The 55231-nt window shown below is 70.0% G+C and carries 58 protein-coding genes and 5 tRNA genes (1 of these 63 cut by a window edge); 42 read left to right on the top strand and 21 right to left on the bottom strand.

Translation table 11 applies throughout. The annotated features are described in order from the left end of the window. Window positions 1-153 precede the first annotated feature (153 nt). Both ACFVU3_RS23400 and ACFVU3_RS23405 read left to right on the top strand, forming a co-directional pair. Window positions 154-444 (top strand): hypothetical protein, encoded by a 291-nt coding sequence (locus tag ACFVU3_RS23400; protein WP_390068937.1) that lies wholly within the window; start codon window positions 154-156, stop codon window positions 442-444. A 113-nt stretch (window positions 445-557) separates the two neighbouring features. Then, window positions 558-887, top strand: a complete 330-nt coding sequence (locus tag ACFVU3_RS23405; RefSeq protein ID WP_390069059.1) for a hypothetical protein — start codon at window positions 558-560, stop codon at window positions 885-887. Between the two features lie 46 nt (window positions 888-933). On the opposite strand, the gene ACFVU3_RS23410 is transcribed toward ACFVU3_RS23405, so the two are convergent. Beyond that, window positions 934-1746, bottom strand: coding sequence for a hypothetical protein (locus tag ACFVU3_RS23410; protein WP_390068939.1), 813 nt, complete (start codon window positions 1744-1746; stop codon window positions 934-936). Between the two features lie 307 nt (window positions 1747-2053). Here ACFVU3_RS23410 and ACFVU3_RS23415 point away from each other — a divergent pair, with 307 nt between their 5' ends. From ACFVU3_RS23415 to ACFVU3_RS23480, 14 genes are all read left to right on the top strand, one after another. Further along, a complete protein-coding gene (locus ACFVU3_RS23415) occupies window positions 2054-2266 on the top strand; it encodes a hypothetical protein (RefSeq protein WP_390068941.1) in 213 nt (70 codons plus the stop codon). A 91-nt stretch (window positions 2267-2357) separates the two neighbouring features. Beyond that, a complete protein-coding gene (locus ACFVU3_RS23420) occupies window positions 2358-3323 on the top strand; it encodes a hypothetical protein (protein WP_390068942.1) in 966 nt (321 codons plus the stop codon). Between the two features lie 31 nt (window positions 3324-3354). Then, on the top strand, window positions 3355-4560 hold the full coding sequence (locus ACFVU3_RS23425) for a phage tail protein (protein ID WP_390068944.1): 1206 nt from the start codon (window positions 3355-3357) through the stop codon (window positions 4558-4560). Continuing rightward, window positions 4557-5852 carry a tape-measure protein gene (locus tag ACFVU3_RS23430; protein WP_390068946.1) on the top strand — a complete coding sequence of 432 codons (1296 nt, stop codon included), beginning with the start codon at window positions 4557-4559 and terminating at the stop codon, window positions 5850-5852. Before ACFVU3_RS23425 ends, ACFVU3_RS23430 begins: the two co-directional genes overlap by 4 nt. Window positions 5853-5888: 36 nt before the next feature. Next, window positions 5889-6812: a phage distal tail protein gene (locus ACFVU3_RS23435; RefSeq protein WP_390068948.1), complete on the top strand. Its 924-nt coding sequence runs from the start codon at window positions 5889-5891 to the stop codon at window positions 6810-6812. Between the two features lie 78 nt (window positions 6813-6890). Continuing rightward, window positions 6891-8090, top strand: a complete 1200-nt coding sequence (locus ACFVU3_RS23440; protein ID WP_390068950.1) for a hypothetical protein — start codon at window positions 6891-6893, stop codon at window positions 8088-8090. A 40-nt stretch (window positions 8091-8130) separates the two neighbouring features. Continuing rightward, the gene (locus ACFVU3_RS23445; protein WP_390068953.1) at window positions 8131-9321 is read left to right on the top strand and encodes a hypothetical protein; all 1191 of its coding nucleotides are present in this window, start codon (window positions 8131-8133) and stop codon (window positions 9319-9321) included. Between the two features lie 27 nt (window positions 9322-9348). After that, the gene (locus ACFVU3_RS23450; protein WP_390068955.1) at window positions 9349-10488 is read left to right on the top strand and encodes a hypothetical protein; all 1140 of its coding nucleotides are present in this window, start codon (window positions 9349-9351) and stop codon (window positions 10486-10488) included. 7 nt (window positions 10489-10495) lie between these two features. Beyond that, entirely contained in the window at window positions 10496-11599 is a 1104-nt protein-coding gene (locus ACFVU3_RS23455) for a hypothetical protein (RefSeq protein ID WP_390068957.1), read from the top strand. Next, window positions 11599-12234, top strand: a complete 636-nt coding sequence (locus ACFVU3_RS23460; RefSeq protein ID WP_390068958.1) for a hypothetical protein — start codon at window positions 11599-11601, stop codon at window positions 12232-12234. The genes ACFVU3_RS23455 and ACFVU3_RS23460 overlap by 1 nt, the downstream gene beginning before the upstream one ends. Before the next feature lie 34 nt (window positions 12235-12268). Beyond that, window positions 12269-12673 (top strand): ATP-binding protein, encoded by a 405-nt coding sequence (locus ACFVU3_RS23465; protein WP_390068960.1) that lies wholly within the window; start codon window positions 12269-12271, stop codon window positions 12671-12673. A gap of 84 nt (window positions 12674-12757) precedes the next feature. Then, entirely contained in the window at window positions 12758-13669 is a 912-nt protein-coding gene (locus ACFVU3_RS23470) for a peptidoglycan-binding protein (RefSeq protein WP_390068962.1), read from the top strand. Between the two features lie 13 nt (window positions 13670-13682). Beyond that, entirely contained in the window at window positions 13683-13916 is a 234-nt protein-coding gene (locus tag ACFVU3_RS23475; protein ID WP_390068964.1) for a hypothetical protein, read from the top strand. Beyond that, window positions 13903-14166, top strand: a complete 264-nt coding sequence (locus ACFVU3_RS23480; RefSeq protein WP_360601179.1) for a hypothetical protein — start codon at window positions 13903-13905, stop codon at window positions 14164-14166. Before ACFVU3_RS23475 ends, ACFVU3_RS23480 begins: the two co-directional genes overlap by 14 nt. A gap of 68 nt (window positions 14167-14234) precedes the next feature. Here ACFVU3_RS23480 and ACFVU3_RS23485 read toward each other — a convergent pair whose 3' ends face one another. The 10 genes from ACFVU3_RS23485 to ACFVU3_RS23530 form a co-directional block, all read right to left on the bottom strand. After that, window positions 14235-18134 (bottom strand): DNA-directed RNA polymerase subunit beta', encoded by a 3900-nt coding sequence (locus ACFVU3_RS23485; RefSeq protein ID WP_390068966.1) that lies wholly within the window; start codon window positions 18132-18134, stop codon window positions 14235-14237. A gap of 100 nt (window positions 18135-18234) precedes the next feature. Next, window positions 18235-21717 carry a DNA-directed RNA polymerase subunit beta gene (gene rpoB, locus ACFVU3_RS23490; RefSeq protein WP_390068968.1) on the bottom strand — a complete coding sequence of 1161 codons (3483 nt, stop codon included), beginning with the start codon at window positions 21715-21717 and terminating at the stop codon, window positions 18235-18237. A gap of 546 nt (window positions 21718-22263) precedes the next feature. Further along, window positions 22264-22647, bottom strand: a complete 384-nt coding sequence (gene rplL / locus ACFVU3_RS23495) for a 50S ribosomal protein L7/L12 (protein ID WP_364627775.1) — start codon at window positions 22645-22647, stop codon at window positions 22264-22266. Between the two features lie 111 nt (window positions 22648-22758). Beyond that, entirely contained in the window at window positions 22759-23289 is a 531-nt protein-coding gene (rplJ, locus tag ACFVU3_RS23500) for a 50S ribosomal protein L10 (RefSeq protein WP_030757401.1), read from the bottom strand. A gap of 247 nt (window positions 23290-23536) precedes the next feature. Beyond that, a complete protein-coding gene (locus ACFVU3_RS23505; protein ID WP_390068971.1) occupies window positions 23537-24472 on the bottom strand; it encodes a hypothetical protein in 936 nt (311 codons plus the stop codon). A gap of 156 nt (window positions 24473-24628) precedes the next feature. After that, entirely contained in the window at window positions 24629-25357 is a 729-nt protein-coding gene (gene rplA, locus ACFVU3_RS23510) for a 50S ribosomal protein L1 (protein WP_390068973.1), read from the bottom strand. Window positions 25358-25439: 82 nt separating this feature from the next. Next, entirely contained in the window at window positions 25440-25874 is a 435-nt protein-coding gene (gene rplK / locus ACFVU3_RS23515) for a 50S ribosomal protein L11 (RefSeq protein WP_030494213.1), read from the bottom strand. Window positions 25875-26060: 186 nt separating this feature from the next. Beyond that, entirely contained in the window at window positions 26061-26951 is an 891-nt protein-coding gene (nusG, locus tag ACFVU3_RS23520) for a transcription termination/antitermination protein NusG (protein WP_390068975.1), read from the bottom strand. A gap of 44 nt (window positions 26952-26995) precedes the next feature. Beyond that, on the bottom strand, window positions 26996-27283 hold the full coding sequence (gene secE, locus ACFVU3_RS23525; RefSeq protein ID WP_390068977.1) for a preprotein translocase subunit SecE: 288 nt from the start codon (window positions 27281-27283) through the stop codon (window positions 26996-26998). Between the two features lie 103 nt (window positions 27284-27386). Further along, window positions 27387-27459, bottom strand: a tRNA-Trp gene (locus tag ACFVU3_RS23530). Between the two features lie 203 nt (window positions 27460-27662). Between ACFVU3_RS23530 and ACFVU3_RS23535 the strand changes: the two genes are divergently transcribed. Together ACFVU3_RS23535 and ACFVU3_RS23540 are read left to right on the top strand one after the other, a co-directional pair. Further along, a complete protein-coding gene (locus ACFVU3_RS23535) occupies window positions 27663-28889 on the top strand; it encodes a pyridoxal phosphate-dependent aminotransferase (protein WP_390068978.1) in 1227 nt (408 codons plus the stop codon). A gap of 118 nt (window positions 28890-29007) precedes the next feature. Then, window positions 29008-30036, top strand: coding sequence for an adenosine deaminase (locus ACFVU3_RS23540; protein ID WP_390068980.1), 1029 nt, complete (start codon window positions 29008-29010; stop codon window positions 30034-30036). A gap of 69 nt (window positions 30037-30105) precedes the next feature. Here the strand turns inward: ACFVU3_RS23540 and ACFVU3_RS23545 are convergent, their stop codons facing one another. From ACFVU3_RS23545 to ACFVU3_RS23570, 6 genes are all read right to left on the bottom strand, one after another. Then, window positions 30106-31188 (bottom strand): UDP-N-acetylmuramate dehydrogenase, encoded by a 1083-nt coding sequence (locus ACFVU3_RS23545; protein WP_390068982.1) that lies wholly within the window; start codon window positions 31186-31188, stop codon window positions 30106-30108. 28 nt (window positions 31189-31216) lie between these two features. Further along, window positions 31217-31645 carry a MaoC family dehydratase gene (locus ACFVU3_RS23550; protein ID WP_390069061.1) on the bottom strand — a complete coding sequence of 143 codons (429 nt, stop codon included), beginning with the start codon at window positions 31643-31645 and terminating at the stop codon, window positions 31217-31219. A gap of 2 nt (window positions 31646-31647) precedes the next feature. Continuing rightward, window positions 31648-32100, bottom strand: a complete 453-nt coding sequence (locus ACFVU3_RS23555) for a MaoC family dehydratase N-terminal domain-containing protein (RefSeq protein ID WP_390068983.1) — start codon at window positions 32098-32100, stop codon at window positions 31648-31650. 125 nt (window positions 32101-32225) lie between these two features. Next, complete coding sequence (rpmG, locus tag ACFVU3_RS23560) at window positions 32226-32390, bottom strand: 50S ribosomal protein L33 (RefSeq protein ID WP_003956487.1); 165 nt, start codon at window positions 32388-32390, stop codon at window positions 32226-32228. A gap of 88 nt (window positions 32391-32478) precedes the next feature. After that, a tRNA-Met gene (locus ACFVU3_RS23565) sits at window positions 32479-32551 on the bottom strand. A gap of 44 nt (window positions 32552-32595) precedes the next feature. Continuing rightward, window positions 32596-32668: transfer RNA gene (locus ACFVU3_RS23570), tRNA-Thr, on the bottom strand. A 206-nt stretch (window positions 32669-32874) separates the two neighbouring features. Between ACFVU3_RS23570 and ACFVU3_RS23575 the strand changes: the two genes are divergently transcribed. Further along, a complete protein-coding gene (locus tag ACFVU3_RS23575) occupies window positions 32875-34134 on the top strand; it encodes an amidohydrolase family protein (RefSeq protein ID WP_390068985.1) in 1260 nt (419 codons plus the stop codon). Between the two features lie 16 nt (window positions 34135-34150). Next, window positions 34151-34807, top strand: a complete 657-nt coding sequence (locus ACFVU3_RS23580) for an SDR family oxidoreductase (protein ID WP_390068987.1) — start codon at window positions 34151-34153, stop codon at window positions 34805-34807. Between the two features lie 97 nt (window positions 34808-34904). On the opposite strand, the gene ACFVU3_RS23585 is transcribed toward ACFVU3_RS23580, so the two are convergent. Beyond that, a tRNA-Tyr gene (locus tag ACFVU3_RS23585) sits at window positions 34905-35004 on the bottom strand. Between the two features lie 225 nt (window positions 35005-35229). Between ACFVU3_RS23585 and ACFVU3_RS23590 the strand changes: the two genes are divergently transcribed. The 3 genes from ACFVU3_RS23590 to ACFVU3_RS23600 are packed head-to-tail and all read left to right on the top strand — an operon-like array spanning window position 35230 to window position 39477. Further along, entirely contained in the window at window positions 35230-38418 is a 3189-nt protein-coding gene (locus tag ACFVU3_RS23590; RefSeq protein ID WP_390068989.1) for an NACHT domain-containing protein, read from the top strand. A 34-nt stretch (window positions 38419-38452) separates the two neighbouring features. After that, window positions 38453-38899, top strand: a complete 447-nt coding sequence (locus tag ACFVU3_RS23595; RefSeq protein ID WP_390068990.1) for a winged helix-turn-helix domain-containing protein — start codon at window positions 38453-38455, stop codon at window positions 38897-38899. Between the two features lie 11 nt (window positions 38900-38910). Continuing rightward, entirely contained in the window at window positions 38911-39477 is a 567-nt protein-coding gene (locus ACFVU3_RS23600; protein WP_390068992.1) for an HD domain-containing protein, read from the top strand. Here the strand turns inward: ACFVU3_RS23600 and ACFVU3_RS23605 are convergent. Then, window positions 39465-39938, bottom strand: coding sequence for an NUDIX domain-containing protein (locus tag ACFVU3_RS23605; protein WP_390068993.1), 474 nt, complete (start codon window positions 39936-39938; stop codon window positions 39465-39467). The genes ACFVU3_RS23600 and ACFVU3_RS23605 overlap by 13 nt on opposite strands. Continuing rightward, window positions 39935-40705 carry a helix-turn-helix domain-containing protein gene (locus tag ACFVU3_RS23610; protein ID WP_390068995.1) on the bottom strand — a complete coding sequence of 257 codons (771 nt, stop codon included), beginning with the start codon at window positions 40703-40705 and terminating at the stop codon, window positions 39935-39937. The genes ACFVU3_RS23605 and ACFVU3_RS23610 overlap by 4 nt, the downstream gene beginning before the upstream one ends. A 672-nt stretch (window positions 40706-41377) precedes the next feature. Here ACFVU3_RS23610 and ACFVU3_RS23615 point away from each other — a divergent pair. From ACFVU3_RS23615 to ACFVU3_RS23685, 15 genes are all read left to right on the top strand, one after another. Then, on the top strand, window positions 41378-41641 hold the full coding sequence (locus tag ACFVU3_RS23615) for a DUF6284 family protein (RefSeq protein WP_390068996.1): 264 nt from the start codon (window positions 41378-41380) through the stop codon (window positions 41639-41641). Next, complete coding sequence (locus ACFVU3_RS23620; protein ID WP_390068998.1) at window positions 41638-41976, top strand: hypothetical protein; 339 nt, start codon at window positions 41638-41640, stop codon at window positions 41974-41976. Before ACFVU3_RS23615 ends, ACFVU3_RS23620 begins: the two co-directional genes overlap by 4 nt. Continuing rightward, entirely contained in the window at window positions 41973-42971 is a 999-nt protein-coding gene (locus ACFVU3_RS23625; RefSeq protein ID WP_390069000.1) for a DUF2637 domain-containing protein, read from the top strand. Before ACFVU3_RS23620 ends, ACFVU3_RS23625 begins: the two co-directional genes overlap by 4 nt. After that, a complete protein-coding gene (locus ACFVU3_RS23630; RefSeq protein ID WP_355731010.1) occupies window positions 42968-43201 on the top strand; it encodes a hypothetical protein in 234 nt (77 codons plus the stop codon). Before ACFVU3_RS23625 ends, ACFVU3_RS23630 begins: the two co-directional genes overlap by 4 nt. Further along, window positions 43201-43539 carry an RRQRL motif-containing zinc-binding protein gene (locus tag ACFVU3_RS23635; RefSeq protein WP_390069002.1) on the top strand — a complete coding sequence of 113 codons (339 nt, stop codon included), beginning with the start codon at window positions 43201-43203 and terminating at the stop codon, window positions 43537-43539. The genes ACFVU3_RS23630 and ACFVU3_RS23635 overlap by 1 nt, the downstream gene beginning before the upstream one ends. 13 nt (window positions 43540-43552) lie before the next feature. Next, entirely contained in the window at window positions 43553-43765 is a 213-nt protein-coding gene (locus ACFVU3_RS23640; RefSeq protein WP_390069004.1) for a hypothetical protein, read from the top strand. 74 nt (window positions 43766-43839) lie between these two features. Beyond that, window positions 43840-44346: a hypothetical protein gene (locus tag ACFVU3_RS23645; protein WP_390069006.1), complete on the top strand. Its 507-nt coding sequence runs from the start codon at window positions 43840-43842 to the stop codon at window positions 44344-44346. A gap of 17 nt (window positions 44347-44363) precedes the next feature. Next, window positions 44364-44945: a plasmid transfer protein TraA gene (gene traA / locus ACFVU3_RS23650; RefSeq protein ID WP_390069008.1), complete on the top strand. Its 582-nt coding sequence runs from the start codon at window positions 44364-44366 to the stop codon at window positions 44943-44945. Window positions 44946-44970: 25 nt separating this feature from the next. Then, the gene (gene traB, locus ACFVU3_RS23655; protein ID WP_390069010.1) at window positions 44971-47022 is read left to right on the top strand and encodes a plasmid transfer protein TraB; all 2052 of its coding nucleotides are present in this window, start codon (window positions 44971-44973) and stop codon (window positions 47020-47022) included. A gap of 171 nt (window positions 47023-47193) precedes the next feature. Then, window positions 47194-47697, top strand: coding sequence for a hypothetical protein (locus ACFVU3_RS23660; RefSeq protein WP_390069012.1), 504 nt, complete (start codon window positions 47194-47196; stop codon window positions 47695-47697). A 10-nt stretch (window positions 47698-47707) separates the two neighbouring features. After that, a complete protein-coding gene (locus ACFVU3_RS23665) occupies window positions 47708-48016 on the top strand; it encodes a hypothetical protein (RefSeq protein WP_390069014.1) in 309 nt (102 codons plus the stop codon). Between the two features lie 252 nt (window positions 48017-48268). After that, window positions 48269-49081 carry a DNA primase gene (locus ACFVU3_RS23670; RefSeq protein WP_390069062.1) on the top strand — a complete coding sequence of 271 codons (813 nt, stop codon included), beginning with the start codon at window positions 48269-48271 and terminating at the stop codon, window positions 49079-49081. A gap of 2 nt (window positions 49082-49083) precedes the next feature. After that, window positions 49084-50559 (top strand): ATP-binding protein, encoded by a 1476-nt coding sequence (locus ACFVU3_RS23675; protein WP_390069016.1) that lies wholly within the window; start codon window positions 49084-49086, stop codon window positions 50557-50559. A gap of 448 nt (window positions 50560-51007) precedes the next feature. After that, window positions 51008-51214, top strand: a complete 207-nt coding sequence (locus ACFVU3_RS23680) for a helix-turn-helix transcriptional regulator (RefSeq protein ID WP_390069017.1) — start codon at window positions 51008-51010, stop codon at window positions 51212-51214. Continuing rightward, entirely contained in the window at window positions 51211-52596 is a 1386-nt protein-coding gene (locus ACFVU3_RS23685; protein ID WP_390069019.1) for a tyrosine-type recombinase/integrase, read from the top strand. Before ACFVU3_RS23680 ends, ACFVU3_RS23685 begins: the two co-directional genes overlap by 4 nt. 152 nt (window positions 52597-52748) lie before the next feature. On the opposite strand, the gene ACFVU3_RS23690 is transcribed toward ACFVU3_RS23685, so the two are convergent. Next, a tRNA-Tyr gene (locus tag ACFVU3_RS23690) sits at window positions 52749-52830 on the bottom strand. A 184-nt stretch (window positions 52831-53014) separates the two neighbouring features. Here ACFVU3_RS23690 and ACFVU3_RS23695 point away from each other — a divergent pair. The 4 genes from ACFVU3_RS23695 to ACFVU3_RS23710 form a co-directional block, all read left to right on the top strand. Beyond that, window positions 53015-53506 (top strand): YajQ family cyclic di-GMP-binding protein, encoded by a 492-nt coding sequence (locus tag ACFVU3_RS23695; protein WP_030687924.1) that lies wholly within the window; start codon window positions 53015-53017, stop codon window positions 53504-53506. Window positions 53507-53580: 74 nt separating this feature from the next. Beyond that, window positions 53581-54087 (top strand): methylated-DNA--[protein]-cysteine S-methyltransferase, encoded by a 507-nt coding sequence (locus ACFVU3_RS23700; RefSeq protein WP_390069021.1) that lies wholly within the window; start codon window positions 53581-53583, stop codon window positions 54085-54087. Then, window positions 54084-54710, top strand: a complete 627-nt coding sequence (locus ACFVU3_RS23705; RefSeq protein ID WP_390069023.1) for an alpha-ketoglutarate-dependent dioxygenase AlkB family protein — start codon at window positions 54084-54086, stop codon at window positions 54708-54710. Before ACFVU3_RS23700 ends, ACFVU3_RS23705 begins: the two co-directional genes overlap by 4 nt. Beyond that, window positions 54707-55231 carry the start of an APC family permease gene (locus ACFVU3_RS23710; protein WP_390069025.1) on the top strand. 714 nt of this gene lie beyond the right edge of the window, so 525 of the gene's 1239 nt are visible here — the first part of the coding sequence; the start codon lies at window positions 54707-54709; its stop codon lies beyond the right edge, outside the window. Before ACFVU3_RS23705 ends, ACFVU3_RS23710 begins: the two co-directional genes overlap by 4 nt.

Here is a 55231-nt window from a genome sequence, read left to right on the forward strand (position 1 = left end):
CAGGGCGTGGGATCCCTCCTTCTTTTTCAACAATTAGTTGCGGTCGGGTTGTTTTCCGGTGTGGTGGTTGGGGCCGCCACCCCGCGGGACCCCCCCCGCCCCCTCCTCCGTACGCATCCGACGTACGCATCCGATCAAGGAGTACGCATCACCATGGCCCGTTTCGACGTCAACGCCGCCCGCGCCCAGCGCCAGGAGGGCCGCAGCCGCTCCTGGACCTTCGAGCTGGACGGCGACACCTTCACCCTCCCGACCGAGCTCTCCCGCGCGACCGCGAAGGGCCTGCGCAAGCTCGACGACAACGACGTGGACGGCCTGCTCGCGCTCCTCATGGGCCCGGAGCAGTTCGCCCGCTTCGAGGAGCACGAGGTCACCATGCAGGACATCGCCGCCGTCCTGGAGGCGTACGGCCAGGAGACCGGGCTCGGCCTGGGGGAAGACTGAGCCTCGTCGAGTTCGTCGACGAACACGCCGAGGCCCTTGAGGCGGACCTGATCCGCTACTACGGGACCGACATCCTCGACTGGCACCGGGGCGAGCTGTCCAGCCGGCGGCTGCTGGTGCTGATCAAGCACCTGCCGCGGGAGAGCGCGCTCCAGCGCCAGATCCACGGCGAGGCCGCCGAGTGGTCGGTCACCGACCACCTGCTGGCGGCGGCGGTGGACCACCTGGCCGTGGGTAACTGGATGTTCACCTGCGTCAACAGCGGCGAGGACAGCGATCCGCCGGAGTTCCCGCAGGCGGTACCGCGGCCGGGGTCCCAGGAGGACGAGGCCGCCGACGCCGACGCGGACGGGGAGGACACCGGGACCGGGGCGGCGGACGGGGCGACCGCTCCGCCGGCCGGCGCCGTCTCCCCCGGCGAGCTCGCCCGCTTCTTCGGCTGACCGCCCGCCCGCCCCGCCGGTTGCGCCCTCCCCGAGTCCGTTCCCGTCAGGGGGCGGACTCCGGAGGTGCTTCCTGGGCGCGTTCGGCGGCCAGTTCCTCCTCCAGCGCCTTGGCGCGTTCGGAGAGGCGGCGGGTCCTGCGGGGCTCGGGGTCCCGGCGTTCGCCGGTGGTACCGCCCTGCTGGACGGGGACGGGGGAGAGCGGCGGGACGATCGGCCGGCCGCCCTTGCCCCGGACGACCTTGCGGACGGGCTGCGCGTTGCGCCGGGCGCGGCCCTCCTGGGCCGTGACCAGGGCGTCGGGCGCCGTCGCGTCGGGCGCGGGCTCCTTGCCGTGCTCGGGCTCGGGCTCGGGCTCGTCGCCGTACCCGGTGCCGGGCTCGTCCCCGTACCCGGCGCGGGGCTCCGGCTCCGGCGCGGAGCCCTGGTCGAACAGCTCGCGCTCCCGGCGCACCCGCTTCTCCGCCTCGACGACGGCGGCGGGCGGTTCGAGGAGCCGGGCGAAGGGCAGGGCGATGACCCGGGCGCCGTCCTGCGGCCCGGTGTCCCTGCGGCGCTGCGGCCGTCCGACGCCCCGGCCGTCGCCCTGCCCCTGGGCGTAGGCGTCGGCGACGCGGCGCTCGTACTCCCGCCGGATGCGCGGGAGTTCGTCGGAGACGGCCTCGGCCCAGCCGGAGGTGAAGGCGGTGGTCTCCCTGCGGTCGATCTCGGACCGGGGGATCACGACGAGCTCCTCGGGGGCGTACCCGAGGGCGTGGACGAGTTCGGAGAGCCGTGCGAAGAGGTGCGGGAGATCGGGATGGGAGGCGAGCCAGTCGACCACGCGGTCCCGCCGGTCGGCATCCGGGTCCGTGTCCATGTGTCAGTGCTGCCTTCCAGCCCCCTGGGGTCCCCGCGCGCCCCTCGCGCCCCGTGCCGTCCCGGGGCGGTCGGGCCCGGGAGAGCGCCCTCCAGGTTACCCGGTCGAATTTTCGTTCCGATCACCGCCAACTCGTTCGGGAACCTGACGAGAAGACACACCGTCAGCCCCATCTCGCTCGACAAACCTCGAACAGATGTTCCACACTCTGTTCGCACAGTAGTTCGATAACGTGGTGCCCCCGCGCTCTCCGCACGCACGCGGCGCCGCCACGCACGCACGGGCAAGCAAAGGAAGGCAGGCGTCCATGACTCAGCCGGGCGAGGCATCGCGACCGCACATCCCCCTCCAGGATCGCCTCCGCCGGCTCCTCGACGGACCCGCCGCCCTCGACAAGAGAGCCCTGCTCGGCACCCTGTACGCCGAGGTCTCCCGCCGCGAGACCCTCGCGTACGCCGCCGGCTGGAACGACGCCCTCGCGACGACGCGGCGCGGCACCCGCCGGGACACCGACGCCTAGCCGCAGCGCACGCCCCTGCGCACGAGCCCCTGCCGGGATCCGGCAGGGGCTTTTCGGCGCTTGGCCCGCACGGGCCGGAAGCGGAGCAACCATGGACGCGAAGTACGAACAGCTCGACACGAAGATCTCCGGTCTCCGGGACTACCTCACGAAGAGCGACGAGCCCGGCAAGCTGCCCACCACGACCTGGATGGAGAAGCAGCTCGCTCCGGTCAACAAGCTGATCGCGGACCTCAAGGCGGAACAGGAGAAGGTCGCCGAGGAGGTCACCAAGGCTCCGTGGGAGGAGACCCTGGAGCAGCTCGGCCTCGGCTTCGTGGCCGAGATCATCAAGAAGTTCTCCGAGGCCGGCGTCCTGGCCGCCGTCGGCGCCGCCCTCGTCGCCGTCGGCGGCCTCATCATCCCCGTCCTCCTGACCGCGCTCGGCGCCCTCATCGTCTTCACGATCCAGCAGGCGATCGCCAAGAAGACCGGCGGCACCACGATCGGCCTGCGCCCGGACGGCACCTTCGGCCGGCGGAACATGCAGGACATCGAGAACGAACGGAACGGCATCGCCCCCGGCGGCATCGCCGACCTCCCGGCGGACGCCAACTTCGACGCCCTGCGCACCCAGCTCGAAAAGCTCAACCCGCACCTCGCGAAGTTCAACCTCCACGCCCCCTCCTTCGTCTCGAACTTCCGCAAGATGCCGTCCAAGGGCGCCGAGGCGAAGGCGGAGGTCGTCGAGAAGATCGCCGCGGCGGTCAAGGACGTCGACCACCTGAAGCTGGGGCTGGTCGCGAGCGGCATGGGCAAGATCACCGGCGCCGTGAAGCAGTCGAACCCCCGGAAGACCTCCAAGTTCGCCGAGGCCATCGGCAGGCTGAAGCTCGCCATGAAGGACCTCGACGTCGACAAGGTCCCCAAGATGGCCACCTTCCAGAACGCGGCCGACGCGGCCGGCGAGCTCGCCCGGCACACCGGGACCCTCTCCCGGCACATGGGCGCGTTCGCCTCGGCGGTCCGCGAACTCAACGGCGAGATGACCGGCGGCGGCGCCCCCGCCCCCAGCTGATCTCCACCCACCCCCCGGAAGGAGGAGACCCATGTCCCTCGTCAGAAACCTCAGGAACGCGTCGACCGCCCTCGGCGGCTTCAGGACCCAGGCGTCCGGCGCCGGCGGCTCCGTCAGGAAGGTCGGTGACGCCGGGCGGTCCGCGTCCGGCCAGCTCAGGACGCTGCGTACGAACGCCCAGGGCGCCGGCACCCAGCTGAAGAACCTCAAGACCGCGTCCGACCAGGCCGAACGCGCCATGAAGAAGGCCGGCGACACCGCCCAGTCCGCCGGCGGCAAGCTCGGCAGATACGAATCCGGCGCCGGCAAGGCCGCCAAGGGCCAGGACAGGCTCAACACGTCCATGAAGGGCAACTTCCTGGTCCGCCTGCTCGAACTCTTCATGCCGCTCATCGAGGCCATCGTCGACATGGCGCTGCGCTCGAAGACGATGCAGACGGTCCTGAAGAAGGCGTTCAGCGCCGTCAAGAGCGTCATCAGCTCCGTCATGAAGGCCGTCGGGCCGATCATGAAGAAGGCCGGCAGCCTCATCAAGACGGTCTGGAACGGCATCAAGAAGGCCGTCTCCAGCGTCGTCAAGGCCGTCGCCACCGTCATCAAGACCTACGTGAAGATCTGGAAGACGGTCATCACCACGGTCATGAAGGCGATCAAGAGCGTCATCAGCACCGTCTGGAACGGCATCAAGCGCGTCATCACCCCGGTGGTGAACTGGATCAAGAGCGCGATCCCCAAGGCGTTCAGCGCCGTCAAGGAGAAGATGTCGTCCATCTGGAACGGCCTCAAGGGCATCGCGTCCCGCGCCTTCGACGGCATCAAGAGCGGCGTCAAGGGCCCGGTCAACGCCGTCATCGGCCTGATCAACTCCATGATCCGCGCCATCAACCGCGTCAAGGTCTCCGTCCCCGGCTGGGTCCCCGTCGTCGGCGGCAAGACCTTCGGCGTCAACATCCCGACCATCCCGATGCTCGCCACCGGCGGTGTCGTGATGCCCCGCTCCGGCGGCGTCCCCGCCATCCTCGCCGAGGCCGGCGAGGCCGAGGCCGTCCTGCCGCTCTCCAAGCTCGACCGGCTCCTCGCCCTCACCGCCCGCCGCGCCCGCCAGGCCCAGGGCCCGAGCGCCGCGGCCGGCACCGGGCTGCACATCGAGCACTATCACGCGGCCCGCGGCAGCGACCCGCACGCCACCGCCGACGCCCTCATGTACCTGGTGAAGGCGCGTGGAGCCCGGGCATGAGTGCCGCGCTCGCCGTGCCCCGCGTCGTGATGCCCTCCTTCCGGGCGGTCATCGGCCCGATGGGCGGACTCCGGCAGGGTGCCGCCGGGGCGACCGGGGCGGTGCGGAACCTCCGCCAGGCCGTCCAGCGGGCCTCCTCCGGGGTCGGCGCCCTCGTCACCGCCGCCCGTGACGCCGGCACCGCCGCCCGCGTCCTCGGCCAGAACTCCGCCGGCACCGGCACCGCCCTCGCCACGCTCCGCCGCTCCCCCGCCGCCACCCGCCTCAAGCGGGTCGCCACCGCCGCCGGCAAGGCCCGCCGGGCCGCGGGGCGGATCGGCACCGGGGCCGGCGCGGTCCTCGGACTCCTCCTGCCGCTGCTGCCCGTCGCCGATGTCGTCACCGGCCTCATGGGCACCTTCGGCACCTTCATGACCGTCGCCTCGGTCGCCATGACAGGCGTCAACGTCGCCATGCGGGCCAACCCGCTCGGCTTCCTCGTCGGCCTGATCGTGCCCATCGCCGCGTACCTCGTCGAACTCGCCGTCAACTCCGAGACCGGGCAGCGGATCGTCCGCCAGGTCCTCCAGCAGGCGCTCAGGACCGTCCAGTCCGTCTGGAACTTCCTCAGCCCCTTCATGAAGGCGCTCGGGAAGGCCGTCGGGACCTACGCCAAGGCGTACCTGACCGTCTTCACGACCGCGCTGAAGATCGTCGGCTCGGCCATCGGCGGGATCTCCCGGATCGGCTCCGCCGTGCGCTCCGCGAGCAACGCCCTGAGCGGCATCGCCTCCCGCACCCTCGGCGGCCTCAAGAGCGCCGTCCAGCCCGTCGTCCGCTGGATCACCGACAAGATCCCCGGCTTCTTCCGCACCGCGAAGGACGCCGTCGCCAAGGCCCTGAACGGCATCGGCGACCTCGTCCAGGGCGGCCTCAGCGCCGTCCTCGGCGTGATCAAGGGGCCGATCAACGGCCTGATCGCCTTCGCCAACTGGATCATCGACGGGCTCAACGAGCTGAGCTTCGAGATCCCGCTCACCGGCAAGAAGTTCGGCGTCACGCTCGACAGGATCCCGATGCTCGCCGAGGGCGGCATCGTCGCGCCCCCCGAGGCCGGCGAGTACCGCATCGACGCGCTGGACGAGCTGGAGCGCCGGCGCGTCCCGGCGCTCACCGAGCCGTCCCCGCGCCCGCTCCGCGTCCGGGAGTTCCGCGAGGAGCCGGGCGCCGGCCCCCGGGCCGCGGCGGAGGACCTGCTCTTCCTCCTCACCGCCCACGCCCGCGCCGGCGCCGAGCAGCCGGTCCTGACCTGACGACCCCGCCCACCCCCGAAGTGAGGTGACGGCCCCATGGCCGAGACCACGACCCCGTACGCCGCAAGCAACCCCCTCGCCGACCTCGCGCCCGGCTCCCTCATCACCCAGGACGGGCAGATGCAGTGGGCCGGGCTGCTCATCGGCCCCGGCACCCCCTTCGCCGTCGACAAGTCCGGCCTGACCGGCTGGGAGGACCTGCCCGAGTACGACTCCTCCGACGCCGACCGTCCGACCTCCCACGGCGCCTGGCCCGGCTCCCGCTACGCCAAGCCCCGCAGGACCGGCGGCACCATCGTCCTGATGCCCGGGCACGGCGGCGCCCCCACCGCCGTCCGGGCCCTGCGGCAGGCGCTGGCCCTGCTCGACGAGGAGCGCTGGCTCGCCGTCCGGCTGCACGGCGAGACCCTCGCCGTGCGCGCCCGGATCGCCCAGCGCGTCGTCCCCGCCGACCAGGGCTTCGCCACCCAGGGCAGCTCCCGCATGTCCGTCCAGTGGCTGGCCGCCGACCCGCGCCGGTACGTGGTCAACGAGCAGATCGCCACGACCGTCCCGCCGCAGCCGGAGGCGGGCATCACCTGGCCGCTGACCTGGCCGCTCAACTGGGGCGAGGCCAAGAGCACCGGCGACGCCGTCGTCGAGAACACCGGCTCCGCCCCCTCCCACCCGGTGATCGTCTTCCGCGGCCCCTGCTCGATGCCGAGCGTCACCGAGCGGATCAGCCGCCGCCGGCTGCGGTACGCGATCGACCTGGCCGCCGGCGACGAGCTCACCGTCGACACCCGCGCGGGCACCGTGATGCTCAACAACTCCGCCTCCCGGCTGCACACGGCGATGGCCGACTCCACCCCGGAGGAGCTCTTCGTCCTGGAGCCCGGCCGCACCGACCTGTCCTTCCGGCCCGAAGAGGGCACGGAGCAGGCCCTGATGACCGTCCGCTGGCGCAGCGCCGAGTGGTGACGGCCGTGTGACCCCCGGCCGCCGCGCGCCGCCGCCCGGCGGCCGTACCCCTTCCCTCCCCTACCCCGAGGTGACCCCATGACCGTACGAGCCGCCTGGCTCCACTCCGACGGGCAGACCCGCGAGGACACCCGCATCACCCTCGCCGCCCTCCTCACCCCCAGCGGCCAGAGCGCCGAAGAGACCCCGCTCCGCTCCCGGGCCGGCATCGTGCCGGGCGGGTTCGTGCTCACCGGCAGCGCGCCCATGCAGGCCACGATCGGCACCGGCCGCGCGATCGTCCAGGGCAAGGACACCGCCCAGGGGGCGTACCTCGTCGCCGTCACCGCGCCGGAGAGCCTGACGCTGGAGGACGGCCACGCCCAGTACGACCGGATCGACCTGATCGAGCTGGCCGTCGTCGACGACGCCTACGACCGGACCGGCGAGACCACCGCCGTCGTCCGCCTGGTCAAGGGCGAGCCGGACGCCTCCCCGACCGCCCCCGCGAGCGGCCACGGCAGCGTGCTCCCGCTGTACACGGTCAAGGTGCCGAAGGGCACCTCGGCCGGCACCGGCGGCATCACCTGGAACGGCGCCGGCTCGGCCGTCACCACCCAGCACTGGCCGGCCGTCGCCCTCGGCGGGATCATGCCCACCAGCGGATACAAGGGCGCGTACGCCGGCCAGTACCGGGACACCTCCGGGCTGCTCCAGCGCTGGGACGGCACCACCTGGGTCTCGTACCCGAAGGCGATCGGCGGGATCGCGCCGGTCGGCACCGCCGACGGCGCCTACACGGGACAGTTCCGGGACACCGGCGGCGGCCTCCAGCGCTGGGACGGCACCGCCTGGCAGTACGTCGAGGGCGCCTCCACCGTCCTGTTCGGGGCGACCCAGTGGTCGACCGCCCAGCAGCAGACGCTCGCGGCCAACACCTGGACCCCGATCAGCCTGCCCACCGTCGAGGTCGACGACGCCAAGGCATGGAACGGCCTCACCTACACCGTCCCGCGCACCGGCTGGTGGCGGCTCAACGGCCACGTCACCTACGCCAACGACAGCCAGACCGGCATGCGCGGCGGCCGGATCACCATCAACGGCGGCAACCACCCCCGGGTGACCTGGCTCGGCCCCGCGGGCAACGGCGCCGTCTGCGTCGGCGGCAGCGCGCTCATCCGGCTGGTCACGGGCGACACGCTCCAGCTCTCCGGCTACCACACCCACACCGCCTCCGTCCGCACGCTCGGCGGCTCCGGCTACGGCTGCACGCTCGCGGCCCAGTGGATCCGGTCCTGACCCCCACCGCCACCGCCCCGACTCCCGACAGGAGAACCCCGTGAACCTGCGCAGCAGCTGGACCGTCGAGACCGGCCAGACCCGCGAGGACACCCGCCTCACCCAGACCGGCGTCACCACCCTCGCCAACCCCGTCCAGGTCCGCTCCGGCGTCCTGCCCGGCTCCTACGACGGCCAGTACCGGCTCGCCGCCTTCTGGACCTTCGGCTCCGCCCCGATGACCGCGACCGTCTCCGAGGGCCGGGCCGTCATCCAGGGCGAGATCTCCCAGGGCGCCTACCCGGTGACCCTGCCCAACGCCGAGACGCTCACCTTCGCGCCCGGCAACGCCCAGTACGGCCGCATCGACCTGATCGTCCTGAAGATCTACGACGGCCTGTACGACGACAACCAGCGGTACGAGGCGAAGCTGGAGATCATCCAGGGCGCCCCCGAGGCCACCCCGCAGGTCCCGCCCGTCCCGGAGCGCTGCCTCCCGCTGTACGAGGTCCTCGTCCCGGCCGGCGCCAGCGCGGGCAACGGCGGCATCCCGTGGGACACCTCCCTCACGGACCTGCGCACCCCGGTCGTCGCCCTCGGCGGCATCCTCCCCGTCGAGGGCCAGGTCCACCCGGGCGCCTACCCGGGCCAGTACCAGGACGCCGGCGGCGCGCTCCAGCGCTGGGACGGCGGGGCGTGGGTGCCGTACTCCTCCGCGACCGGCGGCATCATCCCGGCCTCCGCCGCCGGCACGCCCGCCAGCTACACCGGCCAGTACCGGGACACCGCCGACGGGGTGCTCCAGCGGTGGAACGGCACGGCCTGGCGGCCCGCCCACCCGGGCCCGTACTTCAGCGGCTCCAACGACGACGGGTACACCACGTCGACGACGTTCACGCCGACGCTCGTGGACTCCGCCGCCGCGGTCGCCGTCAGCTTCACCGGGCCGGCCTCCGGCGCGATCCTGATCAACTACGGCGCGCGGATGTGGTCCTCGTCGGCCACCCACGCCGTCAGCATGGGCATGCGGCTCACCAACGTCGACGGCGGGGCCGGCATCACGGAGAGCGACATCTTCACCGTCGTCCACACGGGGACCTCGCCGGCCTCGGCCGCCTCCTTCACCCGCTTCTTCGGCCTGACGCCGGGCGCCAACTACAAGCTGACCGCCATGTACAAGGTCGCCGCCAACACCACCCAGGTGAAGGGCTACTTCAACACCAGCTTCCTCGCGGTCCACCCCCAGAACTGACCGGCCCGCACCCGAGAGGAGCTCCCCATGCCCATCCGTCCCGGCTGGCTGACGCCCACGGGCCAGACCCGCCAGACGACCCGCACGACCGCCCTCGGGGCCGGCACCCCGGCCGGCGCCCTCACCTCGCGGTCCGGCATCCTGCCGGGCTCGGCCGACGGGACCTACCGGGTCAGCGGCCTGTCGATGACGAGCGGCGGCCCGATGACCGCCACCGTCCACGCGGGCCGGGCCGTCGTCCAGGGCCGGCCCGAGCAGGGCGCGTACCCGGTCGCCCTCGACGGGGACACCGTTCTCACCTTCGGCGACGGCGACCCGCTCCACCCGCGGATCGACCTCGTCGTCCTGCGCGTGTACGACGACGAGTTCGACAGCCTCACCCGCCACGAGGCCGTCCTGGAGGTGCTCGCCGGCCGGGCCGAGGCCGATCCGGTCGCCCCGCCCGTCCCCGCCGCCTCGCTGCCGCTCTTCACCGTCCGGGTCAAGGCCGGTTCCTCGGCCGGCACCGGCGGCATCGACTGGGCCGGGGCCCTGACCGACCTGCGCACCACGATCGCCTCGGTCGGCGGCATCCTGCCCGTCCACAACAACGCCGGGGCGCCCGGCGCCTACCCCGGCCAGTACCAGGACAACGACGTCGCCCACCACCTCCAGCGGTGGAGCGGCGCGGGCTGGGTCGCGTACCCCAAGGAGATCGGCGGCATCGCCCCCCAGGGGGCGCTCACCGTCGGCGGCTACCCCGGCCAGTACCGCGAGCACAACGGGGTCCTCCAGCGGTGGAACGGCACCGGCTGGGCCGCCTACCAGCCGCCGGTGGAGTCCGAGAGCCCCACCACCGGAGCGGCCGCGCTCGCCGGCTGGGCCGTCACCTCCTACGAGGCCCGCCGCACCCGCGGCGGCGTGTGCAGCATGGCGGTCGTCCTCAACCGCACCGGCCCCCAGATCGACGCCGGCAGCGCCGGCAACATCGTCGACGAACCCCTGTGCACGCTGCCCGCCGGCTGGCGCCCCGCCGTCGGCATGGACACGACGGCCTCCGACGGCTACGGCGGCGGCACCGCCTGGCTCTCCACCGGCGGTCAGGTCACCCTGCGCACCTGGGTCTCGAACGGCTCGCTCGTCAACGGCCACAACCTCCGCGTCAGCGCCACCTACATCCTCCCGTGAGGTCAGCATGAGTCTCGACACGCCCTACCGGGCCATCTTCTGCGACCTGGTGACCGACCAGACCCTCGACATCCTCCCCCTGCGGGACGTCTCCTTCGAGGACTACATCGGCCGCGCGGGGTCGCTCTCCGGCACCGTCCCCGTTCCCGACCGCGCGATGGCCGACCGGGCCCACCAGATCAAGCCGGGCCGGACCACCGTCTACCTGGAGCGCGGCGGCTTCCTCTGGTGGGGCGGCATCGTCTGGACGACCAACCTCCAGGGCAGCGACCGGGGTGTGGTGACCCTCGGCATCCAGGCCGCCACCTTCGACTCGTACGCCTCCCGGCGACGCATCCGCACCGACGCGCTCAAGTTCTCCCAGACCGAGCAGTTCGGGATCGTCCGCCGCATCTGGCAGGAGCTCGGCGCCGGCCTCGGCCTCAGCGCGATCGAACCCGGCGACGACGTGCCCTCGGAGCCGGTGCTGCGCACCGCGTCCTGGCGGCTCGGCGACGAGACCGTCTACCAGGAGGCGCTCGACCAGCTCGGGGCGTACGCGGACGGGGTCGAGTACCAGATCCTCGTCTACCGCGACCCCGGCGACGGGCGGCGCGTGCGCCGGCTCCGGCTCGGCTCGCCCCGGATCCGCACCGGCGCCACGGACATGGTCTTCGACCGCCCCGGCACCATCCTCAGCTACTCGCTCCCGGACGACGCCACCCGCGGCGGCACCACCTCGCTCGCCCGCGGCGCCTCCACCAACGCCAACGCCGCCGCCGAGTCCCGGCCGAGCCTGTCGGCCGAGATCCCCGCGACGGGCCTGCCCGACCGCTGGCCCCAGCTGGACCTGTCCACGGACTACAACGACATCAGCGACCGGGCCACGCTCGACGCGCTGGCCACGGCCGTCCTGAAGGAGGCCCAGGGCTCGGTGCTGATCCCCGAGATCAGCATCCGGCTCTCCGAGGTCGTCCCCTCGGCGCTCCTCGGCCGCACCGCCCGCGTCCGGATCACCGACGAATGGCATCCGGCGGGCGCCGACACCCGCTACCGGATCGTCGGCGTGAAGGTCAGGCCGGCCGAACGGGGCCGCCCCGACACCGCCGAACTCGCCCTGGAGGAAGCCTGATGGCACTGCTGCCCGAGGACATCATCGACCGGCTGATCCAGATGGAGCGCCGGATCAACGCCCTGTCCACGGCGGTGAACACCCGCCCGCCGCTGACCGAGATCACCAACGGCTCGCTCGCCCTGAAGCGGCAGACCGGGCCGGAGGACCCGCCCGTCCTCGTCGCCCAGCTCACCACCCCCGGCCCGGGCGGCAGCAAGCCCGTGCTGCGGGTGAACGACGCCTACGGCCACGAGGTCCTCTCCGACGACATCGTCACCGGCGGCCTCGCCCGGCCCTGGCTGCCGATGCTGCCGCCGCAGGACATGGCCTCGGCGAACTGGCCGGCGACCTCCGCCACCACCTGGACCACCATCGCGCAGTCGCAGAACCCCATCTGGCAGCCGAAGATGCGGCTGCGGATGTACACCCGGGTCTCCTCCGGGGCCGCCGGGCAGATCCGGGTCATGGTCGGCGGAGTCCCGTTCGGCCCGACCGTCACCGCCGGCGGCGTCTTCGACCACACCGACCTGGTCACCACCACCATGCAGGCCGACTTCGGCAAGGACCTGAACGTGGAGATCCACGCCATGGTCACCAGCACCACCGGCACCGTCTACGCCAAGCCGGTGCTGATGCACGGCCGCCAGACCTGACCGACCCGTCCGTGAGGACCCGAGAGGAGCACCCATGATCCCCGACCCCGCCCAGCCCTGGGGCGTCGAGATCGACTACGCGGGCCGCGGCACCGTCGCCGAGAACGGCCACACCGTCGGCCTGCGCCTGTACGACAACACCCTCGGCGGCCCCCTGGAGCTCGACCCGATCACGGGCGAGTACCCGGCCGTGTACGTCACCGCCCAGGTCGCCGAGAGCGGTACGGCCGGCGCCCAGCTGCGCGGCCACGGCCTCGCCATGGTCCAGCCGGTGAACGGCCGCCCCGCCGTGCCCGACCCGGCCGCGGTCGTCCGGGCCGTCACGGCCGCGCTGGCCGACTTCGAGACCCGCCGGGCCGCCTTCGCCGCCCTCTGCGCCGCCTGGGCCCCGGCCCCTCCGGCCCCCGAGCCGGAACCGGAGCCGGAGCCCGTCCCGTAGCCCCGCCGCCCCCGTCGGCGCTCCCCGTCCCACCCGCCCCGAGCCGCCGCCGGCCGGGGTTTTCGCACGTCAGGAGGACAACAGTTGGCCACTCCCCTGTCCGCGGACCGGCTCCTCGCCGCGCTCCGCGCCGAAGGCGTCACCGTCGTCGAGCACCCCGGCTGGCGCACCCACGACCGCAATCACGCCGGCGCCTGGGGCCCCGTCGCCGGCGTCATGATCCACCACACCGTGTCCAGCGGCACCACGTCCTCCGTCGCGCTGTGCTCCGACGGCTACCAGGGCCTCCCCGGCCCGCTCTGCCACGGCGTGATCGCCAAGGACGGCACGGTCCACCTGGTCTCCGCCGGACGCGCCAACCACGCCGGCGGCGGCGACCCGTCCGTCCTGCGCGCCGTCGTCACCGAGGCGTACGGCGACCGGCCGCCCGTCCCGCGCGCGCACCAGGGCAGCCCCGGCGCCGTGGACGGAAACTCCCGCTTCTACGGCTTCGAATGCGTCAACCTCGGCAACGGCACCGACCCCTGGCCGGCCGCCCAGCTCGACGCGATCGAACGCGTCTCCGCCGCCCTCTGCCGGGCCCACGGCTGGGGCGCGAAGTCCGTCATCGGCCACCTGGAGTGGTCCGACTGGAAGAGCGACCCCAAGGGCTTCGGCATGCCGGGCCTGCGCGACCGGGTGCAGAAGCGGCTCGGCTCCGCCCCCGCCGGCGGGCCCCCGGCCCCGGCGGAGCCCGCCACCCCGAAGCACCACCCCTTCCCCGGCACCTCGTTCTTCCGGAGCGGCCCCAGCTCCCCCGTGGTGACCGCGATGGGCCGCCGGCTGATGGCCGAGGGCTGCGGCCACTACCAGGTGGGTCCGGGCCCCCGCTGGTCCGAGGCGGACCGCCGGTCGTACGCCGCGTGGCAGCGGAAGCTCGGTTTCCGCGGCGCCGACGCCGACGGCTGGCCCGGCGCGGCCTCCTGGAACGCGCTGAAGGTCCCGTACACGACGTAAGGAGAGACCCCCCATGTCCGAAGCCGCGAAGCGCACGGCCCGCACCGTGCTGCAGACCGCCGTCGCCCTCGCCCTGGTCCTGCCGGCGCTCGTCGACGCCTCCGGCCTCCCCGCCACCCTGCCCTGGGTTGCCGGCGCGCTCGCCGTCGCGGGCGCCCTCACCCGGGCCATGGCGGTCCCCGCCGTCCAGCTCCTGCTGCCCCCGTGGCTGCGGACGGAACCGGGCGGTGCCGATGACCGAGGCTGATCCGAACGACCCGGTCGCGGTGGCGCTCGAACTGGAGCGTCTCCGCGGCACCCTCGAAGCCGGCTTCGCCCGCGTCGACGGCTCGCTCGCCCTGCTGGTGCAGCGCAGCGACCAGACCGACAAGCAGCTCGCCGACCACGAGGCCCGGCTCGACGACCTGGAGCGGGCCCGCTGGCCGCTCGCCTCCATCGCCGCGCTGACCGCGGGCGCGGGGGTGCTCGTCGCGCTCTGGGAGCTGGCCGGCCGCTGACGGCCGGGGAAAAGCCCGAAGGGCGGCCACCCCTCGCGGGGTGGCCGCCCTTCGGTCAAGCGACTCGCTTACTGGTTGTACGGACCGTAGTCGTAGTCCTCCAGCGGAACGGCCTGGCCGGAGCCGGTGCCGAACGGCGAGTAGTCGAGGTCGTCGTAGCCGACGGACGAGTACATCGCCGCCTTGGCCTCCTCGGTCGGCTCGACCCGGATGTTGCGGTAGCGGGAGAGACCCGTACCGGCCGGGATGAGCTTACCGATGATGACGTTCTCCTTGAGGCCGATGAGGCTGTCGGACTTGGCGTTGATCGCCGCATCCGTCAGGACTCGGGTCGTCTCCTGGAAGGAGGCGGCCGACAGCCAGGACTCGGTCGCCAGCGACGCCTTGGTGATACCCATCAGCTGCGGACGGCCGGAGGCGGGGTGACCGCCCTCGGTGACCACACGACGGTTCTCGGTCTCGAACTTCGACCGCTCGACCAGCTCGCCCGGCAGGAGCTCCGCGTCGCCGGACTCGATGATCGTCACGCGGCGGAGCATCTGCCGGATGATGATCTCGATGTGCTTGTCGTGGATCGACACGCCCTGCGAGTTGTAGACCTTCTGGACCTCGCCGACCAGGTGGACCTGGACCGCGCGCTGACCGAGGATCCGGAGCACGTCGTGCGGGTTGGTGGCACCCACGGTGAGCTTCTGGCCCACCTCGACGTGGTCGCCCTCGCCCACGAGCAGACGGGCACGCTTCGAGATCGGGAACGCCGTCTCGTCGGTGCCGTCGTCCGGGGTGACGACGATCTTCTTGGTCTTCTCGGTCTCCTCGATGCGGACGCGACCGGCCGCCTCGGAGATCGGGGCGACACCCTTGGGCTGACGCGCCTCGAAGAGCTCGACGACACGCGGCAGACCCTGGGTGATGTCGTCACCGGCCACACCACCGGTGTGGAAGGTACGCATCGTCAGCTGGGTACCGGGCTCACCGATGGACTGGGCGGCGATGATGCCGACCGCCTCACCGATGTCGACCAGCTTGCCGGTGGCCAGCGAGCGGCCGTAGCAGAAGGCACAGGTGCCGACGGCGGACTCACAGGTCAGGACCGAACGGGTCTTGACCTCCTCGACGCCCGCGTTGACGAGGGCGTCGATGAGCACGTCACCCAGGTCGACGTTGGCCGGCGCGATGACCTTGCCGTCGACGACGACGTCCTCGGCGAGCATCCGCGCGTACACGGAGGTCTCGACGTCGTCCGTCTTCCGCAGGACACCGGCCTCGTCCTTGGCCGCGATCCGCAGCTTCAGACCGCGCTCGGTGCCACAGTCCTCCTCGCGGATGATCACGTCCTGCGAGACGTCCACCAGACGACGGGTCAGGTAACCCGAGTCGGCGGTACGCAGGGCGGTGTCGGCGAGACCCTTACGGGCACCGTGCGTCGAGATGAAGTACTCGAGGACGGTGAGGCCCTCACGGAAGGACGCCTTAATGGGACGCGGGATCGTCTCGTTCTTGGCGTTCGACACCAGACCACGCATACCGGCGATCTGACGCATCTGCATCATGTTTCCTCGGGCACCCGAGTCCACCATCATGAAGATCGGGTTCGTCCGCGGGAAGTTCGCGTTCATCGCCTCGGCGACCTCGTTGGTCGCCTTGGTCCAGATCGCGATGAGCTCCTGAGTGCGCTCTTCCTTCGTGATGAGACCGCGCTCGTACTGCTTCTGGACCTTCTCGTCCTGCTCCTCGTAGCCCTTGACGATGGCCTTCTTGGCCTCGGGCACGACGACGTCGGAGATGGCCACGGTGACGCCCGAACGGGTCGCCCAGTGGAAGCCGGCCGCCTTCAGGTTGTCGAGCGTCGCCGCCACGATGACCTTGGGGTAGCGCTCGGCCAGGTCGTTGACGATCTCGGAGAGCTGCTTCTTGCCCACCGAGTAGTCGACGAACGGGTAGTCCTCGGGCAGCAGCTCGTTGAAGAGCGCACGGCCCAGCGTCGTCTTCAGACGGAAGCTGTCACCCTGCTGCCACTCCGGCTCGCCCTCCTCGGCGACCGGGGGGACCCAGCCGCGCGGCGGGACGGTGCCGATCGGGAAGCGGATGTCGATCTCCGACTGGAGCGCGAGCTCCCCGGCGTCGAACGCCATGATCGCCTCGGCCGTGGAGCCGAACGCGCGGCCCTCGCCCTTGGTGTCACGCAGCTCGCCGTCGGTGGTGAGGAAGAACAGACCGAGGACCATGTCCTGGGTCGGCATCGTCACCGGGCGGCCGTCGGCCGGCTTGAGGATGTTGTTCGAGGACAGCATCAGGATGCGGGCCTCGGCCTGCGCCTCCGCGGAGAGCGGCAGGTGCACGGCCATCTGGTCACCGTCGAAGTCCGCGTTGAAGGCGGTGCAGACGAGCGGGTGGATCTGGATGGCCTTGCCCTCGACCAGCTGCGGCTCGAAGGCCTGGATGCCGAGGCGGTGCAGCGTGGGCGCACGGTTCAGCAGAACCGGGTGCTCGGCGATGACCTCTTCGAGGACGTCGTACACGACCGTGCGGCCGCGCTCGACCATCCGCTTGGCGCTCTTGATGTTCTGCGCGTGGTTCAGGTCGACCAGGCGCTTCATCACGAACGGCTTGAAGAGCTCCAGCGCCATGGCCTTGGGCAGACCGCACTGGTGCAGCTTCAGCTGCGGACCGACGACGATGACGGAACGCGCGGAGTAGTCCACACGCTTGCCGAGCAGGTTCTGACGGAAACGACCCTGCTTGCCCTTCAGCATGTCGCTGAGGGACTTCAGCGGACGGTTGCCGGGGCCCGTGACCGGGCGACCACGACGGCCGTTGTCGAAGAGGGCGTCGACCGCCTCCTGGAGCATCCGCTTCTCGTTGTTCACGATGATCTCGGGGGCACCGAGGTCGAGCAGACGCTTCAGACGGTTGTTGCGGTTGATCACACGGCGGTACAGGTCGTTCAGGTCGGAGGTCGCGAAGCGGCCACCGTCGAGCTGCACCATCGGACGGAGGTCCGGCGGGATGACCGGCACGCAGTCGAGAACCATGCCCTTGGGGCTGTTCGCGGTCTGCAGGAACGCGGAGACGACCTTGAGGCGCTTGAGCGCACGGGTCTTCTTCTGGCCCTTGCCGGTGCGGATGATCTCGCGGAGCTTCTCCGCCTCCTCCTCCAGGTCGAAGGACTCCAGGCGCTTCTGCAGCGCCGCGGCACCCATCGAGCCGTCGAAGTACGTGCCGAAGCGGTCACGCAGCTCGCGGTAGAGGAGCTCGTCGCCCTCCAGGTCCTGGACCTTGAGGTTCTTGAAGCGGGACCAGACCTCGTCCAGACGGTCGATCTCGCGCTGCGCGCGGTCGCGCAGCTGCTTCATCTCGCGCTCGGCACCCTCGCGCACCTTGCGGCGCACGTCGGCCTTGGCGCCCTCGGCCTCCAGCTCGGCCAGGTCGGACTCGAGCTTCTTGGCGCGGTTCTCCAGGTCGGAGTCGCGGCGCTGCTCGATCTGCTGGCGCTCGACGGAGACGTGGGCCTCCAGCGACGGGAGGTCGCGGGTGCGGCGCTCGTCGTCGACGAAGGTGATCATGTACGCCGCGAAGTAGATGACCTTCTCGAGGTCCTTCGGGGCGAGGTCGAGCAGGTAGCCGAGGCGCGACGGAACGCCCTTGAAGTACCAGATGTGGGTGACGGGAGCGGCGAGCTCGATGTGGCCCATCCGCTCACGGCGCACCTTCGCGCGGGTGACCTCGACGCCACACCGCTCGCAGATGATGCCCTTGAAGCGGACACGCTTGTACTTGCCGCAGTAGCACTCCCAGTCCCGGGTCGGACCGAAGATCTTCTCGCAGAAGAGTCCGTCCTTCTCGGGCTTCAGGGTGCGGTAGTTGATGGTCTCCGGCTTCTTGACCTCGCCGTGGCTCCACTGACGGATGTCGTCAGCGGTGGCCAGACCGATCCGGAGCTCGTCGAAGAAGTTGACGTCGAGCACTATGCGTCAATCCCTCTCAGGGTTGTAAGGCTGTGGGGTCTGATACGGGGGTCCTGGGGCCGGCGGGGGGACCATCGCTGGTCCCCCTGCCGGACTCCCGTCAGACCTCTTCGACGCTGCTCGGCTCGCGCCGGGACAGGTCGATGCCGAGCTCCTCCGCTGCGCGGAAGACGTCCTCGTCGGTGTCGCGCATCTCGATGGACATGCCGTCCGAGGACAGCACCTCCACGTTGAGGCACAGGGACTGCATCTCCTTGATGAGCACCTTGAAGGACTCGGGGATGCCGGGCTCAGGGATGTTCTCGCCCTTGACGATGGCCTCGTAGACCTTCACGCGGCCGGTCACGTCGTCGGACTTGATCGTCAGCAGCTCCTGGAGGGCGTACGCGGCGCCGTAAGCCTCCAGCGCCCACACCTCCATCTCACCGAAGCGCTGGCCACCGAACTGGGCCTTACCACCCAGCGGCTGCTGGGTGATCATCGAGTACGGGCCGGTCGAACGCGCGTGCAGCTTGTCGTCGACCAGGTGGTGGAGCTTGAGGATGTACATGTACCCGACCGAGATCGGGTCCGGGAACGGCTCGCCGGAGCGGCCGTCGAACAGGCGCGCCTTACCGGTCGGGAGCACCATGCGCTCGCCGTCGCGGTTCGGGATGGTGTGCTGGAGCAGACCGGCGAGCTCGTCCTCACGGGCACCGTCGAAGACCGGGGTCGCGACGTTGGTGCCCGGGGCGACGGAGTCGGCGCCGATCACCTGGAGGCGCTGGGCCCACTCGTCCGCGAGGCCGGAGACGTCCCAGCCGCGGCTGGCGAGCCAGCCGAGGTGGATCTCCAGGACCTGTCCCGGGTTCATTCGGGACGGGACACCCAGCGGGTTGAGGATGATGTCGACCGGGGTGCCGTCCTCGAGGAAGGGCATGTCCTCGATCGGGAGGATCTTGGAGATGACACCCTTGTTGCCGTGACGGCCGGCGAGCTTGTCACCGTCGGTGATCTTGCGCTTCTGGGCGACGTAGACGCGGACCAGCTGGTTCACGCCCGGGGGAAGCTCGTCGCCCTCCTCGCGGTCGAAGACGCGGACGCCGATGACCTTGCCGGTCTCGCCGTGCGGGACCTTCAGCGAGGTGTCACGGACCTCACGGGCCTTCTCGCCGAAGATCGCGCGGAGCAGGCGCTCCTCCGGGGTCAGCTCGGTCTCGCCCTTGGGCGTGACCTTGCCGACCAGGATGTCGCCGGCGACGACCTCGGCACCGATGCGGATGATGCCGCGCTCGTCGAGGTCGGCGAGGACCTCCTCGGAGACGTTCGGGATGTCCCGGGTGATCTCCTCGGGGCCGAGCTTGGTGTCACGGGCGTCGACCTCGTGCTCCTCGATGTGGATCGAGGAGAGGACGTCGTCCTGGACGAGGCGCTGCGACAGGATGATCGCGTCCTCGTAGTTGTGACCCTCCCACGGCATGAACGCGACGAGCAGGTTCTTGCCGAGCGCCATCTCGCCGTTCTCGGTGGCCGGACCGTCGGCGAGGACCTGGCCCTCGATGACGTGGTCACCCTCGGCGACGACGACCTTCTGGTTGACCGAGGTGCCCTGGTTCGACCGGGAGAACTTGTGCAGGCGGTACGTGTTGTACGTGCCGTCGTCGTTGGCGACCGTGATGTAGTCGGCCGACAGCTCCTGGACGACACCGGCCTTCTCGGCCTTGAGGACGTCGCCGGCGTCGGTGGCACAGCGGTACTCCATGCCGGTGCCGACGAGCGGGGCCTCCGCCTTGATGAGCGGGACGGCCTGGCGCATCATGTTCGCGCCCATGAGGGCACGGTTGGCGTCGTCGTGCTCGAGGAAGGGGATCATGGCGGTCGCGACCGACACCATCTGGCGCGGCGAGACGTCCATGTAGTCCACGTCCGACGGCTCGACGTAGTCGACCTCGCCGCCACGCTTGCGGACCAGGACGCGGTTCTCGGTGAAGCGCAGCTCGTCGTCGAGCGCGGCGTTGGCCTGCGCGATGACGAAGCGGTCCTCCTCGTCGGCGGTGACGTAGTCGACCTCGTCGGTGACCTGGCCGTCGACGACCTTGCGGTACGGCGTCTCGATGAAGCCGAACGCGTTGACGCGGCCGTACGAGGCGAGCGAACCGATCAGACCGATGTTCGGGCCTTCGGGGGTCTCGATCGGGCACATGCGTCCGTAGTGGGACGGGTGCACGTCTCGGACCTCGAAGCCGGCCCGCTCACGGGACAGACCACCAGGGCCCAGCGCCGAGAGACGACGCTTGTGCGTCAGACCCGACAGCGGGTTGTTCTGGTCCATGAACTGCGACAGCTGGCTGGTGCCGAAGAACTCCTTGATGGAGGCGACGACGGGCCGGATGTTGATCAGGGTCTGCGGCGTGATCGCCTCGACGTCCTGGGTGGTCATGCGCTCGCGGACGACGCGCTCCATACGAGCCAGACCCGTGCGGACCTGGTTCTGGATGAGCTCGCCGACGTTGCGCAGACGACGGTTGCCGAAGTGGTCGATGTCGTCGGTCTCGACGACGATCTCGTTGCCGTTCTCGCCGATCGTCTCGGTCTCGCCCGCGTGGAGCTTGACCAGGTACTTGATCGTGGCGATGACGTCGTCGGTGGTGAGCACGCCGGCGTCCAGCGGCTCGTCGGCGCCGAGCTTCTTGTTCACCTTGTAGCGGCCGACCTTCGCGAGGTCGTAGCGCTTCGGGTTGAAGTAGAGGTTCTCGAGCAGCGTCTGAGCGGCCTCACGGGTCGGCGGCTCGCCCGGACGGAGCTTGCGGTAGATGTCGAGCAGCGCGTCGTCCTGGCCCTGGGTGTGGTCCTTCTCCAGGGTGGCGCGCATGGACTCGTACTCGCCGAACTCCTGGAGGATCTGCTCGGTGGTCCAGCCGAGAGCCTTGAGGAGGACGGTGACCGACTGCTTGCGCTTGCGGTCGATGCGGACACCGACGAGGTCGCGCTTGTCGATCTCCATCTCCAGCCAGGCACCCCGGGACGGGATGATCTTGGCGGAGAAGATGTCCTTGTCGGACGTCTTGTCGATCGAGGAGTCGAAGTAGACGCCCGGCGAGCGGACGAGCTGCGACACGACGACACGCTCGGTGCCGTTGATGACGAAGGTGCCCTTGTTGGTCATGAGCGGGAAGTCGCCCATGAAGACCGTCTGGGACTTGATCTCGCCGGTCTCGTTGTTGGTGAACTCGGCGGTGACGAAGAGCGGGGCGCCGTACGTGAAGTCACGGTCCTTGCACTCGTCGATGGAGTTCTTCGGCGGCTCGAAGCGGTGGTCGCGGAAGGTCAGCGACATCGACCCGGAGAAGTCCTCGATCGGGGAGATCTCCTCGAAGATCTCCTCCAGACCGGACTTCGTGGGGACGTCCTGTCCCGACTCAAGGGCAGCCTCGACGCGAGCCTTCCAGGCGGCATTGCCGAGCAGCCAGTCAAAGCTCTCGGTCTGCAGCGCGAGGAGGTTCGGAACCTCGAGGGGCTCCTTGATCTTTGCAAAGGAGATGCGCAGCGGGGCGGTGCTGGCGCCGTTGTTCGTGTTGTTCGAGGCGTTGCGCGAGGCGGCCAAGAGGGGGTCCTTCCGAGGGCTCGGACTCACTACGCGCGTACCGGTCCCCAGCAACGCTTCACGGCAGACGTTTCCTGAAGTGACCAAAAGGCCAGGTCAGACGGGGTCGGTCCACGAAGCTGATGCGAAGGTATGCCCCTGGTGACGGGCAGGGGGCAGCTAACAGGCAGCGCAAAGGGTCAGTGTAGCCACTTGGCTCACTGATGTCCAGGGCGACTTCTTCGCGACCCTCGTTGCTCTCAACTCCGCGGTACTCGCGCCGTGCGGCGCACCTCGATACTGCCCGTTCGGTCGTCGATCCATGCCTCGGAAACGGATCGTTGTGACGACGCGTCCTGAGAATTGCGCGCGGCGTGCCGTTCGTCAAGGCCCCCGCCCGTGAGCGGCGCACGGCGAAGATCACCATACTCCGCTTCCGGAGACCCGTACGACCCCCGCCACGCGGGTCCCGGGAACGCCGAAAGGCGACCACCCAGATGGATGATCGCCTTTCGGTGCCTCCGCGTTACACGGGGGCAGGAGTCAGCTCAGCGAGCCGAAACGGCCTTACTTGACCGTGACGGAGGCGCCGGCGGCCTTGAGGGACTCGGCAGCCTTCTCGGCGGCCTCCTTCGCGACCTTCTCGAGGACCGGCTTCGGGGTGCCGTCGACGAGGTCCTTGGCCTCCTTGAGGCCCAGGGAGGTGAGCTCGCGCACGACCTTGATGACCTGGATCTTCTTGTCGCCGGCACCCTCGAGGATGACGTCGAACTCGTCCTGCTCCTCGGCGGCCTCGGCCGGGGCGCCCGGGGCACCCGGGGCGGCGACGGCGACGGCCGCGGCGGCGGTGACGTCGAACTTCTCCTCGAAGGCCTTCACGAACTCGGAGAGCTCGATGAGGGTCATCTCCTCGAACTGGGCGAGGAGGTCGTCCTGAGAGAGCTTCGCCATGATGGGCGATCCTTCCACTAATTCGGCAGGTGCCGATGTGTCTTTAGAGGCGGGCGTAACGGCCCGCTACGACCCGTGCACTACGCGGCGCGGATCAATGCGCGAGCCGAATTACTCGGCACCGCCCTGCTCGGCCTGCTTGGCACGGAGCGCGTCCACGGTGCGGACGAGCTTCGACGGCAGCGCCTGGAAGAGCTGAGCAGCCTGAGACTGCTTGCCCTTGAAGGCACCGGCCAGCTTGCTGAGCAGAACCTCGCGGGACTCGAGGTCCGCAAGCTTCTTGATGTCGTCGGCGGAGAGAGCCTTACCGTCAAGGACACCAGCCTTGATGATGAGGTTCGGGTTCTCCTTGGCGAAGTCACGCAGGGCCTTCGCCGACTCCACCGGGTCACCGGTGACGAAGGCGACCGCGGTCGGACCAGCGAAGTGCTCGTCCAGTGCGGTGATCCCGGCCTCGTTGGCCGCAATCTTGGTCAGCGTGTTCTTCACCACGGCGTACTGGGCGTTCTCACCGAGAGAGCGACGCAGCGTCTTGAGCTGCGCCACGGTGAGACCCCGGTACTCGGTCAGCACGGCGGCGTTGGAGCTCTGGAACGCGTCCTTGAGCTCGGCCACCGATGCAGCCTTGTTGGGCGTCGGCATAGTGCGTTCGCCTCCTTCCGGGTGATGAGGACCGCTCAGAAGGGGCTGAACAAACGAAAACGCCCCGGGCGCAGGCGCACGGGGCTCAGCTCGACCGGATGGGACATCCGGGAACTCTCCACAGTCACCTGCGCGGGTCGTCCGCAGTCAGCGGATCCTTCGGCCACCGCACCCGGTAGGGCACAGCAACGACCAGCGGTCTTTGGCTTCTGTGGAAGAGTACGTGACGTCGTGCGTCAGGGGCAAATCAGCCCTGAGCGCCCTCGGTGCCGGCGCCCTCGCCGAGGGCCTCGCCGGCGTCCTGGAGCATCTTGAAGAGGTCGACGGTCTCGTCGGCCGGCGGGGCCTGGACCGCGGCCTTGGTGCCGTAGTCGCTGTAGTCGGCGCGGATGTTCACCTTGCCCTCGTCCATCTCCATGGCGATGTCCATGCGGGCCGGGTAGCCGTTCTTGTCGACCCAGACCTCGGTGTCGTACCCCTTGAGGCCGGTCTTCTTCACGTTCTCGATGAGCTGGTCGTGCTCCTCCTTGCTGAGGAGCTCCAGCGACTTGTTGGCCTTCAGCATCTGCTCGAAGGTGAGCGTGCCCTTGTAGTGCTCGGTCTCCATGCCGTTGACCTTCTCGGCACCGACGTGCTTGAGGTCCGGGGAGTCCAGCAGGAGGGCGAGCTGCTGGGCCGGGTCCTGGTTCATCTGGTCCAGGTTGCCGGTCATCGCCTTCTGGAGGGCCTTGTCGCCGGAGGCGTCGGCCGCCGCCTTCATGTCCAGCTTCATCCAGCGCTTGCCGTCCATCTCGGCGGCCTGCTTCTCGCCCATGTCCATGTACATGACGTTGTCGAGCATCAGCATGCGCATCTGCTCGGGGGCGTCCGGGTTGCCGGCGCTCAGCATGGAGCCCTTGATGGTGTAGTCCATGAACCCGGGGTCCCAGCCCTGGACGCCGGTCATCTCCATCGTGCCGGACTCGGCGCCGACGACCTCCAGGCTCATGGTCATCTTGACCTTGGCGGCCTTGGCGGCCGACGTCTTCTCGAACGCCGCCGTGAGGACCTGCGTGACATTGCCCGGGTCACCGGCCTTGGCGCCCGCCGCGCCCGCCTTGTCGTCGTTACAGCCCGCGAGGCCCGCCACGAGGCCCGCGGCGGTCAGCGCGACGCCCGCGCGCTTCCAGGTCGACTTGCGCATAGGTGTTCCCCACCCCTTGATCTTCGTCTTTGCGTTCTCTTGAACCGTAACGCACCCCTACGACAGAGAGAGACGCAATAAAAGCCGCCCCCCGTTCCTCCGGAGAGGAACGGGGGGCGGCTTCTTCAGGACTGACTGCTACCGAGCCGGAAGGGCTCAGACCGCGGCCGGGTCCTCCTCGACGAGGAGGTTGCGGGTGCGGTTCGAGTCGACCGGGATGCCGGGGCCCATCGTGGTGCTGATGGCGGCCTTCCGGATGTAGCGGCCCTTGGCGGCGGACGGCTTCAGACGGAGGATCTCCTCCAGCGCCGCGCCGTAGTTCTCCACCAGCTGCGTGTCGTCGAAGGACGTCTTGCCGATGATGAAGTGCAGGTTCGAGTGCTTGTCGACGCGGAACTCGATCTTGCCGCCCTTGATGTCGTTGACAGCCTTGGCGACATCGGGGGTCACGGTGCCGGTCTTCGGGTTCGGCATGAGACCACGCGGACCGAGCACGCGGCCGAGGCGGCCGACCTTGCCCATGAGGTCCGGGGTGGCGACCACGGCGTCGAACTCGTTCAGGCGCTGGCCCTTGGCGATCTCGTCGATCAGCTCGTCGGAACCGACGATGTCGGCGCCCGCGGCGACCGCGGCCTCGGCACGCTCACCGGTCGCGAAGACCAGGACCCGGGCGGTCTTGCCGGTGCCGTGCGGGAGGTTCACGGTGCCACGGACCATCTGGTCGGCCTTGCGCGGGTCGACACCCAGGCGGAAGGCGACCTCGACGGTGCCGTCGAACTTCGTGGTGGAGGTCTCCTTGGCAAGGCGGACGGCCTCGAGCGGGGCGTAGAGCTTCTCCCGGTCGATCTTGGCGTCGGCAGCCCGGAGGGACTTGCTGCGCTTCACTTCTGCTCCTGGTGTGTTTCAGGTGTGGAGTCGTGGTGCGGGCCAAGCGCTGGCCCTACCACTGAGGTCACGAGGGGGGTGATCAGCCCTCGACCGTGATGCCCATGGAACGGGCGGTGCCGGCGATGATCTTCGACGCGGCGTCCAGGTCGTTCGCGTTGAGGTCGGGCATCTTGGTGGTGGCGATCTCGCGGACCTGCGCCTCGGTGATCTTGGCGACCTTGGTCTTGTGCGGCTCGCCGGAGCCCTTCTCCACGCCCGCGGCCTTGAGGATCATCTTGGCGGCCGGCGGCGTCTTGGTGATGAAGGTGAAGGAGCGGTCCTCGTAGACCGTGATCTCCACCGGGATCACCCAGCCACGCTGCGACTCGGTCGCGGCGTTGTAGGCCTTGCAGAACTCCATGATGTTGACGCCGTGCTGACCGAGCGCGGGGCCGACCGGCGGGGCCGGGTTCGCCGCACCGGCGTTGATCTGGAGCTTGATGAGCCCCGTGACCTTCTTCTTCTTGGGAGGCATTGCTCTCTCCGGGTCCTAGTGAGAGTTTTCAGCCGATCCATCCGGTCATCCGGATGGAGGCATACCGCACAACGATAACGGGTATGGCTGCGCGTCCAAAAACCGAGCAGGTCAGAGGGGCTGTAGCAGCCCCTCTGACCTGTCCGGAAAATCAGGAACGATCGAGGAAGAACGACCGGTGGACGATCAGTTCTTCTGGATCTGGTCGAAGCTGAGCTCGACCGGGGTCTCGCGACCGAAGATCTCGACGAGGCCCTTGACCTTCTTCGAGTCCGGGTTGATCTCGTTGATCGTGGCCTGGAGGGTGGCGAAGGGGCCGTCGGTGACGGTGACCGAGTCGCCGACCTCGAAGTCCAGGACCTGGACCTCCAGCTTGCGGGCCGGAGCCGGCTTGCCCTCGGCCTCGGCGGCCTCGCGGGCGGCCTTCTCCTCGGCCTCCGGGGCGAGCATCTTGACGATCTCGTCCAGGGTCAGCGGGTACGGGTCGTAGGCGTTGCCCACGAAGCCGGTGACGCCGGGGGTGTTGCGGACGACGCCCCAGGACTCGTTCGTCAGGTCCATGCGGACGAGGACGTAGCCGGGGAGCTTGTTCTGCTTGACGTTCTTGCGCTCGCCGCCCTTGATCTGGACGATCTCTTCCTCGGGCACCTCGGCCTGGTAGATGAAGTCCTCGACGTTGAGCGAGACGGCGCGCTGCTCCAGGTTGGCCTTCACGCGCTTCTCGTAGCCCGCGTAGGTGTGGATGACGTACCACTCGCCGGGCAGGGTGCGCAGCTCCTCGCGGAGGGCGGCGACCGGGTCGACGGGGGCGGCCGGCTCGGCCTCCTCCTCGGTCTCCTCGATCTCGGCCTCGGCCTCGGCGGTGTCGTCGTCGGCCTCCTCGGCCTCCTCGACCTCGTCGGCGAGCTCGGACTCGTCGTCCTCGGCGTCCTCGTCCTCGACGGCGGAGTCCTCGGCGGCCTCTTCCGCCGCGGCGTCCGCAGCCTGGTCCTCGTCCTCGTCGGCGGCCTCGATGATGTCCAGCTCGTCCTCGACGGACTCGGACTCGAAGGCGTCGTTCAGGTTCGCGTCAGACACGGTGGCTGCTTCTTCCTGCGATACAGATGGGGTGGAACAAAAAGTCAGCCGAAGACGTACTTGACTGCTTCCTGGAAGCCAAAGTCAATCACGGTGACCAGGCCGATCATCACGACCACGAAGACGATCACGACGGTGGTGTACGACGTCAGCTGACTGCGCGTCGGCCAGACGACCTTGCGGAGCTCCGCGACGATCTGGCGGTAGAAAACGGCGAGACGGCCCAGGGGGCCCTTCTTCCCGCGCTTGCCGCCCTTGCGGCCCTTCTTCTTCGCATCCGAAGAAGCGTCTTCGGCATCAGGCATGTCGATGGAGCCTACGGCGTCCGTCACGATCTCTCACCTGATTCCGGGTCGGCCGTGCCGCGCCCGGGTGGAGCCGCACGGCGGTGCAATGAAGTACGTACATGCGCACAACACCTGGCGGTGTGTGTAGCAGGGCCGGAGGGACTTGAACCCCCAACCGCCGGTTTTGGAGACCGGTGCTCTACCAATTGAGCTACGACCCTTTGTCGGTGCCCCCAACCTACCCCATGTGTGACGGGGCCGGTGCGGGCCAACGAGGAGTGAGTGTACGTGACCTTGGGCCCTCACGTCGAACAGGAACCGCGCCGACCTGCCGACGGGCCGCTTCGCGACCGGTATCGACCGCTCCTGTCCGCTCACTGAAACCTGTGTGCCGGGCCGCGAGGGGGTCTGGGACGATGGCCGTATGAGCGCTGCTACCCCTCCCACCGAGCGTCGGGTCTCCGCCCGGATCGGTGCGATCTCCGAGTCCGCCACTCTCGCCGTCGACGCCAAGGCCAAGGCCCTCAAGGCCGCCGGGCGCCCGGTGATCGGCTTCGGCGCCGGTGAGCCCGACTTCCCGACCCCGGACTACATCGTCGACGCGGCCGTCGAGGCATGCAAGAACCCGAAGTACCACCGCTACACGCCGGCCGGCGGCCTGCCCGAGCTGAAGTCCGCGATCGCCGCCAAGACGCTCCGCGACTCCGGCTACGAGGTGGACCCCTCCCAGGTCCTGGTGACCAACGGCGGCAAGCAGGCGATCTACGAGGCGTTCGCCGCGATCCTCGACCCGGGCGACGAGGTCATCGTCCCGGCCCCGTACTGGACCACCTACCCCGAGTCGATCCGCCTCGCCGGCGGTGTCCCGGTGGAGGTCGTGGCCGACGAGACGACCGGCTACCGCGTCTCGGTCGAGCAGCTGGAGGCGGCCCGCACGGAGCGGACGAAGGTCGTCCTCTTCGTCTCCCCGTCGAACCCGACCGGCGCCGTCTACAGCGAGGCCGACGCCGAGGCGATCGGCCGCTGGGCCGTCGAGCACGGCCTGTGGGTCCTCACCGACGAGATCTACGAGCACCTGGTCTACGGCGACGCGAAGTTCACCTCGCTGCCGGCGCTCGTCCCCGAGCTGCGCGACAAGTGCATCGTCGTCAACGGCGTCGCCAAGACGTACGCGATGACCGGCTGGCGCGTCGGGTGGATCGTGGGCCCGAAGGACGTCGTCAAGGCCGCGACCAACCTCCAGTCGCACGCCACCTCCAACGTCTCCAACGTGGCCCAGGTCGCCGCGCTGGCCGCCGTCTCCGGGAACCTGGACGCGGTCGCCGAGATGCGCGCCGCCTTCGACCGGCGCCGCCAGACGATCGTGCGGATGCTGAACGAGATCGACGGCGTCCTCTGCCCGACCCCGGAGGGCGCGTTCTACGCGTACCCGTCGGTGAAGGAGCTGATCGGCAAGGAGATCCGCGGCAAGCGCCCGCAGAGCTCCGTCGAGCTGGCCGCGCTGATCCTGGACGAGGCCGAGGTCGCGGTCGTCCCGGGCGAGGCGTTCGGCACCCCCGGCTACCTGCGCCTGTCGTACGCGCTCGGTGACGAGGACCTGGTGGAGGGCGTGTCCCGGATCCAGAAGCTGCTGGCCGAGGCCCGCGACTGACCGCTCCCGCGCGACGGGCCCCGGTTCCTCCGGAACCGGGGCCCGTTTCTGCGTTCGGGAAGGTACCGATCGGGGAATCGTCGTGCATACCGCCGTTCGGGTAAGGCAGGATCGGGCGATGGAGCACCCTTCCCGCGACCTCAGCACCCTGCCCAAGGCCCATCTGCACCTGCACTTCACCGGTTCGATGCGCCCCACCACCCTCATCGAGCTGGCCGACAAGTACGGCGTGCACCTCCCCGAGGCGCTGAGCAGCGGTACTCCCCCGAGACTGCGGGCCACGGACGAGCGCGGCTGGTTCCGCTTCCAGCGCCTGTACGACATCGCCCGCTCCTGCCTGCGCTCCCCCGAGGACATCCAGCGGCTGGTGCGGGAGGCGGCGCAGGAGGACGTGCGGGACGGCTCGGGGTGGCTGGAGATCCAGGTGGACCCGACCTCGTACGCGCCGCACCTGGGCGGGCTGATCCCGGCCCTGGAGATCATCCTGGACGCGGTCGACTCGGCCTCCCGGGAGACCGGCCTCGGGATGCGGGTGCTGGTGGCCGCCAACCGCATGAAGCACCCGCTGGAGGCGCGCACCCTGGCCCGGCTCGCGGTGCGGTACGCGGACCGGGGCGTGGTCGGTTTCGGGCTCTCCAACGACGAGCGCCGGGGCATGGCCCGTGACTTCGACCGGGCCTTCGCCATCGCCCGCGAGGGCGGCCTCCTGGCGGCCCCCCACGGCGGCGAGCTGACCGGCCCCTCCTCCGTGCGCGACTGCCTCGACGACCTGCTGGCGGCCCGCGTCGGGCACGGCGTACGGGCCGCGGAGGACGAGCGGCTGCTCCGCAAGCTCGCCGAGCGGGGCGTGACCTGCGAGGTGTGCCCCGCCTCGAACGTGGCCCTCGGCGTCTACGAGAAGCACGAGGACGTCCCCCTGCGCACCCTCTTCGAGGCGGGCGTCCCGATGGCGCTCGGCGCCGACGACCCCCTCCTCTTCGGCTCCCGCCTCGCCGCCCAGTACGAGATCGCCCGCCGCCACCACGGCTTCACCGACCCGGAACTGGCCGAACTGGCCCGCCAGTCGATCCGCGGCTCGGCGGCCCCGGAGGACGTCAGGAAGCAGCTCCTGTCCGCGATCGACGACTGGCTGGCGGCCCCGGTCTAGCCAGGCCGTCTCATCCGGATCCTGCCGGGCTCGCGACGTCCGGCACGCACGCTCGCCGCGTCGTCGTCGCTAGAGCGCGACGCCGATGGTCACCGGCTCGTTGACGAGGGTGACCCCGAAGGCGTCCCGGACACCGGCGACCACCTCGCGCGCGAGGGCGAGGAGGTCCTCGGTGGTGGCCTCGCCGCGGTTGGTGAGCGCGAGGGTGTGCTTGGTGGAGATCCGCGCGGGCCCGGAGCCGTACCCCTTGGTGAAGCCGGCCCTGTCGATGAGCCAGGCCGCGGAGGTCTTGGTGCGGCCGTCGCCGGTCGGGTAGGCGGGCGGGGTGACGTCGGGGCCGAGCCGGTCGGCGACGCGCGTGAGGAAGGTCCCGTACTCCTCCGCCGTGAGGACCGGGTTGGTGAAGAAGGAGCCGGCGGACCAGGTGTCGTGGTCCTCGGGGTCGAGGACCATGCCCTTGCCGGCGCGGAGCCGCAGGACGGTCTCGCGGGCGTGGGCGAGCGGCACGCGGTCGCCGGCGGCGACGCCGAGGGCGCGGGCCGTCTCGGGGTACGCGATCGGCGCGGAGAGCCCGCCGGCGTCCTCCAGCTCGAAGCGGACGCGCAGCACGACGTAGCGGTCGGGCCGGTCCTTGAAGAGGCTGTGCCGGTACGAGAAGGCGCACTCGGCGTTGGTGAGGGTGACGGTCTCCTCGGCCCGGCGGTCGTACGCGACGACCTCGGTGAGGGTGGCGGAGACGTCCTGGCCGTAGGCGCCGACGTTCTGGATCGGGGTGGCGCCGGCGGAGCCGGGGATGCCGGCGAGGCATTCGACGCCGGCGAGCCCGGCCTCGACGGTCCGGGCGACAGCGTCCGTCCAGACCTCGCCGGCGGCGAGCTCCAGGCGGGTCCCGTCGAGGGAGAAGCCGGTGGTGGCGATGTGCAGGGCGGTGCCCTCGAAGCCCTTGTCGCCGATGACCAGGTTGGAGCCGCCGCCGATGACGAGCAGCGGGGTCCCGGCCGCGTCGGCCTCGCGGACCGCGGCGATCACCTCGTCGTCCGTGGTGGCCGTGACGAGCCGGGTGGCGGGGCCGCCGAGCCGGAAGGTGGTCAGGGGGGCGAGGGGGGCGTCCTTGAGCTGCTGCACGGGCTCAAGGGTACTTACCCGCCGCACGGGCGACGGGTAAGCACCGGTCCGGCCGTCAGGCCAGGCGGACGACGGCCTTCGACATGCCGAGCACCTTCTGGCCGGCGCTGGTCGCCGTCAGGTCGACCCGGACGAGGCCGTCGTCGAGCTTGGCGCCGACCTTGGCGGAGACCTCGACCACGGCGCCGACCCCGTCATCGGGGACGACGACCGGCTTGGTGAAGCGGACGCCGTACTCGACGACGGCGGCGGGGTCGCCGGCCCAGTCGGTGACGACGCGGATCGCCTCGGCCATGGTGAACATGCCGTGGGCGATGACGTCCGGGAGGCCGACCTCGACCGCGAACCTCTCGTTCCAGTGGATCGGGTTGAAGTCCCCCGAGGCGCCCGCGTACCGGACGAGGGTGGCGCGGGTCACGGGGAAGGTCTGCGCGGGCAGTTCGGTGCCGACCTCGACCTCGTCGTAGGCGATCTTCGCGGTCATGGTCATGCCTCCTCGGGGGCGCGGGAGACGAGCTTGGTCCAGGCGGTGACGACGTGCTCGCCGGTCTCGTCGTGGACCTCGCCGCGGATGTCCAGGATGTCGTTGCCGGCCAGCGACTTGATCGCCTCGATGGTGGAGGTGACCGAGAGGCGGTCGCCGGCGCGGACGGGCCGCGTGTAGGCGAACTTCTGGTCGCCGTGGACGACGCGGCTGTAGTCGAGGCCGAGCTGCGGGTCCTCGATCACCTGCCCGGCGGCCTTGAACGTGATGGCGAACACGAAGGTCGGCGGGGCGATCACATCGGGGTGGCCGAGTTCCTTGGCCGCCTCGGGGTCGGTGTACGCGGGATTCGCGTCGCCGATCGCCTCGGCGAATTCGCGGATCTTCTCGCGGCCGACCTCGTAGGGCGTGGTGGGCGGATAGGTCCGGCCCACGAAGGACTGGTCGAGTGCCATGGACTCGATACCTCCTGCTGGTCTTTTGCCGATGCGGTCGTTGATCGTGCCGGGATTGCCGATCAGGCCGGCAGAAACGCCACGAGGCCGCCCCCTGGTGGGGACGGCCTCGTGGACGAGCCTGATTAGCGCGTCTCGCGGTGCGCGGTGTGCGAGTTGCAGCGAGGGCAGTGCTTCTTCATCTCAAGACGGTCCGGGTTGTTACGCCGGTTCTTCTTGGTGATGTAGTTCCGCTCCTTGCACTCCACGCAGGCCAGCGTGATCTTCGGGCGGACGTCGGTGGCAGCCACGTGAGTGCTCCTTGACGGACGGATGGATGGATGAACGCATGAAAGAGTAGCCGATCGCAGGACCGACCCCACAATCGGCTACCGTGTGTAGCGGTGACCGGACTTGAACCGGTGACACAGCGATTATGAGCCGCTTGCTCTACCGACTGAGCTACACCGCTTTGATGTCGGTAGCCCCGCCCGAAGGCGGGATTCCCTACACCAGAGCCCCAATACGGAATCGAACCGTAGACCTTCTCCTTACCATGGAGACGCTCTGCCGACTGAGCTATTGGGGCGAGCGAGGAAGACATTACACGGTCTGCGGCCCATCACCCAAATCCGTTTGGCCGCGCCCCCCGGCCGGGCCGCCGCCCCCGCCCCGTACGCCACTCGTGGACTCATCGGTACGACTATTGCGCTCCTCCTCGAAGGCGGAGCCGCCCACCCCTAGGCTCTCCCCACGCTGCGTGATCTCGATCTTGGTGACTTGGTGAGGAGCCCGATGTCGGCCGACAGCAAGCAGCCCCGTCAGCCCTCCGACGACGGGGGCGGCGCGGCGACCGAGGACCCGAACTCGCTCCTGCTGTCGAACGCGCGCCTGACCGACGGACGGACCGTGGACGTGCGGCTGGTGCGGGGCCGGATCGAGGCGGTCGGCACCGCGGGGAGCCTGAGCACGGCCGGCGCCCGGGTGGACCTGGCCGGGTACCTGCTGCTGCCGGCGCCCGCCGAGCCGCACGCCCACGCCGACACGGCGCTCTCCGCCGACACCCCCGGCCCGGTCTCGTACGCCCCCGAGGAGGTGCAGCGGCGGGCCACCGAGGCGGCGCTGCTCCAGCTCGGGCACGGGGCGACCGCGCTGCGGGCCCACGTCCGGATCGGCGACGTGCACGGCCTGGGGCTCCTGGAGGCCGCCCTCCAGGCCCGGCGCTCGCTGCGCGGCCTGGTGGACCTGACGGCCGTGGCGGTGCCCCGGCTGCTGACCGGGGCGGCCGGCGCCGACGGCCTGGCGATGCTGCGGGACGCGGTGAAGATGGGCGCCGGGGTGGTGGGCGGCTGCCCGGACCTGGACCCGGACCCGGCGGGGTACGTGGAGGCGGTCCTGGAGGTCGCGGCCGAGCACGGGGTGCCGGTGGACCTGCACACGGACGGGGACGACCCGGCGCGGCTCGCCCGGTTCGCGGCGATGGCCGGCGGACTGCGCCCCGGAGTGGCGATCGGACCGTGCGCGGGGCTCGCCCGGCTGCCGGAGGAGCTGGCGGGCCGTGCGGCGGACCGACTGGCGGCGGCGGGCGTGACGGTGGTCTGCCTGCCGCAGGGCGGCTGCGCGGGGACCGAGCGGCGGGGTACGGCCCCGGTGCGCCTGCTGCGGTCCGCGGGGGTGCGGCTGGCGGCCGGGAGCGGCTCGCTGCGGGACACGGCCAGCCCGGTGGGACGCGGGGATCCGCTGGAGGCGGCCTTCCTGCTGGCCTCGCTGGAGGGGCTGTCGCCCGAGGAGGCGTACGGGGCGGTGAGCACCGGGGCGCGGGAGGCGATGGGCCTTCCGGAGGTACGGGTGGAGGCCGGTTTCCCGGCGGAGCTGGTGGCGGTGCGGGGCGAGCGGCTCGCGGGCGTGCTGTCGCTGGCGTACAGCCGGATCGTGGTGCACCGGGGGCGGGTGGTGGCGCGGACGAGCGCGGTGCGGGAGTACTGCGACTCGGCGGCGGCGCTGGACCTGCCCCGTCAGTCGCGGCCCGATCCGGGAGGCCCGGCGGCCCGCTGAGCCGTACGGTCGGGGTATGCGCATCGTCATCGCTGGAGGACACGGTCGGATCGCCCTGCGCCTGGAGCGGCTGCTCTCGGCGGGCGGACACGAGGCGGTCGGGCTGATCCGCCGCCCGGAGCAGGCGGAGGACCTGCGGACGGCGGGTGCGGAGCCCGTCGTGCTGGATCTGGAGTCGGCGTCGGCGGAGGAGGTCGCGGAGGTCCTGCGGGGCGCGGACGCGGCCGTCTTCGCGGCGGGCGCGGGCCCGGCCAGCGGGGCCGCCCGCAAGGACACGGTGGACCGCGGGGCGGCGGTCCTGTTCGCGGACGCGGCGGAGCGGGCGGGCGTCCGCCGCTTCGTCGTCGTCTCGTCGATGGGCGCGGACGCCGCACACCCGGGCGACGAGGTCTTCGACGTCTACCTGCGGGCGAAGGGCGCCGCGGACGACGCGGTCCGGGCGCGCCCGGGCCTGGAGTGGACGGTCCTGCGCCCCGGGATGCTCACCGACGACGCCGGCACGGGCCTGGTCCGCCTGGAGGCCCGCACGGGCCGCGGCCCGGTCCCCCGCGACGACGTGGCGGCCGTCCTCGCCGAACTGGTGGAGACCCCCGGCACGGCCGGCCTGACCCTGGAACTGGTCGGGGGCGCGACCCCGGTCACGGTCGCGGTGAAGGACGTGGCCGGCAACTGACCCGCCGGGGAGGGGCCGCCGGCGCCTCCCCGCTCCCGCTCCCGCTCCCGGAAACGAGTGAAGGTCCCCGGTGCGAACACCGGGGACCTTCTTCACGTGGCGACGCCAGGATTCGAACCTGGGTAGGCTAAGCCGACGGATTTACAGTCCGTCACGCGGGACACAACGCCAAGCTTGTGACCAGCTGCAACGTCGCCTGGGCCCACTCTGATTGAGCATCACGTCCACACCTCGTCCACATCACCAGGGTTCGGGGGCTTGATCGTTAAGGGGCAACGCGTCGGCCCCCTCCCGCTGGGGCTCAGACATGGACTGGCCAGGACTTGCCGTACAACCTGACGCCCAGCCCCTGCTGCCTGCCATGATGACCTTCCCGCTGTCACCCATGCTGCCGGCAGGCAGTACGAGAACGTGGAGTCGTAGTGGCTGCTCTGGAACTCCTGACCTACCGAGTCGCAGGTGGCGCGTTGAAGGCCATCACAGAGTCGGCCATGCGGTCGACAATGGCTCCGAAGTCTGGGGCTCTCATCGTTTCAAGGGGTTCAACAGGGCGACTTAGGAATCGGCTATTTCCAACCGTTTCCATCACAGAGGGCGACATTAAATCTTTCGAGAAGCACGTCCTCTCTACCATTAGCCCGCTACTCGCCACCGAATTTAAGGAATTGCCTCCCAACGAAAAGGAGGCAGCCATTGAAGCGGTCGCACAAGCATATGCGAAGTCTACCGCCGACGCCTTTGATTTCGACTTCGATCCCGAGAAGTACGCGACGCACATCAAGAAGAATTTCGAGAATGAGCTGTCGACAATGCGGCTTGGCGAGCCCGCCGAGCAGCTGTATTCTCGAATTGTCCACGAAGTTGCAGCGCAAGCGTTGAACTTCATCACCACCTGGCCTTCTTTTCTTGCGCGTGCCAGCGTGGAGAATTTGAAGCGCATGACTCAACTCGCAAAAGACCTTGAGAAAGTGCGCAAATCTGTCATTGATGACGCCACGAGGGAGGAGATCGATTTCGAGGAGAGGTACGCAGGGGTCATTATCGAAAAATTGGACCAGCTTGAACTCTTTGGTGTAACTGTTTCTGACGACACACAAAGAACTTACCCGCTTAGCACCGCCTACATCAGTCTTTCTGTGACTGAAAGCAGCGTCAGAGGCAGGCCCGCGAGCGAGGCGGAGCAAATTGCCCCGCCCATAGCGACGGAGTCTAGAAACCTCGAAGACGCGGTGGGTGGACTGCGCTCTGAGAGTGCGATTTCAAATTTCGATCGCATAATGCTCAGAGGGGACGCCGGATCCGGAAAAACTACGCTACTTCATTGGCTTGCCGTGAACTCTATGCGTCGTTCACTTGAAGGTGAAATGCATACGTTCAACGGCTACGTGCCGTTCGTTATTCCTCTGCGGCGATTTGCCGATCGGCCTCTTCCCGTCGCTCATGAGTTCTTGAGTGAGACTGGTCGCCATCTGACTGGCGAAATGCCCAATTCTTGGGTCAATAGAGTTCTTCGCAGCGGCCAGGCTTTCGTTCTCATCGACGGAGTGGATGAGCTTCCCGAGACACGCAGGGACGAAGCCAAGGAGTGGCTCACTGAACTCCTAGCCGCCTACCCGACCGCGCGCTACATTGTGACATCGCGCCCCGGGGCTGCTCAGGAAGAATGGCTAAAGCGTGAGAACTTCACATCAGTCGACATGCTCCCCATGAGCTCGTCTGACATTGCGAGCTTTATTCAGCATTGGCACGAATCGGCACGCTCCTGCCTACCCGATACCGTTGACGAGAGGCAGCTCGAGGAACTCGATGATTTCGAGAATGAACTTCTTTCCGCCATTCGTCAGCAACCTCAACTGCGCAGGCTAGCGTCGAATCCTCTGCTTTGCGCACTTCTCTGCACATTGAGCAGGGATCGCCGAATGCAGCTACCTCAAGGCCGCATGGAACTCTATGCAGCCGCGCTCGAAATGCTTCTCGTACGTCGCGACGCCGAAAGGAAGATCAAGCATTCAGACTCTCCAATCATGACGCTGGTGCAGAAACAGCGAATCTTGGGCGTCTTTGCATACTGGCTGCTGCGGAATAAACTGACGGACTCGACTAAAGAACAAGCTGTCTCTCAGATCGAGATCGCTCTCAAGTCCATGCCTGCGGTGCAGGCGACAGGGAGGGATGTCTACAAGTACCTCATGGTGCGAAGCGGGCTGCTGAGGCAGCCAGTGGAGGGCCGCGTGGACTTCATCCATCGAACCTTCCAGGAGTATCTGGCTGCCGACACCCTGATCAATCAGAACGACATTGGAGCTCTGGTACAGAACGCTCACTTGGATCAATGGCACGAGGTCGTAACCATGGCGGTGGGACACGCCAGACCACTGGAACGTGCAGAAATCCTACAAAACCTCCTAGATCGCGGTGATGCCGAGACCGAAAACCGAACACGCCTTCATTTGCTCGCCGGCGCATGCCTAGAGAACGCTGACCAGCTGGACGAGGGCACTTTCGAGCTTGTTCGCAGGAAAGTCTCCGCGCTCATTCCGCCCTCTAAGGTGGCGGATGCGAAAGAGCTTGCAGCGGTCGGCCCCATGGCTCTGAATCTACTTCCGCGCACATTGCGAAACCTCTACGCTGGACAGGCTGCGGCCTGTGTGCGAACCGCAAGCTTGGTGGGGGGCGAAGCAGCCATGGATATCATGAGCGGCTATGCCACCGACTCCCGCAAAATGGTCTACAAAGAGTTGGCGCGGGCGTGGAGACAATTCGACGTAGAGGAGTACGCGGAACGCGTCATTTCGCGGTCACCTCTATCTCAAAGATCTTTGATCGTCGACAACCCGGAGCTACTGGTAGGGGTTAAGTACCTCAGTCGCTTGCGGTCCCTGGAATGTCAATCTTACGTTCCAAACCTGGACTGGATTATTGATGCGCCTCAGCTCAGATCACTGGCTCTCGGCAGGCTGGATACCGGGACTGACCTGTCGCCGCTGGCCAAGTTTATCGCCTTGACGGAACTGGGGATGGGGTTTAGCGGGCCTCTGGATGAGGGGGTGCTGCGCTGGATGGATCAACTCACCGAACTACGCGACTTGAGGCTTGCCCATCCGGGAGAGACGGTGCCGATTGAACCGCGCTACATCCCCGTGCTACCGACTCTAAAGCGGCTCTCCGTCTCCGGATATAAAGTCACCATGTCCGGTATCGCAGATTCTCTTCCTTCGCTAGCTCATCTGCACTTCCTTTTTAGCGACACCATTGACTTTTCCGGAGTTGAGCGCCTCAGCTCGCTGCGAAGCCTACGTGTCTATAATTCTTCAACCCTCGTCAACTGCGAGGCACTAAACTCCCTTGAGAACCTTGACGAACTGACCTTGCTCAACGTGACACAGGAAACTCTGAGCGAGGCTGCCAAGATTCGCAATGTGCCCAAATTTGCGGTGTTCCCTCGCGGCCCCATGAGGGCAGAATTGGATCTGAGCGCGTTCGTTGATCACCCGAGTGTAAGGATTACCGTCCCCTCGACTATGAAGATCCTTCCGTCGGCAGAGGCATTGGGGGATCGGCTTTTGGTGCATCAGGTACGCAGGCCGCACAGCCAGGGGGATGTGGACTGACATCGCCACGGGAAAGTCAATGAGAGGAGGTGCGATGCCGAAAAGTAGCCCTAGGGGCACCTACTTGATCATTGCAGACGCATTGCGCTTGAAGATCGAGGAAGGATCTATCACAACATCGCTTCCATCCGAGGCGTCCCTTGCGGCCTCGCACAACGTCTCGCGCAACACTGTGCGACGGGCCCTGAAGGCTCTCGCAGCCAGCGGGCTAGTGGACTCGGAACCGGGAAGTGGCTGGCGGGTGGTTAAGGAGGGCGCCCGTCCGCCACTCGTAAGGAGAATGACCGATCTCATCACAGATGAATCTCTTGCGGTCGGCGATACCTTTCCCTCTGAGGCTAAGTTGTGCGAGCGATTTGGCGTCTCTCGCACAGCTGTACGTCGCGCCCTGGCCCAGATGGAGGGGGGCGGCCTAGTCGCCACCGTCCACGGTAAGGGGCGCACTGTTCGCGCCCTCCCGACTTCGCCTGAGCACCCGTAGCCTTGGCGTCCATGGGGCTTACTGAGTGGGCGTACTCGCTCTCCGAATCGCTGCTGTCCGAGCCATTGCCGCGCCGCTGGGCACACTCCCTTGGGGTCGCCAAACGGGCCCGATCGCTGAGCCCAATACTCGGTAGGGATGTCGAGCTACTGGAGGCTGCAGCCGTCCTGCACGACATCGGCTACTCCCCCTCTCTGGCTACCACCGGTTTCCACCCGCTCGACGGGGCCCGTTTCCTACGGGACCAGGAAAGGGCCGACGAGCGAGTCGTCCGGCTCGTCGCCCACCACTCCTGTGCCGTCCTGGAGGCCGAGGAGCGGGGTCTACGACGTGAGTTGGAGTCCGAGTTCTTGCTGGAACGGCCGGAGCTGGTGGACGCGCTCATCGTGTCCGACATGACGACCACCCCGGACGGCGAGCCCACGACGCCGGCCGCGCGGCTGGACGAGATCGTCCAGCGGTACGGGCCGGACACCATCGTGGGTCGGTTCATCCAGCGGGCGGCGCCGGAGATCCACGCGGCAAACGAGCGGGTTGAGCGGCGCATGGCCGCGGCCGGCGGCGCTCAGCCGATGTAAGGGGCCCTACGCGTCCCGTCCAGGCCGTGACGGATACGGAGGCGCATGGACGGGTGGATGTTGAGGTCGTTGAGGTCCGTCGGGTCTACCCAGCGGACCTCTTTCGATTCGCTGCTCGTGCGGAGGGAGCCGCCGACCGGCTTGGCCCGGAAGCAGATGGAGAACTGCTGGCGCACCTCGCCGTCGTCGTATGCGAGGACGTGCTCCGGATCCGTGTAGAGCCCGACGATGCCCTCGACCTCGACCGCGATGCCGGTCTCTTCCTCGACCTCGCGCACCGCCGTGTCGCCAATTCGCTCGCCGATGTCGTGTCCGCCGCCAGGCAGTGCCCACAGGTCGTTGTCGGTCCTGTGGATGAGCAGGAGCTGCCCGTCGCCGTCGCGGACGATGACGGTGACCGACGGGACCACCGAATTCGCTTTCGGGGCTTTCGGGTCGCGGAAGTAGTCGATCCGGGTCATGCGTCTGTGCCTCCGAGGTCTGTCGGGGAGGAGATCGGTCGGGCGCTCTCCCAGACCCGTTCCACGCTCTCCGCGTAGGCGTCGAACAGCTCGCCGCCGGGGACGCGCTGGAGGTGCAGGACGGGGGCCATGTAGGCGCCGACGCCGTACAGGTGCCCGTTGGCGAGCATCGCGTCGTCGGCCCGGTAGATGGAGTTGTAGAGCGTGGTCGGGTGGAGCCGGAACTCGACTCCGGGGAGCCCGAACAACGGCGCGTAGTTGACCAGCGCGTTGCGAATCTTGCTGGCCATGGCACCCCCGATCCCCTCGTCGGCCCCGCGCACTGCGACCGCGGCCGAGTCGGGGTCGCCGAGCATGAACCTGATCGGAACGCCGTCGGAGGACTTCTCCTTCACCACCTGGTGGAAGGCGGCGTCCTCGGTGAGCCAGAAGCCCGAGTAGACCAGGACGTCGAAGTGCCGCCGGGCGCCGGCGTAGAGCTGCGGCCAGAGTCGGTTCGGTACGACGGAGCGGTGTGGGTACAGCTGGACCAACTCGGCGCTACCCGCCTCCGTGACCTCGGCTGACGTCCGCTCCTCCGGCCAGAGGTAGGACACCTCCCGTTGCAGGAGTGATGCCGTCGCGTACTTGAAGCGGCGGTACGGCTGGCGCTTGGGGTCGTTGATCCAGCGCTCCACCGTCTTGGCCGACACCCCGAGCCGTTCAGCCACCTCGTCCAGGGTCATGCCGCGCTCGATGATCGCGCCGCGTAAGCGTTCATTGGCCATGCCGTGGGCTCCCCCGGTGGGACGACTTGGGACGACTTCACCGTAGCCAAGACGTCCTGGAGCCGTACATGCGCGGAGTCCAACGTCTGCCCTGATCAAGCCAAGCTGAATGCATCGAGCGGGGCGGACTCGCAACCACCAAAGAGCCAAGGGACTTGACGGTGCGAATCCTTCTCCGCATGATGAGGAACAGGTAGTACATGTACCTCACTGAGATTGGGCTCGGTGAGCCGTGCTGCCCACGTGCTTAGGGCGGGGACGCTGCAATCCCGCTAAAGGCCAGGTGGAACAGGGTTTCGGCCCGTACTGGCGAGGTGGCCCGGCGACCGCGAGCAACGGCCGGAGAGTGGGGACACGGTCCCCCTTGCAGTGGTCCATCCCTGTTGCCCGATGCCGAGGAGGTCCCGATGTTCCGACGAAGAACCCAGGCGCCGCCCCTGCTGGACCGGCAGGCCGGCCGCGCCGACCGCGTCACCTGACCACCGCAGCCGCTCGCTGCGGCCGGTTGCCTCCTCCGCCCGTCCGGGCCCCCTTCGCGGGGCTTCCGTACGGGCGGGGTCGAGGGGAGCCGGAGATCTAACCCCGAGCTTCAACGGCGTGAACCCCCGGTGCTGGAACACCGGGGGTTCGGTACGGGCCGTTTCACCCCCTGCTGTGAAGGGAGCACGACCCATGAAGTCCATCATCACACTCCCCGCCACCTCCCAGGCGCTGGCGTTCGACGGTGAGCCGTTGGCCGCGGAGCTGGACGCGATCGAGCTGGAGCTGCCGCTGATCGCGGCGGAGGTCGACCTCCTCGACGTGGAGATCATGACGCTGGACCGTTCGGCGACCGAGCTGGACGAGCGGCGGATCCGCCGGGCCCGCCACCGGGTCCTGGTCGAGCGCCGGAACCTGACCAACCGCATCGCGGTGCAGTCGGGCGGTGCCGCGTGAACGCCCGGACGCTCGCCGACCTGGCGGCGCCGCTGACGGCGCTGGTCGCGCTGGACGCGAGGTTCTCGCACCTGCCGGCGCCGAACGTGGACCTGTGCCCGGTCTACCCGGACCGGCTGTGCCTGTCGCTGCACGACGACCTCGGCGCGTTCGAGGCGTGGCGCGAGGCCCTGAACATCGACCCGGCGGCGGTTGTTCACCGCGTTCAGGGCAACGGCGGGACGCGGGTGCTGAAGGTTCACGGCCGGTTCGCCGGCGCCGACATCGAGCTGACTGGCTTCACCCCGGCCTTGGCCGAGGAGCCGGTGGAGGCGGGTTCGGGGGCGGTGTCGTGAACGCCGTTCAGATCCGTTCAGCCGAGCAGGCCCTGAACGTCGGCACATGGCTGATCGTGTGCGGGGCGATGCTGTACTCGGTCCTCACCGTCACCCCTTTGATGCGGGCCCACACCGCCGACGAGTGGGACTGGACGGCCCCCATCCTCCCCATCGTCGTGGACGCCGCCGTCGTCATCGTCGTCCGTCTCGACTCCGTCCTGGCCCGCCTGGGCGGGGAGGGCGGCAGGTGGCCGGTGGTGCTGCGGTGGATGACCGGCATCATGACCCTCGCCCTCAACACCGCCGACTCCGCGCTGAGGAAAGACCTGGTCGGAGTAGCCGTGCACGCGGTCGCACCCCTCCTCCTCATCGTCACCTCCGAGACCGGCCTCGCCTACCGCCGCGCCATCACCGCCGCCGTGAACGGCCTGGAGGAGCGACAGCGGGCCGAGCGCCGGCGCCGCGAGCAGGAGGCCCGCGAGCGGGCCGAGGAGGCCGAGCAGGCCGAGCGGCGGCGGGCGGACGAGGAGGAGCGGCGGGAGCGTGAGCGCCGCGAGTTCGACGCGAAGCTGGCCCGTGAACAGCGTGAGCATGAGGCGGCACTCGTGCGCGAGCAGGCCGAGCGTGAGGAGCGCAGGGAGCGGGCGGAGCGGGAGGCTCGTGAACGCGATGAACGCGAGCGTGAACAGCAGCGCCTGGACCGTGAACGCCGTGAACGCGAGGCCGCCCAGCGTGCCGAACACGACCGCCGGCAGGCCGCCGAGCAGGCCGCCCGTGAACAGCGCGAGCGGGAGGAGCGGGCCGAGCGTGAACGCGCCGCCCTCCTCGCCGCCGGGCCGGTGAACGGCAAGCAGCCCGAGGAGCAGGCCCGCCAGACGGTGGCCGCGGCGTTCGCCGCCGGGGTGCCGGTGCGGCAGGCGGCCGAGCTGTGCGGCTGGTCCGTCGGCTGGGTCTCCACCCGCTACCAGGAACTCCGCGACACCACCCCGGCTCTGGAAGGAGCGTCCCGGTGAAGCTCTCCCCGCACACCAACCCGCCCGAGCCCGACAACCTCCTGATCCGGTTCCACAACCAGACCGGCGCCGCCGTCGACGTCACCGGCACCCGGGCCTCCTACGGCTCGATCTGGCACTGCCACGGCTGCGGCGACCGCCCCGACACGGGCGACCACCTCGGGTTCACCCGCCGCGCGGCCAACGAGCACGCCGCCGCCTGCCGGGCCTCGCACCACCGGCTCGGCTGATGGCCGGCCTGCCCGTCTACCGGTGGCGTCTGGCGCCGGAAGGGCTGGCGACGTTCCGGCAGCTCCGGGCCATGGGGCTGCGGCCCGGCGGTCAGCCGGTCGTGGCCCAGCTCGAACGCCCCCGCCGCCGACGCGGCCCGCTCGTCGCCTACCTCTACCGGATCGACCTCGCCCGCCCGGTCCGCCCGGTGACCCCGGCCAAACGGGCCGCGCTGGCCCGGGCGAACGCGGCCCGCCGCATCTGCCCGGCCTGCGGGCGGGACGCCGGATACCGGATCCCGCCCTCCCTCGGCATGTGCGTCCCGTGCGCGGACGCCCCCACCACTCTCGCCGCCTGACCTGGAGGTTCCCATGCAGAACGCCCAGTCGCAGGGCTCGCTCATGTACGTGCTGACCCTGTCCGACGGACGGGGCCAGGGAACGGTGACCGGCACGTACAACCCGGCCGTCGGGGAGACCCGCCACGACGCCTACGGCGCGATCCGCCGGCACGCCCTGACCATCTACCCGCACCTGCAGGACGCGACCGTCGTGTTCTTCTCCCTGGAGCCCAACGCGCTCTGACCTGCACCTTTCCCCGGCCGCCCCACCTTCTCTGGGGCGGCCTCCTTCGTCGCTCGTGCAAGGGAGTGCATCCCGTGTCTCGTCGTTCCCGTCCCCGCACGGTGCAGGTGCCCCCGGGTGCCACCACCGTCCGCATCCCCCGCCAGCGTGGCGCCAAGAACGCCCCGCCGGTCGTCGTTCTCGTCTCCGAGCCCCGCCCGTCACTGTCGTCCCGCCTCGCCCGCGCGGCCGGCGGCTGGGCGTGGAAGCACCGCGCCGCCTGGGCGCCGACCGGCTATGCCGTCCTCGCCTACGTCCTGACGGCCGTGGTCCACGCGGTCGCCCCGTGGATGGTCTACGTCCTCGCCCCGGCCGCCCTGGTCCCGCTGCTGGCCCTGGTCTGGGTCCGGGCCAAGCACCCGGGCCGGGTCGGGGATCGTCCCGGACGTCTCCTGACCGCCGCCGTCCTCGCCACGCTCGCCCTCGGCTGGACGGCCGCGACCGTCCACTACGGCCCGCTCACCGTCCCGCTCGCCTGGACGTGGGCGGGGCTGACCCTCGCGGTGCAGGTGTTCTGGCTCGTCGTCCGCCGCTCGAAGTGACCTGAGGAGGAACCGTCATGGCTCAGATCCCGAACCCCAACGCCCGCCGCACCACCCGCACCAACACCAACCGCGCCAACGGCAACGGCGGCGGCAACAAGTCCGACAAGTTCGCCAACGCCGGCGCCGCCGTGGGCGGGTTCGTCGGCGCCATGGGCGGCTCGTTCATCCCGCCGGTCAACGTCAACGTCAACCGCACCACCGTCAACGGCAACGGCGGTGGCGGTGGACGCCGGCCGCACCCGCAGGCCCTGATGCCCGAGCCGGACTTCACCTCCCCGGCGCAGGTCCGCGCCTACTGCAACCACCTGCGCGCCACCGCCGTCGCCCTGTCGATCGAGGTCGCGATGGGCGCGGAGATCCTGAAGAGCGTGCTGGCGGCGGTGCCGGACCCGGAGGGCCGGATCGGCGGCTCGCGGATCCGGGCGGCGAAGGTGGCGCGCAAGCTCCAGAAGTCCGCCGACGAGCTGCGCAACGCGGCCAAGCTCGCCGCGGCGACCTACGCCACGTTCCAGCAGGAGTACCGCGAGGAGATCAACCGCGTCCGCCACCACGCCCGCCCCCGCGCACAGCAGCGCATGAACTGGGTCCAGCAGTAACCCGAGCCGGAAGGGAGGTCCGGTCATGGCCGGACGCAAGCACACGACCATAGACGTACTCGACGACGGCACCAGCGGGTCCACCGGCGGGACGATCACCGCTTACCTGCTCCACCGGGCGAAGCCGCACCTGCCGCCGTGGCTCGGCGTCGCCGGAACCGGCCTGGCCGGAGCCCTGGGCAATCTGCGGTGGGCCGACAGCGCCGCCGCCGGCGCCGGGCTCACGCTCGCCTCCGTTGCCCTGACCGGGGCGACGTGGTGGATCGGCCGCAACACCAGCCAGCAGCGGCGCCTGCACTCCGCGATCACGGTGGCGGCGGGGTCGGCGTGGCTGACCGGCGCCTGCCTCGCGGGGCCGACCGCCGGGCCGCTGGACGACCTGTTCCTGATGGGCGGGCCGGTGGTCGCGCTGTCGTGGAACGTGCGCCTGGCCATGCGCCGCACCGACGACTCCCCGGCCGCCGGCGGCGGAGACAAGGGCCTGCTGGAGAAGGTCGGTCTGGCCCGCGCCGCGATCGGGGCGACCAAGGTCGAGCCGAACCGGGTCACCGCGCAGATCGCGCTGGAGCCCGGCGAGCAGACCACCGAAGACGTCGCCAAGGTGCTACCGCGGCTCGCGTCCGCGTTGGACCTGCCGACGACGGCGCTGCGGTTCCAGCCCAACCCGGACTCCGCCCGCCGCGGCGAACTCGTCATCGTCCCCGAGGACATGCTCGGCGAGGTCGTCGAGTACGACGGCCCGTCCAACCTGGGCGGATCCATCGCCGACCCGCTGGTCATCGGCCGGTACGACGACGGCTCCCCGCTCCTGCTGTGGCTCCCCGGAGACCCCGAGCAGGGCCGCAACGCCACCCACCTCCTCATCGCGGGCGGCACCGGATCCGGCAAGGGCGACGGCGCCCTGAACGTCCTCACGGAGATCGTCTCCCGCACCGACGTCAACGTGTGGCTGTCCGACCCGAAGTCCTTCCAGGACTTCCGCCCCCTCCTCCCGGCCTTCGACTGGGCCGAGGAGGGCGGCGCCGGCACGGAGGCGATGGTGGAAGCCCTCCAGGCCGCCATCCCCGCCCGCACCCGCTGGCTCGGAGCCCACCGCTACCGGCAGTGGACCGTCCAGGCCGCCGCGAAGCAGACCGACCCGGCGCACTCCTGCCAGCCCGACGGCAGCGCGTGCGGCTGTGAGGGCATGGCGTTCCTGGTCGCGTGGTTCGAGGAGGCCGCCAACACCCTCCGCGCGCTCGGGGACGACGCGTTCACCGGAATCGCGCAGGAGGCCCGCGCGGCCGGCGTCTCACTGGTCGTCTCGCTCCAGCGCCCGAGCTACGACCAGATGAGCACCAGCACCCGCGCCTCCCTGCCCTCCGTCCTCGCGTTCGGCTGCGACCCCCGCGACGAGGGATTCGCCCTGCCCGAGTCGGTCCTGGACGCCGGCGCTCACCCGGGCGCGTGGGGCAACCGGCGCCCCGGTTACTGCTACCTGGTCTCCGCAGGCATCCCCGAGGACCGCTACCCCGCCCCGGGCCGCACCCGGCAGTTCACGACCCGGTCCATGGACGTGATGGAGGAGCTGGCGGACTGGGCTGCCGCCCACGGCGCCCCCGTCGACCCGGTCACCGTGAAGGCTGCTGAGGCCACCGTCGGCAACGCCTACACCCACCGCACCCACAACGGCCCTGCCGCAGAGACAGGCGCCCCGCAGCTCCAGCTCATCGAGACCGAGGAGGACGAGGAGATGACCGAGGGCATGTGGCTCGACGCGGAGGACGACGCCATCGACCCCGACGCCGACCTGCCCGGCGACGAAGCGGGCGACGACGCCCCCCTCTTCGGTCAGGAGAAGGGCTACAAGCCCACCCCGGAGGAGGCCCGGGTCCTCTTCGAGAGGGCGCTGGAGGAGTTCGAGGCGGCGGGCCGGATGGTCGTCGGCCCGAAGGACTTCTCCGACTGGTGCGAGACCCACGGCTACAGCCGCCCGTGGATCTCCGCTCGCCTCAAGGACGCCGCCCTCGACGGCCGCCTGGAGCCCACCAACCAGACCGGCCGCTGGCGGATCGTCCCCGCCCTCGCCGCCGCCTGACACCCGTGTGACGGCCTGACACCGTCAGGGGCCCGTGACACCCAAACCCTTAGGCGGGAGCGGGTGTCACGCGCCCTGACACCCCCGCCTGACACCGCCGTGACACCCCGGCACGTGGGCCCGTGACACCCGAGTCGCGGGCCCGCCCCACACCCCGAGAAGGGCCCCGCCATGCCCGACCACACCCACACCCCGGCACCCGTCATCCACCACCCCATCCCGCTCCCCGCGACCCCCCACGCCGTCGTCCCCACCGCCCCGGCCGGGCTCCCCGCGGTCACGTCCGTCCAGCTCCCCGACGGCCGGATCGTCACCGGCTACACCCTCGCCCCCACCCCGCCCGTCCCGGCCCGTCCGGCCGGGTCGGTTCCGGCGTGGGCCAAGACCACCGCGCTCCTCGCGCCGACCGTCGGCGGTGGGGTCGCCGCTGGCGGCATCGGACTCTCCTACGCCGCCCCGGGACTCATCGCCATGAGCCAAGCCCTTTGGTCCGCCGCCGCCCTCGTCGTCGCCGGCGTCATCGCTGTCCCGATCCTCCTGCGCACCGCCCGCCGCGCCATCACCGGCAACGACGGCGGGGGCGGGGGCTCGGTCCGGACGACCACCCACATCACCCAGAACATCACCTCCACCGGCCTCTTCGGCCGCGCCAACGGCACCATCAACCACCACTAGGGAGCCCTGAATGGCCACCATCCTGATCAGCTCGTGCGGCACCGGCCACAACGACACCCCCACCGCTCCCGACCCGGTCGTCGTCGACACCACGACCCTGCACAACCCGCCCGACGACCCCGCCGTCCGCGCCACCCTCACCCAGCTCACCGGCCTGCACCCCGACGTCGCCGCCTACGTCCTCGCCACCCCTGGCGCCCACAGCCTTCTCGACTCCGCGCTCACCGACATCGAGCGCCGCACCGCTCAGGGCGAACAGCGCATCGAGGTACACGTCCACTGCTACGGCGGCCGGCACCGTTCCGTCGTCATCGCCTAAACCCTCGCCATCGCGCTGCACTCCCGCAGCCACCACGTGGACGTCACCCACCGGCACATCAGCCGCCCGGTCCTGCCGTCCCGCAACCCCGCCTAGCTACGCCGAGGGCGGCCCCCGTCTCGCCAAAGTCCGGGGCCGCCCTCGCCTGCCAGCACTGCCTAGAGAACTGGAGACACCCAGCATGACCCATCCGACCCAGTCCCGACGGGAGCGCACGGGAGCGGCCGCGTGAACAGCATCCACACCACCGCCATGGCCCTCGCCGACGGCGGACTCCCCGTCCTGCCCCTGCTCGCCGACAAGCGCCCGTTCGGCCTCTGCCGCGCCTGTGTGGACATCGCGTGCGGCGGCCGGCCGAGCATGAAGACCTCCGGGCCCTGCGCCTGCCCCTGGCCGTGCCACGGCTGGGCCGCCGCCACCACCGACCCCGCCACCCTCGCCTCCCCTCAGTGGGCCGCAGCCTGGCGCCGCGCACGTGCCATCGGCTACCACCCGGGCGGCGCCGGCGTGACCGTGGTCGACCTCGACAACGCCGACGCGGTCGGCTGGGCCCGCGCCACCCTCCCGGCCACCACCACCGTGCAGACGACCCGCGGGGAGCACTGGATCTACTCCGGCGCCGTTCGGTCGGTGAACAGGGTCCGTGAGGGCGTCGACATCAAGTCGCTGATGTCCTACGCCCGCTGGCTCGGCCCCGGCACCGGCACCATGGCGGACGTCCCCATCGCCGTACACGCCCTGGTCGAGGAGAAGCCCGCCACCCGGCCCACGCCCCGCGCCGTCCCGGTGCCCGCCCCGGCCGGCGGCGGGCAGTGCCCGCATCGCTCGCCCGTCTACCTGGAGCGCGGTATCGCCATGGCGGAGCAGCGGATCACCGAGGCCCAGAGTGCCGTGCACGCCACGGTGTATCGGACGTTCCTGGCGGTGCTGTCCGCCCACGGCCGGTGCGGCTGCCTCACCGAGGCCCACATCGGCCGCCTGTTCACCGCCGCGCAGGCCAAGGGAGAGTCCCCGCGGCACTGCACGGTCGCCTGGGCCAACGCCACCGCAGCTCTGGGGATCTGACCATGTCCGAGGACGAGAAGAACCCAGCGCGCGAGGTCATCACCGAGTACGCACAGGCCCACTTCCGGTACTTCCGGACCGCCGACGGCACCGTCTACGCCCAGCGCAACGCCCAGCCCATCGCACGGCCGATCCGCTCGCAGGGCACGACGGGGAGCCACCGGCAGGAACTCATGGTCGGCCTGTTCCGCGACGGGCACGGCGTCTTCAACGGAACCGCACTCAAGGAGGCTCTGGACTTGATCGAGGCACTGGCGATGACGGAGGAGGTCCAGCCGGTCTACATCCGCGTCGCCCCAGGATCCGACGGGGCCACCTGGCTGGACCTCGGCCGCACCGACGGCAAGTCCGTCCGCATCCACCCCACCGGATGGGACATCGTCACCCCCGAGCCGCGCGAGGTCTGCTGGCGGCGCACCCAGCTCACCGGGGAACTGCCGCTGCCAGCGAAGGACACCAACGGCAAGGGCCTGGACCTGCTGCTGCGGCTGTGCAACTTCGCTGACGCCCGTACCGAGGCCCTGGTCGTCGCCTGGCTCGTCGGCTGCCTCGGCCCCTCCGTGCCCGTCCCCGCCCCGTTCCTCACCGGTCCCCAGGGCGCGGGCAAGTCCACCGGCGGCCGGATGCTCATCCGGATCATCGAGGGCATGAGCGCCGACCTGCGGCGCTCCCCGAAGGACGAGGAAAGCCTGATCGCGGCCGTCGCCGCCGGGTGGGTCACCGCGCTCGACAACCTGTCTCACCTCGGTCCCGACCTCTCCGATCTCATGTGCTGCATCGTCACCGGCGCCGAGACCGTGAAGCGGGCCCTGTTCACCGACGGCGATGTCGTGCGCTCCCGCTACCGCCGGCCTCTCCTGCTGACCGGCATCGACGTCGGCGTCATTCGCCCCGACCTCGCCGAACGCCTCCTCCCCCTCCGTCTGGAGCGGCCGACGGTGCGGCGGACCGAGGCGGAGCTGTGGGAGGAGTTCGAGGAGGCCCTGCCCGTCATCCTCGGCTCCCTGCTCGACCTCGCCGTCCAGCTCCGCGCCACCCAGGCCGACATCCCCACCGACCTGCGCATGGCCGACTTCGCCCACCTGTGCGCTCAGCTCGACGCCGCCACCGGCCTCGGCGCGCTGGACGCCTACCGGGCCAGCCTGGACGACCTCAACGACGACGTCATCGAGGGCGACCTCCTCGCCCAGACCGTCCTCAAGCACGCCGCCGGCATCGAGCCTGGCACCGAGGTCCGGATGACGTCCGCCGAGTGGCTGCACGCCCTGACCCAGCTCTACATCGGCGAGGGGGAGTTCCGGCCCCTGCCCAAGGGCTGGCCCACCACCGGCAAGGTCCTCTCCGACCGCCTCAAGCGCCTCCAGCCCGTCCTCACCGCCCGCGGCGTATACGTCGACTGGGGCCGCACGAACAGCGCCCGCTACATCGAGATCGCCCGCCCGGCGCCCCCGCAGGACGAGCAGGGCCAGGTGTTCTAGACCCCGCGCCACGCGGGCCCAGCCGCACAGACAAGAGGAGCACCCCCGTCCCGGCGCGCCGGGTGCTCCTCTTGCTCTTCGGCGGCTTGCCGCCGCTCAAGGGCGTGCCGCTCTGCGGCTCCCCATTCACGCCTGAAGGCGCGCACAACAACAGACACAGGCCCCCTCTTTTCCTAAGTAGGAACGTCTGCGTCACCTGCGTCACCACAGCCCCGAAAACCGGTCCTGGCCTGCATCAACAGGGGTGACGCAGAGCCCAAGTCTCTGCGTCACCCTTCGTCACCTGCGTCACCCCGTGACGGACGGCTGCGTCACCGGTGACGCAGCCCGTCACCCCCTGCGTCACCGAAACCAGCAGGTCAGCGCCCCGAGTGACGCTGATGACGCAGTGACGCAGAAATCGCCACTTCGGACACATTCGCCCGCGTGACTCGGAAGAGGAGACCCCATGGCCCGCACCACCCGCCGCCGTCAGCCCGCCGACGAGTGGCTCCCCCTGACCGACGTCCTCGCCGAGATCGGCATCACCCGAGCCACCTACTACCGCTGGCGCAACCGCGGCTACGGCCCCGAGGTCAAGCGCCTGCCCAACGGACACCTGCGGGTCCGCCGCAGCGTGCTCGACGCCTTTCTGAACGAACTGGAGACCGTGTGACCGAGTGGAGCTACACCGTACGAATCTGGAGCATCAGGAAGCGGCCGTACCGCAAGCCGTACCAGCTCCGCTGGCAGGTCGGCACGCGGCCGCACTCCGAGTCCTTCCTGACGCTCGGGCTCGCCGAGAGCAGGCGGGCGCAGTTCATCACCGCGACCCGCGAGGGCGAGCCGTGGGACGTCGACAGCGGCCTGCCGAAGTCGATGGTCCAGAAGGCGAAGGACATCTCCTGGTACCAGCACGCCAGGAACTACGTGGAGATGAAGTGGGACCACTCCCCCGCCTCCACCCGGCGGAACCTCGCCGAGGCCATGGCTACCGTGACGCTCGCCCTGGTGAAGGACACCAAGGGCATGGGCGACCAGAAGGCCCTGCGCCGCGCGCTCTACACCTGGGGCTTCAACGTGAACCGGTGGAAGGAGGAGACGCCGGCGGACGTCGCCGCGCTCCTCGCCTGGGTCGAGCGGAAGTCCGTCCCCACCTCCCAGCTCTCGGACCGGATGCTCGTCCGCCGGGCCCTGGACGCCTGTGCCCGGCGGCTGGACGGGAAGACGTCGTCCGGGTCGGTCATCGCCCGTAAGCGGGCCATCTTCCACCAGGCCCTCGGCATCGCGGTGGACGCCGAGCTGCTGAGCGAGAACCCCATGGCGGCCCTGAAGTGGAAGGCGCCGGAGCGGGTCGAGGAGGAGGTCGACCCCGAGGCCGTGCCCGATCCGGCCCAGGCCGCTGCGCTCCTCTCCGCCGTCGGCCGGCAGGGGGACCGCGGGCGGCACCTGGAGGCGTTCTTCGGGTGCCTGTACTACGCCGGCGCCCGGCCCGGGGAGCTGGTCGGCATTCGGCTCCAGGACTTCGATCTGCCCCGGCGCGGGTGGGGGCTGGTACGGCTCCGGGAGAGCCGGGCGCGGTCCGGGAGCTCCTGGACGGACAGCGGTGAGGCCCACGACCGGCGCGGGTTGAAGCACCGGACGCGGAAGGCCGTCCGGCACGTGCCGATCCCGCCCGAGCTGGTGGCCAAGCTGCGGTGGCACGTCACCCTCTACGGCACGCACGCGGACGGCCGGATCTTCCGGACCGCCCGCGGCGGGATGGTGCAGGAGAGCGGGTACGGCGAGGTCTGGGCGAACGCCCGGCAGGAAGCCCTCAGCCCGTCCGAACAGGAATCGAAGCTCGCCAAGCGGCCGTATGACCTTCGTCACGCCGCCGTCTCCACGTGGCTCAGTTCCGGGGTCGAGCCCCAGCTCGTCGCCCAGCGGGCCGGCCACTCGGTCGCCGTCCTCTTCCGGTTCTACGCGAAGTTCCTGAAGGGCGGCGACGAGGCCGCGAACGCCAAGATCTCCGCCCGGCTGAACCAGCACCGGGCCGGCGCCCCCGCCGGGGTCTGATCGGCCCGTACGGCCGTCCACGCGCCGTCCACACAGGCTGGTAGAGGGCGGTATCGAGCGGTACTGAGTGAGACAGTCGCGCCCTGGTCACACCTTTACACGCAAACGGCCCCTGATCACGTTTCCGCAGATCAGGGGCCGTTCATGAAGCGTGGCGACGCCAGGATTCGAACCTGGGTAGGCTAAGCCGACGGATTTACAGTCCGCTCCCATTGGCCACTCGGGCACATCGCCATGGGTTTCGCTGCCTTGGATCCCCGCTGTTCTGCGGTGTTCCCCGGCAACGACGTAAACAATACCTGATCCCCGGGGGTGGTTCGCCACCGGATTGCCCGGCGGGTGATCAGAGGTTCGGGCCGCGGCTCACCCCCTAGGCTTTGGGGGTACCCCACAGCATCCGAGCAAGGAGCCACGAGTCATGGCCGACTCCAGTTTCGACATCGTCTCCAAGGTCGAGCGGCAGGAGGTCGACAACGCCCTCAACCAGGCCGTGAAGGAGATCTCCCAGCGCTACGACTTCAAGGGAACCAACGCCTCGATCTCCTGGTCGGGCGAGAAGATCCTGATGCAGGCGAACGGCGAGGAGCGCGTGATGGCGATCCTCGACATCTTCCAGTCCAAGCTGATCAAGCGCGGGATCTCGCTGAAGTCGCTGGACGTCGAGGGTGAGCCGCAGCTGTCCGGCAAGGAGTACAAGCTCTTCGCCTCGGTCCAGGAGGGCATCTCCCAGGAGAACGCCAAGAAGGTCGCGAAGGCGATCCGGGACGAGGGCCCCAAGGGCGTCAAGGCGCAGGTGCAGGGCGACGAGCTGCGGGTCAGCTCGAAGAGCCGGGACGACCTCCAGGCCGTGCAGGCGCTGCTCAAGGGCAAGGACTTCGACTTCGCCATCCAGTTCGTGAACTACCGCTGACGTCCCGCGGTCCTTCCACGCCCGTGTCCGAAAGCCGCCAGCGCCTGTGCCGGCGGGGCTCGCACACTGGAGGCATGGACGACATCACCGTGTACGCGTACGCCGACGGCCCCCTGGGCGAGATGCTGCTGACCGGGCAGGTCTCCGCGGGGGGTCGCGCCGTGCTGCGGTCGCTCTCGCTGCCCGGGCAGAAGGGGGCCGTGGCGGTCGGGGACGGCTGGGTGCGCGACCAGGGGGCCTTCGCGGAGGTCGTGGCGCAGCTGGAGGAGTACTTCGGCGGGCGGCGGGAGCGGTTCGACGTGCCGCTGGCCGCGGACGCCGGGACGGAGTTCCAGCGGCGGGTCTGGGCGGCTCTGGAGGAGATCCCGTACGGGACGACCGTCAGCTACGCGGAGATCGGGCGGCGGGTCGGGGCCGGCGGGGCCGGGGTGCGGGCGGTGGGGACGGCGATCGGGCGCAATCCGCTGCTCGTCGTGCGGCCCTGCCACCGGGTGATCGGCGCGGACGGGAGTCTGCGCGGGTACGCGGCCGGTCTGGAGCGGAAGCGGTCGCTGCTGGATCTGGAGGGGGCCCTCGCGTGACCGAGGGGCTGTTCCCGCGCGAGCGGGCCGAGGTCGCGCCCGGGGCGGTGCATGTGCCGGGATGGCTGCCGGCCGAGCGGCAGCGGGAACTGGTCGCGGCCTGCCGGGAGTTCGGGCGGGGGCCGCTGTCGTACCGGCACACGGTGCTGCCCGGCGGGGGCGTGATGTCGGTGCGGTCGCTGTGTCTGGGCCGGCAGTGGGTCCCGTACCGGTATCTCGACTCCGTCGCCGTCGTACTTCCGGACTGGCTGGCCGCGCTGGGGCGGGCGGCGGTGGCCGAGGCGTACGGGGACGACGGCGGTTTCGCGCCCGACACCGCGCTGGTGAACTTCTACGGGGACGGCGCCCGGATGGGCATGCACCAGGACAAGGAGGAGCGGTCCGGGGCGCCGGTGGTGTCGCTGAGTCTCGGCGACCGCTGCGTCTTCCGGCTGGGCAACTCCGAGGGGCGGGGGCGGCCCTGGAGCGACGTGGAGCTGGCCTCCGGGGACCTGTTCGTGTTCGGCGGGGAGTCCCGCCGGGTGTACCACGGCGTGCCGAGGGTGTTTCCTGGGACCGCCGATCCGTCGCTCGGGCTGTCCGGGCGGCTCAACATCACTCTGCGGGAGACAGGTCGCTCGTGACCGCACCACTGCGCCGGTCCCTCGGTGTCCTCGACGCCGTCGTCGTCGGGCTCGGCGCCATGGTGGGCGCCGGGATCTTCGCCGCCCTCGCCCCGGCGGCCGGTGCGGCCGGCAGTGCGGCCGCGCTGCTGACGGCGCTGGGGATCGCCGCCGTCGTGGCGTACTGCAACGCGATGGCCTCGGCCCGGCTGGCCGCCCTGTACCCGGAGTCCGGCGGCACCTACGTGTACGGTCGCGAACGTCTGGGCCCCTTCTGGGGATACCTCGCCGGCTGGGCGTTCGTGGTCGGCAAGACGGCCTCCTGCGCGGCGATGGCGCTGACCGTCGGGGCCTATCTGTGGCCGGACCAGGCGCATGCCGTGGCGGTGGCCTCGGTGGTGGCCCTGACGGCCGTCAACTACGGGGGCGTGCAGAAGTCGGCGCTGCTGGCGCGGGTGATCGTGGCGATGGTCCTGGCGGTGCTCGCGGCGGTGGTCACGGCCACCTTCACGGGGGCGCCCGGGGGCCGCTTCGGGCTCGGC

The organism is Streptomyces sp. NPDC058052 (assembly GCF_042885515.1).
Classification (GTDB): domain Bacteria; phylum Actinomycetota; class Actinomycetes; order Streptomycetales; family Streptomycetaceae; genus Streptomyces.

Bases quoted from the DNA above. Each gene is read 5' to 3' on its own strand.
- ACFVU3_RS23400 (WP_390068937.1), top strand. From the start codon at position 154: ATGGCCCGTTTCGACGTCAACGCCGCCCGCGCCCAGCGCCAGGAGGGC.
- ACFVU3_RS23410 (WP_390068939.1), bottom strand. From the start codon at position 1,746: ATGGACACGGACCCGGATGCCGACCGGCGGGACCGCGTGGTCGACTGG.
- ACFVU3_RS23415 (WP_390068941.1), top strand. From the start codon at position 2,054: ATGACTCAGCCGGGCGAGGCATCGCGACCGCACATCCCCCTCCAGGAT.
- ACFVU3_RS23420 (WP_390068942.1), top strand. From the start codon at position 2,358: ATGGACGCGAAGTACGAACAGCTCGACACGAAGATCTCCGGTCTCCGG.
- ACFVU3_RS23425 (WP_390068944.1), top strand. From the start codon at position 3,355: ATGTCCCTCGTCAGAAACCTCAGGAACGCGTCGACCGCCCTCGGCGGC.
- ACFVU3_RS23430 (WP_390068946.1), top strand. From the start codon at position 4,557: ATGAGTGCCGCGCTCGCCGTGCCCCGCGTCGTGATGCCCTCCTTCCGG.
- ACFVU3_RS23435 (WP_390068948.1), top strand. From the start codon at position 5,889: ATGGCCGAGACCACGACCCCGTACGCCGCAAGCAACCCCCTCGCCGAC.
- ACFVU3_RS23440 (WP_390068950.1), top strand. From the start codon at position 6,891: ATGACCGTACGAGCCGCCTGGCTCCACTCCGACGGGCAGACCCGCGAG.
- ACFVU3_RS23450 (WP_390068955.1), top strand. From the start codon at position 9,349: ATGCCCATCCGTCCCGGCTGGCTGACGCCCACGGGCCAGACCCGCCAG.
- ACFVU3_RS23455 (WP_390068957.1), top strand. From the start codon at position 10,496: ATGAGTCTCGACACGCCCTACCGGGCCATCTTCTGCGACCTGGTGACC.
- ACFVU3_RS23460 (WP_390068958.1), top strand. From the start codon at position 11,599: ATGGCACTGCTGCCCGAGGACATCATCGACCGGCTGATCCAGATGGAG.
- ACFVU3_RS23465 (WP_390068960.1), top strand. From the start codon at position 12,269: ATGATCCCCGACCCCGCCCAGCCCTGGGGCGTCGAGATCGACTACGCG.
- ACFVU3_RS23475 (WP_390068964.1), top strand. From the start codon at position 13,683: ATGTCCGAAGCCGCGAAGCGCACGGCCCGCACCGTGCTGCAGACCGCC.
- ACFVU3_RS23480 (WP_360601179.1), top strand. From the start codon at position 13,903: ATGACCGAGGCTGATCCGAACGACCCGGTCGCGGTGGCGCTCGAACTG.
- rplL (WP_364627775.1), bottom strand. From the start codon at position 22,647: ATGGCGAAGCTCTCTCAGGACGACCTCCTCGCCCAGTTCGAGGAGATG.
- rplJ (WP_030757401.1), bottom strand. From the start codon at position 23,289: ATGCCGACGCCCAACAAGGCTGCATCGGTGGCCGAGCTCAAGGACGCG.
- ACFVU3_RS23505 (WP_390068971.1), bottom strand. From the start codon at position 24,472: ATGCGCAAGTCGACCTGGAAGCGCGCGGGCGTCGCGCTGACCGCCGCG.
- rplK (WP_030494213.1), bottom strand. From the start codon at position 25,874: ATGCCTCCCAAGAAGAAGAAGGTCACGGGGCTCATCAAGCTCCAGATC.
- ACFVU3_RS23535 (WP_390068978.1), top strand. From the start codon at position 27,663: ATGAGCGCTGCTACCCCTCCCACCGAGCGTCGGGTCTCCGCCCGGATC.
- ACFVU3_RS23540 (WP_390068980.1), top strand. From the start codon at position 29,008: ATGGAGCACCCTTCCCGCGACCTCAGCACCCTGCCCAAGGCCCATCTG.
- ACFVU3_RS23550 (WP_390069061.1), bottom strand. From the start codon at position 31,645: ATGACCGCGAAGATCGCCTACGACGAGGTCGAGGTCGGCACCGAACTG.
- ACFVU3_RS23555 (WP_390068983.1), bottom strand. From the start codon at position 32,100: ATGGCACTCGACCAGTCCTTCGTGGGCCGGACCTATCCGCCCACCACG.
- ACFVU3_RS23575 (WP_390068985.1), top strand. From the start codon at position 32,875: ATGTCGGCCGACAGCAAGCAGCCCCGTCAGCCCTCCGACGACGGGGGC.
- ACFVU3_RS23580 (WP_390068987.1), top strand. From the start codon at position 34,151: ATGCGCATCGTCATCGCTGGAGGACACGGTCGGATCGCCCTGCGCCTG.
- ACFVU3_RS23595 (WP_390068990.1), top strand. From the start codon at position 38,453: ATGCCGAAAAGTAGCCCTAGGGGCACCTACTTGATCATTGCAGACGCA.
- ACFVU3_RS23600 (WP_390068992.1), top strand. From the start codon at position 38,911: ATGGGGCTTACTGAGTGGGCGTACTCGCTCTCCGAATCGCTGCTGTCC.
- ACFVU3_RS23605 (WP_390068993.1), bottom strand. From the start codon at position 39,938: ATGACCCGGATCGACTACTTCCGCGACCCGAAAGCCCCGAAAGCGAAT.
- ACFVU3_RS23610 (WP_390068995.1), bottom strand. From the start codon at position 40,705: ATGGCCAATGAACGCTTACGCGGCGCGATCATCGAGCGCGGCATGACC.
- ACFVU3_RS23615 (WP_390068996.1), top strand. From the start codon at position 41,378: ATGAAGTCCATCATCACACTCCCCGCCACCTCCCAGGCGCTGGCGTTC.
- ACFVU3_RS23635 (WP_390069002.1), top strand. From the start codon at position 43,201: ATGGCCGGCCTGCCCGTCTACCGGTGGCGTCTGGCGCCGGAAGGGCTG.
- ACFVU3_RS23640 (WP_390069004.1), top strand. From the start codon at position 43,553: ATGCAGAACGCCCAGTCGCAGGGCTCGCTCATGTACGTGCTGACCCTG.
- traA (WP_390069008.1), top strand. From the start codon at position 44,364: ATGGCTCAGATCCCGAACCCCAACGCCCGCCGCACCACCCGCACCAAC.
- traB (WP_390069010.1), top strand. From the start codon at position 44,971: ATGGCCGGACGCAAGCACACGACCATAGACGTACTCGACGACGGCACC.
- ACFVU3_RS23660 (WP_390069012.1), top strand. From the start codon at position 47,194: ATGCCCGACCACACCCACACCCCGGCACCCGTCATCCACCACCCCATC.
- ACFVU3_RS23665 (WP_390069014.1), top strand. From the start codon at position 47,708: ATGGCCACCATCCTGATCAGCTCGTGCGGCACCGGCCACAACGACACC.
- ACFVU3_RS23670 (WP_390069062.1), top strand. From the start codon at position 48,269: ATGGCCCTCGCCGACGGCGGACTCCCCGTCCTGCCCCTGCTCGCCGAC.
- ACFVU3_RS23675 (WP_390069016.1), top strand. From the start codon at position 49,084: ATGTCCGAGGACGAGAAGAACCCAGCGCGCGAGGTCATCACCGAGTAC.
- ACFVU3_RS23680 (WP_390069017.1), top strand. From the start codon at position 51,008: ATGGCCCGCACCACCCGCCGCCGTCAGCCCGCCGACGAGTGGCTCCCC.
- ACFVU3_RS23695 (WP_030687924.1), top strand. From the start codon at position 53,015: ATGGCCGACTCCAGTTTCGACATCGTCTCCAAGGTCGAGCGGCAGGAG.
- ACFVU3_RS23700 (WP_390069021.1), top strand. From the start codon at position 53,581: ATGGACGACATCACCGTGTACGCGTACGCCGACGGCCCCCTGGGCGAG.